Origin of the sequence: Zhongshania marina (assembly GCF_002915595.1) — a bacterium.
Lineage (GTDB): Bacteria > Pseudomonadota > Gammaproteobacteria > Pseudomonadales > Spongiibacteraceae > Spongiibacter > Spongiibacter marinus_B.
Window position 1 is genome coordinate 1 of sequence record NZ_PQGG01000013.1, and the last position, 55,993, is coordinate 55,993.

Below are 55,993 nucleotides of genomic sequence, written 5' to 3' on the forward strand. Positions count from 1 at the left end.
CTGCTTGTTACCGTGACGGAGTCAGGGGAGCTATTTAGCTCGCCATCGTTAACGACGAGCTGGAAAGTATATTGACCGTCTACGTCAGCTGAGAATTGTGGGTTCGCAGCAGTGGTGCTCGAAAGAGAGCTGGCACTGCCGTTAGGCTTTGATGTGGTAGACCATAAGTAAGTAAGAGAATCGCCGTCGGCATCGGAGCTGCTGCTGCCATTTAGAGAGGCGAGCGTACCAGTTGTTACGTTCTGATCCGGGCCAGCGTTAGCAGTGGGGGTGCTGTTGGCAGTGCTGCCCGGAGGAGTTTCCGGTGTTCCACCACCGCCGCCACCGCCACACCCTACGATGGTGGCAGTTAAAATTAAGGTAAAGATAGCTCTAAGTAATTGTCTAATTTCCATACGTTTAAATCCTTGTTTTGTTTATGCGGCCGGATTCTAGATGAATTTCCTATGTTAAGGAATGCTTTTGTGCTCGTAGTGAAAGCGCTTTCTCTTAATCATTAAATGGATAATGCGAAGTGTGTCTTCGCTTCATTGATCACATAAAAAGCTAGATTGTAAGTCTAGGCGTTGATTTACTGAGGTTGTGGATATGGCTTCCGCTGCGTATGGTATCTCCGGTAGGGCAGCTTCGTTAGAGCGCTTTTTTCGGTGAGCAAGGGGGGGGGGGGCATCGACCCGTCGATGGCGGTGTGCTTTTCGATAGACGAAAAAAACCACCCTTTGGTGGTTTTTAGAATAATGGTAGCAAGGGGCGGATTCGAACCGCCGACCCCAACATTATGAGTGTTGTGCTCTAACCAACTGAGCTACCTTGCCACAGTCTCTCTTGAGAGAAGGCGCGCATTTTCCAAGGATCGGCGCACCTTGTCAAGCGCGGATCAGTCTGCGTTAAACATTGAAGCGGAAATGGACGACGTCGCCGTCTTTGACAATGTAGTCTTTGCCTTCTAGGCGCCATTTTCCAGCGTCTTTTGTGCCTTGTTCGCCTTTGTATTGAATATAGTCGTTGTAGGCGATGACTTCTGCGCGGATGAAGCCTTTTTCAAAGTCAGTGTGGATAACGCCGGCAGATTGCGGCGCGGTGGCGCCGACGGGGATGGTCCATGCGCGAACTTCTTTCACGCCTGCGGTGAAGTAGGTTTGTAGGCCAAGCAGTTCGTAGCCAGCGCGAATAACGCGGTCGAGTCCAGCTTCTTCCATGCCGAGGTCGGTGAGGAATTCTTGCTTTTCGTCGTCGTCGAGTTCGGCGATTTCTGATTCAAGTTTATTGCAGATCGGTACCACGATAGCGCCGTCTTCGGCGGCGATGGCGCGAACAACGTCTAGGTGCGGGTTGTTTTCAAAGCCATCTTCGTTGACATTGGCGATGTACATGGTGGGTTTAATGGTTAGCAGGTGTAGGGCCTTGGTGCGGGCGAGTTCGTCGCTGTCTAGTGCTAGTGAGCGTACCGGCTTACCTTGGTCTAGGTGTGCTAATAGCTTTTCATATAGATTTTTTAGCACGGTGGCATCTTTGTCGCCGCTACGTGCAACCCGAACGATTTTTTGTAATTGCTTATCGATACTTTCCATATCGGCAAGGGCAAGTTCGGTGTTGATCACGTCGATATCTGCGGCAGGGTCAATTTTGTTGGCGACGTGAATAATATTGTCGTTGTCAAAGCAGCGGACAACGTGGGCAATGGCGTGGGTCTCGCGGATGTTGGCGAGGAATTTATTTCCTAGGCCTTCACCTTTTGAGGCACCGGCTACTAGTCCGGCAATGTCTACAAACTCCATTGTGGCGGGCAAGATTCGCTCTGGCTTTACGATCTCGGCCAGTGCCTGCAGGCGTGTGTCTGGTACCATGACGATGCCGGAATTGGGCTCGATAGTGCAAAACGGAAAGTTCGCCGCGTCGATGCCAGCCTTGGTGAGTGCATTAAAGAGGGTGGACTTGCCGACATTGGGCAGTCCGACGATGCCGCAGTTAAAACCCATGTGATATTACCCTTGTTTGTAGCTGTGCAGTTGATTCATGGCCTTGGCCCAATCGCCGCGTATGGCGTCTGGTAGTGTACGCAGAGCTTCGTCAATGCAATGATCGATGCTAATGCGCTCATCTGTTGGTGGTTTGCCAAGTACGTAATTGGTGACTTGCGATGCGTGACCGGGGTGGCCGATACCGACCCTAAGCCGGTGGAATTTGCTATTGTTGCCGAGTTGGGCGACGGTGTCGCGCAGGCCGTTATGGCCGCCGTGACCGCCACCGCTTTTGTAGCGAGCGGTGCCTGCTGGGATGTCTAATTCGTCGTGGGCGACAAGTATTGCTTCTGGTGAAATTTTGTAGAAATTCGCCAGTGCGGCAATGGCTTGTCCGCTGCGGTTCATAAACGTGGTGGGAATTAGTAGGCGCAGGTCGTGGCCGTGGTAGTGAATTCTGGCAGTGTCGCCGAAAAAACGCGGTTCGTTATTGAGTGCGCAGCCCTGTTGCCGAGCTAGCTCTGAAACAAACCAGGCGCCCGCATTGTGACGTGTATCTTGATATTGTGGGCCGGGATTCGCCAGCCCTACTATCAGTTTTATCGTTTCCAATGGTGCGCCTGTGGCTGTTAGCCTCGAAGGGCTGTCAGCTTACTCTTCTTCTGATGGAGCTTCTTCATCGCTGCTGCTGCCGCCACGTGGCGCGTGTACAGTTGCGATAGCTTGGTCATGATCTGCGCCCAGAGCCAATGCAGTGCTTTCTACGCCGGCAGGTAGGGCGAGGTCAGAAATGTGCAGTGTGGTACCGGTTTCAATCAGCGCCATGTCCACTTCGATGAACTCAGGCAGATCTTTAGGCAGACACTGTACTTCGAGGTCAGTCGCTGCGTGAGTGATGTTACCGCCCTGGGTTTTTACGCCAACACAGCTTTCTTCGTTTAAGAAGTGCAGTGGAACGTGCAGGGTAATTTTGGTGTTGGCGTCAACGCGCAAAAAGTCTGCGTGTAGTATTTTGAGCTTAGCGGGATGACGCTGAAGGTCTTTAAGTACTACTGACTCTTGCTTGCCGTCGATGTCTAGGGTGACAACAGAAGTGAAGAAGGCTTCATCTTCTAAGAACCACAACAGATCTTTGTGCAGAATGCTGATCATTTGCGGTTCATTGCTGCCACCGTAAACAATAGCTGGTACTTCATTTTCCAGACGACGTAGGCGGCGGCTCGCACCTTTCCCTACATCTGTGCGCGCTTTGGCGCTAACTGTGTAATCGCTAGACATAATAGTCTCCTTAATAACGCGAAAACCGCCGACTTGCGACCAGTGCGGCGGTAAATGTCGATAGCTTTGTTGCTAAACCGGGTTGGCTTAACGGAACAGAGCGCTTATCGACTCTTCATTGCTGACCCGTCGGATTGACTCGGCCAGCAGATTTGCCAGGGTTAACTGGCGAATTTTGCTGCATTTCTTAGCATCTTCTGACAGCGGAATGGTGTCGGTGACAACCAGTTCGTCTAGTTCAGAGCCATTGATGTTCTTAATGGCGGCGCCGGATAATACAGGATGTGTACAGTAAGCGACAACTTTTGCTGCACCGTGTTGCTTTAATGCCTCTGCTGCTTTGCATAATGTGCCGGCGGTGTCGACCATATCGTCTACTAGCAAGCAGGTTTTACCCTGTACTTCACCGATAATATGCATAACCTGTGCAACGCCAGCTTGCGGGCGGCGTTTGTCGATGATCGCAAGGTCCGCGTCGTCTAATTGCTTGGCTACTGCGCGGGCGCGAACGACACCGCCGATGTCCGGTGAGACAACCATTTGGTTTTCGTATTGCTGACGGCTGATGTCATCCAGCAATACTGGTGAGCCGTAAACATTGTCTACTGGTACGTCGAAGAAGCCTTGAATCTGTTCAGCGTGTAGGTCTACCGTCAATACACGGTTAATACCCACGCCACTCATCATGTCAGCCACCACTTTGGCAGAGATGGGTACACGCTGCGAGCGCACGCGGCGGTCTTGGCGGGCGTAGCCGAAATAAGGCACGACGGCGGTTATGCGGCCAGCGGATGCTCTGCGCATGGCGTCTGCCATAACAATCAATTCCATCAGATTGTCATTAGTTGGTGCGCAGGTAGGTTGTAATAGAAATACATCTGCACCGCGAACGTTTTCATTTACTTCAACGTAAATTTCGCCGTCGCTGAATTTGCCGACAGTGGCGTCGCCAAGGGGTAGGTGCAAATGCTCAACAACTTTACGTGCGAGTTCGGGATTGGCATTGCCGGTGAAGACCATCATCTTGGGCACGGTCAGAGTCCTGTTGGGCATGTGTGTTTTTGAAAAATTAGGTGGTAACTGGCGGGTTCACTATAACCGCACAGTATTCAGATCGTTATTGTGCGCGACTGATTCTGAATAACATGCCGCTTTTGGCGGCATGGTGTAAATATGGCTGGGGTGGTAGGACTCGAACCTACGGATGCTGAGATCAAAACCCAGTGCCTTACCACTTGGCGACACCCCAATAAACTTTTCAAGATAACTATTTAATTAAGCCCAGTGCTCTATGCAGTGGCGAGGTATTTATGCCTCGGGCAACAAAGCCGTCAATTTCTGTGGGCCGTTGCGCGCAAACTGTCTCTGCAGTTATCTGATCTTCGAAGCTGGCAAACACGCATGCGCCTGTTCCGGTTAGCTTCGCGGGAGAGAATTGTTCCAGCCAAATCAAGGCTTTATCAATCTTCGGATATAGTTTTCGAACCAGCGGTTCACAACTATTTCCGGTACCCCCCTCAAGAAAGGTCGCTATTTTGATCGGTGAGTCATGGCGTGTCAATTGTTCATGACAAAAAATTTCTGCGGTGGAGACGTGGCAGTCGGGCTTTAGCACCACATACCATAATTCTTGAGTTTCCACGGGGGTTAATTTTTCACCAATTCCTTCCGCCCACGCGGTTTTTCCGCGCACAAATACCGGGACGTCAGCGCCCAGCTCAAGGCCTATTTCGGCGAGCTGATTTACGCTGAGATCGAGCTGCCATAGCTGGTTGAGGCCGAGTAGGGTGCTTGCGGCATCGGAGCTGCCGCCGCCAATGCCGCCGCCCATAGGCAGGCGCTTTTCTAAGGTGATATTTGCGCCGCAGGGAATGTCGCGGGCAAATGGCTGCAATTTGCGGGCGGCGCGAAAAACCAGATTGTCTTCGATGTTAACGCCACTAAGCGCGTTAATGAGCGCTAATTTGCCGTCGTCTCGATGGCTAAGCTGAAGGGTGTCGCCGTAATCAAGTAGTTGAAATAAAGTTTGCAGCTCATGATAGCCGTCATCGCGACGGCCGGTGATCTTTAAGAATAGATTGATTTTAGCGGGGCAGGGCAGTGAGAGCGTTTGCATTATTTGGCGCAGAACTCCGGTTGCTCCTGCCATTCACTAACAATTAGGGTAATACGTGCATTGGCAGATTTTGCGTGAATCCGGTCCGGTAACTGATGAAATGGTGTGCGGTAATGGTAGCTAATATGCCAACCAATTTGGTTTAGCTCTTCTAGCTGGCCATTGGTATTGACGCGGCCCTCTAGTTTTTCGGTGAACATGGCGCGGCCTCTTACCCAAAAACGCAGCGCTTCAACGGGAATTGGCCAGTCCGCGCGGCTGGCCAGTTCTTCAATGCTGTCGGCGTGAATGCTTTCGCCGTTTTGTATTAGGCGGGCGCCAGATTGGTCTGACGATAATTCAATGCTACCTGCGCCCAGTGGCCCGCTGAGCCTAATTCGCGCGCTGTCGGCGTCGCATTGTGCCCAGTTAATGGTGGCACTTTCTTGTTTTCTGCCCTGCCAAAAGCCTATTTTCCCTTGCAGTTGCCAGGTTAAAGATTCGCTGTCGACGGGGGGCTTAGGCGGTGTCGCACAGGCGCTAAGCAGTAGTGCGACAATAAGGGCTAGACCGCGAAAGAGAGTTGAGTTTGACATTATTGCGCTACTCATTGAAAAGTCCTAGTTTGCGAAGCGTATCCATAATTATGGGGCTGTTGGGAGTATCTTTTAGGCCTTCTTGCCAGACTAATTTGGCGCGGGCTTGGTCGCCGCTTAGCCACAGAGCCTCACCGAGGTGGGCTGCAATCTCGTGATCTTGAGTTTGTTTAAATGCTTTCTCTAGTAGGGAGACGGCTTCGCTGATATTACCTTTTAAAAGCATGATCCAGCCATAACTATCAATTATGGCGGGATCATTTGGCTCGAGCTCTAGGGCGCGTTTTACGAGTAGTTCGGCCTCGTCGAGCCGGCTGGGATCAAGGTTGGCGAGGCTGTAGCCGAGTGCATTCAGCGCGGTCGCGTTATCGGGGTCGCGGCTAATAATATGTTGAAGGTCGTGTTCGACTGCGTCGATATTACCTAGTCTTTCGCTAAACAATGAGCGTGCATAGCGCAGTTCTTCGCTGTCGGTATTGGTCGACAAGGCCTCGCTAAGTAGGTCGTAGCCCTGTTGATAGCGGGCTTCTTTACGCAGTATTTCGGCCTCTAGCTGGTAGATATAGCTTGCTTGTTCTGGGTGGTTTGCCCGTAAGTTTTCCAGTCTCTCTAGGGCTTTATCAACGCTTTCGATCGCGAGGCTGATACTGGCAATGCGCTGGCTGGCTTTGCCAAATTCGTCACCACCGGTTGCCTGTAGGTAGTGCTTAATTGCTTCGGGCCAGTTTTGATCTTCTTCGTCTAAGCGGCCCAGAATGTAATTGGCGCGGCTGCGAAGTTCTGGGCTGTCCTTGAGTGAATTTAGCTGCGCGGCTACCTCGGCAGTATTGCTGAGTTCGCGGTTGATGAGCATAAGCTCTAGCAGTAGGTCGCGGTCATTGGGGTTTTGGCGCAGAAGCTCTTCGTATTGGGCTTTTGCCTGAAAGAGATCAACTTTGACTAAGCGTCGCGCAAGGTCGTGGCGAAGGCGCTTGTGATGGGGGTTTTGATCTACGGCATAACGCAGCCGAGTTAGTGCGTCGTCGTCGCGGTTTAGTTGGCTTAGGGTACGGGTTTCAATTAGCAGTGCATGAGGGTTGTCAGGCTCTTCATTTAGCACTTCTTGTATCAGCGCTAGCGCCGCCTCTTCCTGTGCTTGGTATTGCAGCATTAATGCTTTGGCAATTTTTAAGGAGTTGTCGCTGGGGTGTAGTTTTAATTGCTGATTTAGCTCGGCTAAAAATTGCGCTTGCTCGGCCTCTGGCCGTGTTAGTGCTGAGGCGGCCAGTGCGGCAAAATTACTGTCGCCGCCCAGTTCCAGCACTTTGATCATATAGGGAAGTGCCGTCAGCGGATTTTTTGTTTTGCTGAGGGCCGACGACAAAATGAAGTTGGCTTCTGCGGTTTCGGGTTCTTGCTCTACCCAGAGTTTGGCGTAGGTTGCGGCGGTTTCGTCGCGGCCCAAATATTGGGCTAGTTTTGCCGTTGTAGTAATGACCCCAAGATCGCCAGTTTTTTCGGCTTGGTAAGTGTAGTTGTCTAGCGCGGTGTCTAGGTCTTGATTGCGAAGTGCCACTTCGGCAATTAGTAAATCAAAAAAGGCGTCTTCTGGAAAAGGTCGGGTATGCTCCACCGCTTTTTTTGCGCTGGATGTAGTGCTTGGGGCCGGATCTTGCTTTGCTGTTAGTGCAGCGCAGCCGCCAAGTAACATCGACAGGCTTAATAGCAGGCTGGTTAGGGATTGGTGCATAGTGACAATTTCAGTACCGTGTTTAAAGGCCAATGTTAGCATGGCTATTTGTTGGTGGTTAGGGCTGCTGCATAGGACAGTTGCCGCGATGTTTAATTCGCACTTGCAGGCTTCGGCGCAGATTGTTTAGTAAAAGCCGGTAATAAAATCCACATTTGGCCCCTGTCTTGCTAAAATTCCCTGCTATTTTAGCTCGGCTCCGTAAAGGCAGGCACTCGGCATTCCATGAATTTGCTCGTAATTGGCATTAATCACAATTCGGCACCCGTCTCGATTCGAGAGCGGGTCGCGTTTGTGCCTGAGCAAATGCACGGCGCCTTAAGGGATGCTGTTGCCAGTACTGGGGTGTCTGAGTTGGCGATTTTGTCCACATGCAATCGCACTGAACTCTACGGTATTGCAGGTGACGACGGCGACGCCGCTGCAGCGGGTATGTTGGATTGGTTGTCTAGCTACCATCATATCGACCGTGATGAGCTGAGCGCGTGTATATATGACCATCGGCGCGATGGCGCCTTAAAACATATGATGGAAGTGGCCGCTGGCTTGGATTCTATGGTGCTTGGTGAGCCGCAAATATTAGGGCAAATGAAGTCTGCCTATGCTGTTGCCGTCGATGCTGGTACGGCAAATGGCGTGCTGCACCGTACTTTTGCGCATGTGTTTTCAGTTGCCAAGCGGGTGCGCACTGACACCGCGGTAGGCGAGAATCCCGTGTCAGTTGCCTATGCGGCAGTTAATTTAACTCAGCACGTGTTTTCTTCTTTAAGCAGCTGCACTGCTCTGCTGATTGGCGCGGGGGAAACCATCGAGCTGGTCGCGCGCCATCTTCATGATAAGGGTGTAAAGCGCCTAATTATTGCTAACCGAACCTTGGAGCGCGCGCGCGAACTGGCAGAAAAGTTTGGTGCCGAGGCTGTCATGCTAGCGGATATTCCCCACTGTCTCATTAGTGCTGATATTGTTGTGGCTTCTACGGCTAGCCAATTGCCGATTCTGGGCAAGGGCGCGGTTGAGGGTGCACTTAAAAAGCGCAAGCATCGGCCAATGGTTATGGTAGATATTGCAGTGCCACGGGATATTGAGCCGCAGGTTGCCGAATTAGCGGATGTGTATTTGTATACCGTTGATGATTTGCGCGAAATTGTGGAAGAAAATAAACGCGCTCGTCAGAGTGAGGCCCGCAAGGCAGGGGATATTATTAGCTTGGCGCTGGCTGAGTGGGAATCGCAATTGCGAGCCTTGGATGCGGTGGGTACCGTGAGAGATTACCGCGCCCAAGCGGAACAGCTACGCGACACCGAACTAGACCGTGCGCTGCGCAATTTGGCCCGGGGCGACGACGCAGAACAGGTACTTGAGCAACTCGCTCGGGGCTTAACTAATAAATTAATCCACAGTCCAACCACACAAATAAAAGAAGCCGGTGCCAAGGGGCGAACCGACCTTATTCACTGGGCGCGGGAATTATTTCAGCTCAAAGACAGCGATTCCTGAAGCAGCTAAAACCTTAAAAGCGAGAAAATATGAAGGCCTCCATTGTCACTAAACTCGACAATTTGCTTGATCGATACGAAGAGATCGGCGCGCTATTGAGCGACGGCGAAATTATTGCCAATCAAGATCGTTTTCGCGGCTTGTCTCGGGAGTATGCCGAGATTGAGCCGGTAGTAGATGCTTACGGCCGTTTCCGTCAGGTCGAAGAGGATTTGGCGGAGGCGACGGCAATGCTATCGGAAGACGATGCTGAAATGCGAGAAATGGCTGAGGACGAGGTCGCGTCAGCCAAGGAAAAGCTAGAAGCATTAGAGTTAGAGCTGCAAACCTTGTTGCTACCCCGCGACCCCAACGACTCCCACAACGTATTTTTAGAGATACGCGCTGGTACCGGCGGTGATGAAGCGGCTATTTTTGCCGGTGATTTGTTTCGTATGTACTCCCGCTATGCCGAGCGTAAGGGTTGGCGAGTTGAGGTTCTAAGTGAGCGGCAGGGGGAGCATGGCGGATATAAAGAAATTATTAGCCGCGTAGCGGGGCAGGAAGTATACGGCCATCTTAAATTTGAGTCCGGCGCCCACCGTGTGCAGCGTGTACCGGAAACCGAATCCCAGGGGCGTATTCACACATCTGCGTGCACCGTGGCAGTAATGGCGGAGCCGGAAGAGGCAGATGAAATAGAAATTAATAAGGCAGATTTGCGTATCGACACCTTCCGCTCTAGCGGCGCGGGTGGTCAGCACGTTAACACTACTGATTCAGCGGTGCGTATTGTGCATATTCCTACCGGTATTGTGGTGGAGTGCCAAGATGAGCGCTCGCAGCATAAAAACAAAGCGCGGGCGATGTCTTTATTGGCGGCAAAAGTAAACGATGCGGCCAGCAGTAAATTGCAAGCAGACCAAGCCACAGAGCGCCGTAATTTGGTGGGTAGCGGCGACCGGTCGGAGCGTATCCGCACCTATAATTTTCCACAGGGTCGCGTTACTGACCACCGAATTAACTTAACCTTGTATAAATTAGATGAGTTTGTGCAGGGGGATGTGGATTGTGTGGTGTCACCGTTACGCCAGGAATATCAGGCTGACTTACTGGCGGCTTTGGCGGAATAATGACGGATTCGCAGCTGCCTAGCATGAGCATTGCGGCTGCGATGGCAATGCGAACCCGCTTGTCTGCGCTAAGCGATTCCCCAGATTTAGATGTTTCTCTATTGCTCTGTCGCTGCATTGATAAGCCGCGCAGCTATTTGTATAGCTGGCCAGAGCGTGAATTGACAGCGGAGCAGCAACAGCAGTTTCTGCAATTTTTAGCGCGCCGCATTGCGGGCGAACCGATTGCCCATATTTTGGGTGAGCGTGATTTTTGGTCATTGCCATTGGCGGTGTCTCCCCTGACATTAATTCCTAGGCCTGACACGGAGTGCTTGGTAGAGCGCGCATTAGAAATGCTGACGGGCCAAGAGAACCCACTGATATTAGATTTGGGGACGGGTACCGGTGCTATTGCTTTAGCTTTGGCGTCAGAGCGAGCGGATGCGGAGGTGCTGGCATCTGACTTCTCATCTGAGGTAGTCGCTTTGGCCCAGCGGAACCGCGATGCCCTTGGGCTGACAAACCTGCAGCTGGTGTGTTCAAACTGGTTTAGCGATATTCCCCGCAAGCGCTTTAATCTCATCGTTAGCAATCCGCCATATATTGATCCCGACGACCCTCATTTGAGTCAGGGCGATGTTCGCTTTGAGCCAATGTCGGCATTGGTGGCTGCTGAGGGTGGCATGGCGGACTTGCGGTGTATTATTCAAGAATCGCCGGGCTATCTAATGGCTGGCGGCGAATTGCTGCTTGAGCACGGCTATGATCAAGGTGAACTGGTGCGTCAGGCTTTAAGTGAGCGGGGCTTTACGCAGGTGGCATCGCAGCTCGACTACGGTGGCAACGAGCGCATAAGCTGGGGGCGGTGGCAATGATGAATGACGAACAACTATTGCGCTATAGCCGCCATATTTTACTGCCTAGCTTAGATGTAGATGGCCAGCAGGCATTGCTAGATAGCAAGGTGTTGATTGTCGGCATGGGTGGTCTCGGTTGCCCAGCGGCATTGTACTTAGCGGCATCAGGTGTGGGCGAATTGCATTTGGCGGATGACGACATCGTTGAACTCAGTAATTTGCAGCGTCAAATTGCCCACGGCCACGCTGATATTGGACGCGCAAAGGCGGAGTCCGTTGCCGACAGTATCAAAGCCATTAATTCAGACACAACCTTATTGATATTGAACGAGCGCTTAAGTGGTAAAACCTTAAGTGCTGCCGTTCAGGCGGTTGATGTGGTGGTGGACGCCAGTGATAATTTCGCAACGCGTTTTGCCCTGAATGAGGCCTGTGCGTTGGCGCGGCGGCCGCTTATTTCTGGCGCAGCCATTCGTGGTGAGGCCCAGCTCAGTGTGTTTGATTTTAGGCGCGATGACTCACCATGCTATCGTTGCCTATATCACGAGGCGGACGACGCGACCCTGAATTGTTCAGAAAGCGGCGTGTTAGCTCCGGTCGTCGGTATGATGGGGAGCATGCAGGCGCTAGAAACAATAAAGTGCATTGCTGGTATTGGCGAGCCACTAGTTGGTCGCGTACTGCTAATAGATGGCATGAGCATGGAGTTGCGACAGCTTAATTTACGTCGCGACCCAGAGTGTCCAGTTTGTCGCCTGCGGGGCTAGGCTACAGGGATGTAGTGATCCCTACGGTGGTTATCTTGCCCGTCTTAAAATAAGATCCATAAACAAATATCGCCAAAATAATCATAATGAGGGATTACTATGAGGTTTATTTTCAGGTGCTACTATTTTCTGCACGACGGCATTTTTGCGCTCCTTTCAAAGTTGGATGGCATCCCCCCCTTATTAATTCGCCTATATTTGTCGCCTATTATGCTCGCGGCGGGGCTATATAAACTTCATCATTTTGACGCCACCGCGATGTGGTTAGAGCAGGGCTTGAATTTACCCTATCCTGAGGTAATGGCGTATTTGGTGACCTACACTGAGCTTGTTGGCGGTTTTTTGTTGTTATTCGGTTTAGCGGTGCGCTGGGCGAGTATTCCGTTGATGGTGGCGATGCTGGTTGCGGCATTTACCGTGCATTGGGACAACGGCTGGTTTGCAATTGCACCGAGTAGCCCTGTGACCAGCACGGCAAAACCCTTGGCGGATATTGGTGTGCCGATGGCGAAAGCCAGTATGGAAAATAGCATCGGTGTCGGGGAGCGTTTAGAGCGAGCGAGAACCATACTGAATGAATATGGCCATTACGGTTGGCTGGTTGAAAAAGGTAATTTTGCGGTACTCAATAACGGTATCGAATTTGCGGCCACGTATTTCATTCTCCTCTTGAGTCTCTTGTTTAGCGGTGCTGGTCGTTATTTTAGTTTGGATTATTACCTTGACCGCCGCGCGCGGGAATATATTAAGCCCAAGTCTGTAGAGCAAAAAGATGAGCCGCTTGTAGAGCCAGAAGCTAAGCCGGTCGAGCAGAAAACTGAGGCACCGGTTGCGTCGGAAGCGAGTTCAGAGCCCGCTGCAAAACCACCAGAAACTCAGGCTGGCCCAGTTGCGGACGAATGATGCTAGAATGGCTGATTATTGAGCAATGTAAGAAGAGTATATTTTGTTAAAAAAGTTGTTTGGATCAGCTAAAAAAGCGCCCTCAACGGTAGGTCAAAATACCGCCGCCGACGCGCAGAGTGCAATACCTAAGTCCGGCGCAGCGGATACAAATGAAAAACACCGCGATGGGCACAAGCGTGGCCGCGAACGAGGTGCGAATAAAGCAGTGGCTAAAGCCGTTTCCACTTGGTCGCTTAAAGACTTTGATGTAGCACCGGAAGAGGGAAAGACCCGCTTTCACGATCTTGATCTCGACGAACGGTTAATGCACGGCATTGCCGACACCGGATTCAAATACTGCTCGCCAATTCAGGCGGCCTCTTTACCCCATACCCTACGTGGCAACGACGTTATAGGTAAGGCCCAGACCGGTACGGGTAAAACCGCCGCGTTTCTGATCACCATTTTTAACGATTTATTGAGTAATCCAATCGAAGAAGAGCGTTTTGCTGGCGAGCCCCGTGCGTTGGTTATCGCACCGACCCGAGAGCTGGTCGTGCAGATTGGTGATGACGCCCGCAAGCTTGGCAAATATTGCGGCTTAAATGTTGTCACCCTAATTGGCGGTATGGATTACCAAAAGCAGCAGGATAAATTGGCTGGTATGGTCGACATCGTTGTTGCAACGCCAGGCCGTCTTTTGGATTTTGAAGGTCGTAAAGACTTGTATCTCGATCAAATCGAAATTCTGGTTATCGACGAAGCTGACCGCATGTTGGACATGGGCTTTATTCCGCAGGTGAAGCGCATTGTGCGTTCTTGCCCGCGCAAAAGTCATCGTCAGACCCTGTTATTTAGCGCGACCTTTACCGACGATATTATTCGCCTGACCGAACAGTGGACCGAAGAGCCGGTGAATATTGAAATCGAGCCTGAAAGTGTGGCGACAGATACCGTCGATCAAAAAGTGTATTTGGTAGAGTCGCAGGACAAATTCAAATTGCTGCTCAATATTGTTCGTCACGAGAGTGCAACAAGCGTCATTATTTTTGCTAATCGCCGCGACGAAACCCGCCGCCTATTTGAAAAATTGCAAAAAGCAGGTATTCGCTGCGGCATTCTGTCCGGCGAAATTCCACAAAATAAGCGTTCGCGAACGCTGCAGCAATTTAAAGATGGTGAAATTGAGTGTTTGGTGGCTACCGACGTTGCCGGTCGTGGTATTCACGTCAATGGCGTGAGTCATGTGATTAATTACACGCTGCCAGAGGATGCTGACGACTATGTGCATCGCATTGGTCGTACCGGTCGCGCTGGCGCAACGGGCACGTCTATCAGCTTTGCCTGTGAGGATGACGCCTTTCTATTGCCAGGTATTGAGGCCGAGCTGGGAATGAAGCTACCCTGTGAACGTCCGCCAGAACATTTGCTGGCGGGTGTGCGCTAAGCCTTATCTTTAAAATGTTCGACCCACATCAAGGTACCGCCGCAAACTGCGGCGGGCATAATAAATAAATTTAAAATTGGCACCATTGTGCCCAGCATGACCAGCGCACCGAAACTTGCGCTGGTGCCTCTATGGCTCGCTATTCGTTTGCGGGCATCTTTAAAGCTGAGTTTGTGATTGTCCATGGGATAGTCGCAGTATTCTATCGCCATCATCCAGGCATTTAGCGCAAACCATAGCAGGGGTGCCAGCGGTGAAATTACAAAACTGGCGATCAGGGTAAGAATGGCAAAGCCCAGATAATACAGTAGTTTTTGGCATTCTCGACCTATGCTTTTGGGAAAGCTGGCGATGGCCATCGCGATGGTTTCGCGCCCCGACACCTCTTGCCCAGTGAGCATTTCTTCAACCTTCTCCGCTAACAGCCCATTAAACGGTGCGGCAATAATATTGGCTACTGTGCTGAATATATACATCACAATAGCTAATACTAAAATCACTGCCAGTGGCCATAGAATCCAGCGTAAAAAGTCTAGCCACGTGGGGAGCCATTCAACGACTTGGTTGATCCAGCCCGACATGGCTTCTAATGTTAAGGTGGTGAATGCGCCAAAAATAATAAAATTAATGAGCAGTGGAATGGCAACAAAAAGGCGTATGCCAGGTTGCCGGATAATAGTGAAGCCGCGCAATAAATAGTCTGGACCGCTAAGTGGGCGTGCATTCATATTCATTATTACCTGCAACAAATAAATTTTTGAGTTTGGCGATTCGCTCGCTTTCCCCCGCTTGGCAAAGCCGCTATGCTTTTTTGGGGCTGAGCTTGTAGGTTGATTTTGAGTTAAGGTCACCATAATAACGATTTGAACGCTGGCTTGTGAAGGCTGCATTTGTGCAGGTAGATACAGCGCGGCAATTAACTATTTAATGTAATGACTGAGGGATGCGTCTAATGAAAGCAATATATGGGGTGGTAGTGGCGGTGATATTTGCGGTGTCGGGTAGCGTGCAGGCCGACGATTTAGGCGAGTCTTACAATATTATGTGCGAAAAAATGAAGTCCTGTGCGCTGAAAAATATTGGTGAGGCAGATTTGACGCCGGATTTGCGGGCAATGGTCATGGCGAGTCTAGAGGGGGCGTGTGTCTCTATTCAGCAGCAATTTAATAATGTCGCTACGGCGCATCCCCTTTATGGACCAGCGAGTGCATGTATGAAATCTATGACGGCGCTGAGCTGCGAACAAATTGAAAATATGAGCGACGAGAAAACCCCAGAGTGTGCCCGCTATGAGAAAATGGCGGAGAGTTATCAGTAATTAATTATCGATGGGGCGGCCGCACTGCTGGCACAGGCAACGCTTATCTGCACCGATGTTAGCAGCGCGCTGTTTGGCTTCTTCGTTGATAGTGGTGCTCATGCACCAACAGCTCGAAGCTTCGCGTCCCGCCGCAATCGCACATTGATTGTCTTGTTCACAAAGCGGGCAGCGCATTGAGTCGGAGTAGGAAACAGGACTGACGGTAGACATTTTTATTCCTTGAACGCCGGTGGAGGTATATATGGGCGACGATGATAGATTGTTCGCTGAAGAGATGGCCGGTGTCAAACCACTTGAGCTTGAGCGGCGGGTTGTTCTTAAAAAAGACAGCGGTGATGCGGTGAGTATTGCGGCTCGCCGTGCGGCAGCAACGGCGAGTAGCGAGGCGCGTAATTTTTTGTCGACCTCTGATATTGAATTGCTTGATCCATACTATGTGCTGGAGTTTCGCCGTGAGGGCGTGCAACACGGCGTTTTTCGACGTTTAAAGCAGGGCAAATACGCCATCGAGGCACGTTTAGACTTACATAAGATGACGGTGGATCAGGCGCGCCTGCAGGTTTTTGAATTTATTCGCGAAGCGATGAAGGCAGACCTGCGCACTGTGATGATTGTGCATGGGCGCGGCCATCACAGTGAGTCTAAGGGGGCGGTGATAAAATCCTATGTAAATCGCTGGTTACCTGAAATGGATGAGGTTCAGGGTTTTAGCAGCGCGCAACCTCAGCATGGTGGTGCGGGTGCGGTATACATTATGTTGCGTAAAAGTGAGCGGAAAAAGCAGGAAAATCGCGACCGCTTGGCACGCGGTCGCAGTGTTTAGCGGGCGTGGTGCTTACACCGCGCCTTTGCTTTCAAGGGCGGCGACGTGTTCACCTGAGTTGCGGTGCTCTTTAGCGTAGCTGAGTACAGTACGGCTGCTCTTGTCGGTCGCATTTAAATCGCGGCCGGCTTCTAAAAACATGCCAATAAATAACTCAAAATCGTCGGCGCGCATGCTTTGGTAAGCCTTTAATAGGGCGTGAAAGTCGCGGTTGGTGCCTGCTTTGGGTTCTGAGTCTAAAAATTCGCGGACTCGGGACTCAGTCCAAACTTCGTCTAATACCTTTTCTTTGTCTTTTTTCATAAAGCTGTTTCTACCTTGCTAGTGCTGGCGTGATTAGTCGCCAAGCTTTTCGTTTAAAAGTGAGTTGATTACGCCGGGGTTGGCTTGCCCCTTGGACGCCTTCATTATTTGACCGACAAAAAAGCCCAGCATTTTTTTGCGTTTGCCTTCGTCGGCGCCTTTAAATTGCTCTACTTGCTCGGGGTTGGCGGCGAGTACTTCGTCGACCATTGCGCCAATAGCGCCGCTGTCAGAAACCTGCTTTAAGCCCTTGCTGTCGATAATGGCATCGGCGCTATCGCCTTCTTTATTCCATAGTGCATCAAAAACTTGCTTGGCGATTTTGCCAGAAATGCTATTGTCGCGGATTCGCTGTATTAAGCCGCCAAGTTGTTCGGCGCTAACGGGACTGCTGTTAATCGCCAGATTGTCTCGATTCAAGGCGGCGGATAATTCACCGTTTACCCAGTTTGCGGCTAGCTTGGCATCTCCCGCGCTGTGGGCGACGGCTTCAAAATAGTCGGCAACACTGCGCTCGCCGGTGAGCAAGCCCGCGTCGTAGGCAGAAAGGCCAAACTCTTCTTCAAAGCGCTGACGTTTGGCGTCAGGCAATTCCGGCATGCCGGCCCGCAAATCATCGATTAAGGACTGTTCAACGTGTACCGGCAATAAATCTGGGCAGGGGAAGTAGCGGTAGTCGTTGGCTTCTTCCTTGCTGCGCATGGGGCGGGTTTCGTTTTTGTCGCTATCATACAGGCGCGTTTCTTGTTTCACCTTGCCGCCGTCTTCGATTAGCTCGATCTGGCGTAGCACTTCGGTTTTGATGGCGCGCTCAACAAAGCGGAAGGAGTTGATGTTTTTAAGTTCGGCGCGGGTGCCGTATTCCTCTTGGCCCTTGGGGCGAACCGAGACGTTGGCGTCGCAGCGCAGCGAGCCCTGGGACATATCGCCATCTGAAATGCCGAGGTAGGTCACAATCGAGTGTATTTTGCGCAGATAGGCGACTGCTTCTTCGGCGCTGCGCATGTCTGGCTCAGAGACGATTTCGATTAATGGCGTGCCGGCGCGGTTAAGGTCTATACCCGACATACCCTGATAATCTTCGTGTAGCGATTTACCCGCGTCTTCTTCTAGGTGGGCGTGGTGCACACGAATACTGCGGGTACTACCGTCGCTGAGGGTAATTTCGACGATACCGGGGCCGACGATGGGAAAGTCCATCTGGGTGGTTTGGTAGCCTTTGGGCAAATCTGGATAGAAATAATTTTTGCGGTCAAAGACTGAATCGCGACAAATATCGGCATTGATTGCCAAGCCAAACAGGATGGCATTTTTTACTGCCTGTTCATTGAGTACCGGCAATGTGCCGGGCATGGCCAGATCAACAGCGCTTGCTTGTGTGTTAGCGTCGGCGCCGAATGCGGTGCTCGAGCCCGAGAAAATCTTTGATTTGGTGGTGAGCTGGACGTGAATTTCCAGACCAATTACAACTTCCCATTCCATAGTCGCTTTCCTTATACGCTGCCGGGAGCGGCTTGCTGGTGCCAGTCGCTGCGCTGTTGATATTGATGCGCGGCGGCGAGCAGGGTGGTTTCGTCAAAATCGCGGCCAATTAATTGCAAGCCAATGGGCTTGCCCTTGGTAAAGCCCGCAGGCAGTGAAATGGCGGGTAGCCCTGCCAAATTAACAGCGATGGTATAGATGTCTTCAAGATACATGGTGACGGGGTCGCTGACCTTCTCGCCCAGCGCAAACGCGGGGTTTGGGGTGGTGGGGCCAGCGATAATGTCGACGGATTTAAAGGCTTCGTCAAAGTCTTGCTTAATTAAACGACGTATTTGCTGGGCTTTGCGGTAGTAGGCATCGTAAAAGCCTGAGGAGAGTGCATAAGTGCCAATCAAAATTCGGCGTTTCACTTCCTCGCCAAAACCTTCGGCGCGGGTGCGGGTGTATAGGTCGTCTAAATCTTTTGGGTTTTCGCAGCGATATCCATAGCGTACCCCGTCGAAACGTGACAGATTAGCTGACGCTTCTGCTGGCGCAATAATATAGTAGCAGGGTACCGCTAAGTGGGTGTGTGGCAGGCTGATAGATTTAATCTCTGCGCCCATTTTGCGATATTCATCTAGAGACGCTTCTATTGCTGATGCAATCTCTGGGTCTAGACCGTCACTAAAATATTCTTTGGGTACGCCGATTTTTAATCCGCTTAGGTCTTTATTTAGGCCAGCGCGATAGTCGGGTACCGGCAGATCCATGCTAGTACTGTCGCGGTGGTCAAAGCCCGCCATTGCCTGAAGTAGCAGCGCATTGTCTTCTGCTGTTTTCGCCATTGGGCCGCCTTGGTCAAGGCTGGAGGCGAAGGCGATCATGCCGTAGCGAGAAACGCGCCCATAGGTCGGTTTTAAGCCAGTGAGGCCGCAAAGTGCCGCAGGTTGGCGAATGGAGCCGCCGGTGTCGGTACCGGTTGCTGCTGGCGCGAGTCCCGCTGCAATGGCCGCCGCAGAACCGCCTGAGGAGCCGCCGGGTACACAGTCGGTGTTCCAGGGGTTGCGCACCGCGCCGTAAAAGCTGGTTTCATTTGAGGAGCCCATCGCGAATTCGTCGAGATTGGTTTTCCCTAAGGTCACAACGCCGGCATTGGCGAGTCGCTCAACGACGGTGGCGTTGTAGGGCGCAATAAAATTGTCCAACATTTTTGATGCGCAACTGGTGCGAACGCCTTCGGTACAGAAAATATCTTTATGGGCAATGGGGACGCCGCATAATGCGCCAGCAGAGCCATTTTGGCGCGCAGTGTCGGCGGCACGAGCTTGGGCAAGCGCTTGGTCTGGCGTCACGGTAATAAAGCTGTTGAAGTTGCCGTCGTGTTTTGCAATGGCGTCGAGGTATTGCTGGGTAATTTCTTCGCTGGAAAAGGTTTTTGCTTCCAGTCCGCGAAGAATGTCGGCAATCGTATGATTGGGCATAGTTCAGATTACTCGTTATGTCTGCCGAATGAATGTGCGGCGGTCAATGTGGTGCGTTGTTTGCAGTTAGCCGCAGTGTTTTACTCAATAACTTGAGGTACCAAATACAAACCGTCGGCGGTTTGCGGTGCGATCTTCTGAAAATGCTCGCGTTGATTGGTTTCGTTAACCTCGTCGGCGCGCAGGCGCTGTACCGCGTCATGTGGATTTGCCATCGGTAGCACGTTGCTGGTGTCTACGGCTTGCATGGCGTCGACCATATTGAGAATGTCGCCAATACGTTGGCTGAGTTCGGCGGTGTCTGATTCGGCGATGTTAATTCGCGCTAGTCGCGCCAACTTGGCAATGTCGTTTTGGTCTAAGCTCATGCTCACCCTTTTAAATTGATTTATGGCAACACAGACAAATTTCCGCAGCGCAAAATGAGGATTGCGTCGGATTTGCAATGAGCTTGCCGGTAAACCGCTAAACTTATCATATTTGCGCCTTGCCCTAAATCCCTGCCGTTGATAGAGTGGCAAAGTTTTTAAAATAGGGCCTCGCGATGTTGCTGGGCGGCAATCGTTTCCGGTCCGATCAGCCTGGCCCCTGCCCAAAATTTGGGCTGTATAAGGTGAAAAATACACATGTTAAAACGAATTCGCGGCATGTTTTCCAATGATCTTTCAATCGATCTAGGAACAGCAAATACTCTTATTTATGTGCGTGGCCAAGGCATAGTTCTCGACGAGCCCTCGGTGGTGGCTATTCGTGTCCACAACGGCCAAAAAACCATTGAAGCCGTGGGTATGGAGGCCAAGCGTATGCTGGGCCGTACACCAGGTAATATCACGGCAATTCGCCCGCTGAAAGACGGTGTTATCGCTGACTTTCAAGTAACAGAAAAAATGCTTCAGCATTTTATTAAGCTTGTTCATCAAAATAGTTTTATTCGTCCGAGTCCGCGTGTTCTTGTAAGCGTGCCGTGTAAAAGTACGCAGGTGGAGCGTCGCGCTATTCGCGAATCAGTGCTCAGCGCGGGCGCGCGTGAAGTGCGCTTGATCGAAGAGCCCATGGCGGCAGCGATTGGTGCGGGCCTACGCGTTGACGAAGCCTCGGGTTCGATGGTGGTTGATATCGGTGGCGGTACGACAGAAATCGCCATTATTTCTTTAAATGGCGTGGTGTACTCGGATTCTGTGCGTGTTGGCGGTGACCGTTTTGATGAAGCGATTGTGACCCATGTGCGCCGTACCTACGGTAGTTTGATCGGCGACGCTACGGCGGAGAGAATAAAAACGGAAATTGGTTGTGCTTACCCTGGTAGCGAATTGCGTGAAATTGACGTTCGTGGTCGTAATTTGGCCGAAGGTATCCCCCGTCGTTTCACTTTAAACAGCGATGAAATTCTAGAAGCATTACAAGAGCCGCTGCAGGTGATTATTCAGGGCGTAAAGCGTGCTTTGGAACAGTCGCCCCCAGAATTAGCTGCAGATATCGCAGAAACGGGTATTGTGTTGACTGGCGGTGGTGCTTTGCTGCGCGGTATTGATCAGTTGATCGCTGATGAAAGCGCGCTTCCCGTTATTATTGCTGAAGACCCATTAACCTGTGTTGCCCGTGGCGGTGGTAAAGCCTTAGAGATGATGGATCGCCATCATCTTGATATATTGTCTGCAGAGTAGTAATGATTCGCCCCGCGGAGGGAGGACGCAGCAATTAAACCGGTATTCGCCAATGAATCGTCTGTAGGTGGTCGGCTGCTGATTTTAGGTGGCGTTGCACTGGTGTTGATTTTGATTGGTCAACGCCTTGAGTTTATGGCGCCGCTGAGAACGCAGCTGTCTGTTGTTGCTGCGCCATTTTATTGGGTTGTAGATATTCCAAGCCGTTTAACTGACCAATTTAAAGGTGCTTGGAATAGCCGTAGCGAACTACTTGCCGAAAACGAGCGGCTCAGATCAGAGTCTCTTATTCTCAATGCCAAACTTCAAAAATATATTGAACTTCGCGCTGAAAACGTTCGCCTTCGGGAGTTGATGAACTCCGGTGAGCGGGTGAACGATACCGTGCTTGTCGCTGAGGTGATTGCGGTAGCTTCTGATCCGAATCGCCATCAGCTCATGGTAGACAAAGGAAGTCGAGACGGTGCCTTTTTGGGGCAGCCGGTTATCGATGCAAACGGCTTACTCGGCCAAATTACTGAAGTTGGTATTTTGCAAAGCCGCGTTTTGCTTATTACCGATAGCGCTCACGCACTTCCTGTTAGAGTTAGCCGCAATGGACTTCGAGCAATTGCTGAAGGCACCGGCTTGATTGATGAGCTGGCATTGACGCACGTTGCCGCCACAACGGATATCCAAGTAGGTGATCTGCTGGTTAGCTCTGGGCTCGGTGGTCGCTTCCCCAGTGGGTATCCGGTAGGTGAAGTGGTGGAAGTGTCTATTGATCCTGGTAAACCTTTTGCCGAAGTGCGCGCCCGTCCTATGGCTAAGCTCGACCGCAGTCGCAACGTCTTACTGGTTTTTAGCGAACAGAAGATTGAGGAGTAGCGCATGGACTCGCATGCGCACGGTCTGTGGTTTGTTGTTGTCACCATCTTTCTTGCTTTAATACTTAGTATTTCCCCTCTTGATGCAGAAATTGCCTGGGCTAGACCTGATTGCTTACTGCTGATTTTGGTCTATTGGTTACTGATGTTGCCAGAGCGCGTTGGCGTGATTATCTGCTGGTGCTGCGGTATTTTATTGGATATTTTGCAGGGTGCTGTGCTGGGGCAAAATGCCTTCGCGCTGGCTGTTGTTGCTTATATCATTCAAGTTTCTTACCAGCGATTGCGGATGTTTAGCATTGGTAAGCAGGCCGCTTTTGTATTTCTACTTGAGTTATTCCACATCTTAGTTGATCAGTGGGCGCAAAATATTAATGGCGTTGCTCAAACTCATTGGTTCGTTTTTCTCCCTGCGTTAACGACAGGCCTACTTTGGTTGCTAGTAAGGCCGGTTGTAGCATGGCTACAGCGTTTGTTCGTGGTGTACTAAGCATGAGTGCGAATAAGCCGATTATTCTTGCCTCTGGGTCGCCGCGTCGCGCCGAGTTGCTGCGGCAGATCGGGGTAGAATTTGAGATTGTGCCAGCGGATATAGATGAAACCCCCGCGCCAAACGAGCAAGCAGCCGATTACGTTCAACGTATGGCAAGGGAAAAGGCATCTGCGGTTGCGAAGGAATTCCCCAATCAAGTGGTCTTAGCTGCTGATACCTCGGTGATTGTTGATGGAGAAATTTGGGGAAAGCCCTCAGATCGTCAACATGCTAAGGTAATGCTGGCGGGGCTTAGTGGTCGTAGTCATCAGGTATTGACGGCGCTCGCGATTTTTTATGGTGGGGATGTTGCGCTGGAGCTAAATGTCACTGATGTGAGCTTTGCTACCTTAACGGCAGAGCAAATCGATAGCTACGTTGCCAGTGGTGATGCCGACGATAAGGCCGGCGCCTACGGTATTCAAGGCGCGGCAGGCTGCTTTGTAAAGCATTTGAATGGTAGCTACTCCGGAGTGATGGGTTTGCCTTTATATGAAACAGCGGTTTTGCTGGGCAAAGCCGGAATAATGTTAGAGCCAGCGAATGAGTGAAGAGATATTAATCAATGTCACACCGGTAGAAACCCGTGTCGCGGTGGTCGAAAACGGGGTGCTGCAAGAGGTTTATATTGAGCGCAGTCGCTCCCGCGGGATCGTCGGCAATATATATCAGGGCAAGGTGGTGCGGGTTTTACCCGGTATGCAGGCGGCATTTGTCGATATCGGTTTAGAGCGTACAAGTTTTATCCACGCGTCGGATATTGCTTGCCTCGATAATGAAAGTGGCGAACATGCGGATATTCGCAGCAAAATTCGTGAAGGCCAATTGCTTACCGTTCAGGTTAGCAAAGACCCTATGGGCACCAAAGGTGCGCGCTTAACAACGCGTTTGTCGGTGTCGTCGCGGTATTTGGTGTATATGCCAGGTGCTGCTCATATTGGCGTCTCCCATAGAATTGACGATGAGGAGGAGCGTCAGCGTTTGCGTGATGTGCTGGAGGCAGCAGCGCGCGAAGATGACGAGGAATTACAGGACGGCTATATCCTCCGTACGGCAGCTGAAGGCGCCGGTGAGGATGAAATGCGTGCCGATGTGCAGTTTTTAAAGCGTTTGTGGGGTGCGGTGGAGCGCCGTATGAAGCGGGATACTGCGCCGAGCTTGATATACGAAGATTTGCCCTTGTTTATGCGCACAATGCGCGACTTAGTGCGGCCGGGGTTAGAGAAAATTCGTATCGATTCCCGAGAAAGCTTTCAGCGTGTGGAGCAGTTTGCTGAGGACTATTTGCCAGAGATTAGCTCGCAACTTGAATACTATCCTGGTGAGCGGCCAATTTTTGATCTTTACGGCGTAGAAGACGAAATTCAAAAAGCCCTTGGTCGCAAGGTTGAGCTTAAATCTGGCGGCTATTTGATCATTGATCAAACCGAGGCGATGAGTACCATCGATATCAATACCGGCGCGTTCGTCGGGCATCGCAATCTTGAAGAAACCATCTTTAAAACCAATCTTGAAGCGGCCGCGTCGCTGGCCCGTCAACTAAGGCTGCGCAATCTCGGTGGCATTATAATTATCGATTTCATCGACATGAAAGACCCCGAGCACCGTCGCCAAGTATTGCGCGCACTAGAGCGGGCAATGGAAAAAGATTACGCAAAAACCTCGATTACGGGTGTGTCGGATTTGGGTTTGGTCGAAATGACCCGCAAGCGCACTCGCGAAAGCCTCGAGCATATACTTTGCGAAACCTGTCGCTACTGTCACGGTAGAGGATCATTGAAATCCCCTGAAACCGTTTGTTACGAGGTGTTTAGAGAGATTTTACGGGAGTCCAGAGCCTACGAAAGCAAACGCTTATTGGTATTGGCATCTCAGGAAGTTGTTGACCGCTTGCTTGATGAAGAGTCAGCAAACGTTGCTGACCTCGAAGAGTTTATCGGCGCGAGTATCCGCTTTCAGGTCGAGGCAGTGTACACACAGGAGCAATACGATGTTGTTTTGCTTTGATTTTGGTAGCCGGTAATCGTGGGTGAAGACTAATGCCCATGCGAGCGTTCCGCCAACTTTATTCCCTGCTCTGGGGCATCGCCTTAGTGGTGTTAGTGGTCTTGGCTTTGTACGCGAGTTTGGGGCGGCAGTACATTGGTTTGCTCGATCGCTATCAGCAGGATATTTTTCAGCAACTTGAAGTTTTTACCGGTATTAGTATGCGGGCCGCTAGCTTGCAGGGCAGCTGGGCCGGCTTATCTCCCGTTATTGATATCAGTGATTTTCGCTTAGGGAATCATGATGCCGTGCGTCTTGATCACGCCCGCATAGAAATCGATGTACTCTCATCACTAGTAACCGGCACACCTAAAATACGTCAAATCCAGGCCGGGACGCTCAGCGTTGATCTAGAACAAAATAGTGAGGGAGGTTGGCAGGTTGCGGGGTTAACAGCGGACGATGCTAGCACTGGCGACCCTGAAATGCTGATTGATTCAGTTTTAGGTGTGCGCAGTGCGGCCTTGGGTTTGTTTGAGGTTAATCTTCATTACGCCAATGGCGATGAGACCCACATCAGTAGCCGTGATTTTTCTCTGCGCAGTGATGACCGATTTCGGCGTATATATGCGCAGCTAAACACCGATAGTGACGGCGATATTCAAATGCTGTTGGAGTCTTATGGCGATCCCCGCAACTCTGACAAATTTAGCGCCAATGCCTATATGATCATCGACGGCAGTCGCTTATCGGCAATTGCACCCTTGTTTCAGCAAAGCGCGCCCTTGTTTGATAGCGAAGTGAGTGGCGAATTGTGGATGAGCTGGCGCCGTGGTCAGCGGGTAAGTTTAAGCGGTGTACTCAGCGCTGAAGAGTTGGCGGTCGGCGTGCTGTGGGGAGCAGAGGAAGCGCTACTTAAAGACGTGAATATGCGCTTTGCGGGCAGTCATCGCGACGGCTCATGGCGTCTTAGCTTCACTGAGTTTGATGCCCAGTGGCGAGACCATTATGTAGATTTGGCGGGGATTTCGGTGTGGCATCCCGAGAACACCTTATGGCGATTTACCCTGCCCCAGTTAGAAGTCACTGCAACGAACGCACTGCTGACCGAGAGCGATATTCTCCCCGAACATCTGCAAAATGTACTCACTGACTTAGCGCCTGAAGGATACTTAAATCATATTCAGTTCGACCTTTATGCTGGCGAGCAGGGCATTGATAGCTTTGCCTTGAGGGCGGAAGCCTCGGAGTTGAGTGTACAAGCCTGGCAGGGCGCGCCAGGGGCTGAGGGCCTAACGGGATACCTTGAAATCAGCCCTAATCACGGCATATTGCTGGTGGATTCCGAGGCATTAACGCTGGCTTTCCCGCATTTGTATGACGACGCCTTTGCCCTCAAGTCGGTTAAAACCGAATTGCGTTGGGAATACGACGATCAACGTGTGCGTTTGCACAGCGGCTTGATTAGCGCCGAAAGTTTTGACCGGCCGATGTCGGCAATGCTGCGCTTAGATTTGCCCCTGCATAAGGACGCAAGCCCAGGTCCAACAATGACCCTGATGATTGGCGCACAGAATGTTGACGCAAGCCATCATGAGGCCTACACACCAAAGGTCTTGGGTGATGATCTTCATGCTTGGCTGGCAGACAGTATTCGAGAAGGGCGCGCTAGCGATGTTGGTTTTGTCTACCATGGTTCACTGCTAGCCGATGCGGAACAGCGTCCTTCTGTGCAATTGGACTTGACGCTAGCCGATGTTGAATTACGTTTTTTAAAGGAGTGGCCAGCGCTAAAAGCGAAAAGCGCTGCAGTATTAATTAATAATGCAGAGGTGACAGCGGTATCGGATGCCGCCAGTTTAAATGGCCTTGCCCTAGGGCCACTTGAAGTGAGTGTGGCACCCAACTCCAAGGGGGATTTTGCTCTTAATGTTGCAACAAGTGCTAAACCGATATTCCCTCAGTTGAAGAGTCTCCTGATGGACACTCCCTTACATGACTATATCGGAAATACCTTTGATTCATGGGGCGGGGAAGGGAGCGCAACGGTAGATTTCGGTTTGTATATGTTATTTGCCGGTGAGCTCTTACCCAATGTAAATGTGGATGCAGATATTGATTTTGCCGTATTGGATTTGCCGGACTACCGTTTGGCGCTGAGCAACGCCAGCGGGCATATTCACTACGACACTGAGAGGGGGCTTAGCAGCAATAATTTACGGGCTAAGGTCTTTGAACAAGTGTTGCTGGCGTCTATAGATCAGAATGGTCGCCAAGTTGAGGTGGATATAGCCACGAATGTGGCGGCTAAAGATGTCGAGCTATGGCTGCGCAGCCCCGTACTGCAATTTTTTAGTGGTAGTAGTCCCATTAAATTGCAGATTCAAGCTGGCGGCGACACGCCGAATTTAACGGTGACTTCTGAGTTACAGGGTGTCGGTATTTCCCTGCCACAACCATTTTATAAATCTGCAGAGTCTCGCCGTCAGTTGACTATCACAATGCCATTGGGTGGTGATGAGCAGATATTGCGCCTAGCCTTAGCCGAGCAATTGGCCCTAAATATAGGTATTAGCGAGGGTGAGGTGTTCGGCGCCCATTTGCGGCTTGGCGGTAGTGCTACAGAGCCTTTGCCTCGGCCATTGTTAGGACAGTTTAATGTCGACGGGCGCGTTGATTTCGCGACCTTTGAAAAATGGCAGCAAATAGCAGATCAATATTTGGCAAACGCCCCAGCGGGGGACGGCGCGGGTATGGTCTTGGCGGTGAATGATCTGCGCATTGGCGATGTCGATATATTCGACCACCTTTTAGAAGATGTGCGACTCACATTGACTGAAAATTACGAGCGCTGGCGTGTGCGGGTAGACAGCCGTCAACTTGCCGGTGATTTAGTTTTTCCGCGTAATCATTCCCAGGCGAAAGCGGCTTTCACTCTGCAAAAATTAATCTTACCACCCTTCGGAGAGCGCCCTGCAGTTGCGGCTGCCGATGTTGACCCCCGCAGCTTTATGGATGTTGACGTAGATATTGATGCGCTCACGGTCGGTGGTGACAATTGGGGTAGTGTCGGCTTTGATTTACGAACGGATGAATTTGGCGCGCATTTTAATGATTTGCGTGGCGAGTTGCGTGGCATTACCTTGACTGAGGGTGAGGGGACAAGCAGCTTACATTGGCTGCGGGATGATGCTGGCAATCAAGCCTCTCGCTTGAGCGGGAAGTTCGGGGTTCAGGATTTGGGTGCTGTGTTGACGGGGCTTGGTTATTCCAAGGTCATGGAAACTCGGCGAGGAAATTTTAAGCTTGATATGCATTGGAATGGCTCACCAAATCTTTGGAATATTCAAGAAAGTGATGGTGAACTTGAGTTTAGTTTTGATGACGGGCGTTTCCTAAAAAGCTCAGACGCGGCCAGCGGCGCATTGCGAGTCTTTAGTATTTTTAATATGGCGAATGTCATTCGCCGACTGAAATTCGACTTCCGCGATGTGTTTAGCAAAGGCATTTATTTTGATTCAATGCGCGGTAAGCTCAGCTTGCATAACGGCATTGTTCATTTGCAGGAACCTTTAGATATTAAAGGGCCTTCTAGCCGCTTCCAAATGACGGGGAATATAGATCTAAATACCGACGTGCCTGCGCTGCGTTTAGTCGCCACCTTGCCGGTGGGTAGTAATTTACCCTGGGTCGCTGCTCTGGTGGGTGGTTTGCCCGCCGCCGCTGGTGCCTATGTGGTCAGTAAGGTCTTTGAGGAGCAGGTCGATAGTTTCTCAAGTGCGGTTTACGATATTTCTGGGACGATTCAGCAACCTGAGCTGACCTTTAAAAAGATTTTCGACGTAGATAGCGACGACCTGCCGGCGCCAGCTAGCGCTGCCAAAGCGGAGAGTGAAAGTGATATATAAGGGGCGAGCTTATGACTAATTCGCTTGGGCAAATCAAAGTGGCCGCTCTGCAAATGGTTTCGACTAAACAATTGAAGACGAATTTGCAGCGCGCTGAAGTATTGGTGGCGAAGGCCGCAAAAAACGGCGCGCAACTGGCGGTGTTGCCAGAAAACTTTGCGATGTTTGGCAGCAAGGAGGTGTTTGACTTGGCCGCCGCAGAAAATACGGGTGGCGAGTTGCAAGCCTTTCTCGCGGGACTAGCTGCTCAGCATAAAATTGTCTTGGTGGGCGGCACGATTCCCCTTCCCGCTGAGGATGGTCGAGTATACGCGACCTCTTTTGTTTATGGCGCTGACGGGGTGTGTCTTGGCCGCTATCGGAAAATTCATTTATTTGATGCCGACGTTGGCGATGCGCAGGGTAGTTATCGTGAGTCTGACAGCTATGCGCCGGGGAATGAGGTTGTCGTCCTCGATTCAGGGCTAGGGCGCATAGGCGTCGGGATTTGCTATGACCTGCGTTTTCCGGAGTTGTTTCGTCGCATGTTAGAGCTCGAGGCCGACATTATTGTATTGCCCTCGGCGTTTACACGTAATACTGGCTGGGCGCATTGGTTGCCACTGCTGCGGGCTCGGGCAATTGAAAATCAGTGCTTGGTGGTAGCGGCGAATCAGGGCGGCGTTCATGATGCCAAGCGTCAAACTTCGGGCGGCTCTGTTGTGATTGATAGTTGGGGGCGGGTATTAGCGGAAGCGGGTTTGGGTGAGGCTTGTGTTGTGGCGAATTACGAGCAAGAAGAGCAGCGCGCGCTGCGACTGCGGATGCCGGTTGCCCAGCATCGCCGATTGTAATCTGCAAATCTTAGGTTTTTGGCTGATGCTCCTGCAGTTCCTTTAAATACTGGAACAACTTGCGCTTGGCCGCAGGCGGCTTGTTCGCTTTGGCATCTTTGCCTATTTGTAAGATCAATGTGCGCAGTCGTTGGCGGTCAGCATCTGGAAACTGTGCAATGACTTTTTCGATTCCCGGTAGGCCCAATTCAACCACATCATCTCGCAATTCTTCTAAGCGATGAAATGCTCTAGCGAGTTCGCGCTGCCCTTCATCACGCTTTGCTAATCCCGCTTCTATTTCAGTTAAGTCAATGCCACGCATCAGCTTGCCAATATATTGCAGTTGGCGGCGTAGCGCTTCGCGGCTGGTTAAGCGTCTTGCGGTGGTAAGGGCTTCGCGTAAATGTTCATCATGAATAGGAATTTTCGCCAATTCATTATTGCTGAGTTTTACCAGCTGTTCGCCGAGGTTTTGCAGCGCCTGCATTTCCTTTTTAACAGCGGTTTTACTTGGGCGTTCTAATTCTGATTCGGTCACGTTGGGATCCGTTGAGTCATCTATTTGTGTTGTTTCTGATGCGATAGGCGCACTAAAAAACGCTAGCCGTAAAAATAGCTGGCAAGCCCGAGGAATGATAAAAAGCCAATGACATCAGTTACCGTGGTAAGCACCACGCCGCCTGCTAGTGCAGGGTCGATGTTCAAGGACTTCATTGCCAGTGGCAATACCGCGCCCGCGAGGGCGGCCGTTAATAAATTAATGATAATTGCTGCGCCGATAATGCCGCCCATTAGGGGGTCGTCAAACCATAGCGTGGTGGCGGCGGCAACAATCACTGCCCATACCAATCCGTTAATAGCGCCAACCGCCATTTCACGATTGATTAACCAGCGACTGTTGTCGCGGCTAATATGGCCCAAAGCCATACCGCGAATCACCACGGTCAAGGTTTGAGTGCCAGCAACACCGCCCATGCTTGCCACAATGGGCATTAGCACGGCGAGGGCGACGACTTTTTCGATGGTGCCTTCAAACAAATTTATCACTGCCGAGGCAATAAAAGCGGTGAGCAAATTAATGCCTAGCCATACGGCGCGGCGCGGCGCCGTGGTTAGTACAGCGGCGAAGGTGTCTTCGTCTTCGTCCAAACCCGCCATGCTCATCAGTGAGTGGTCAGACTCTTCTCGTATAACGTCAACGACGTCATCGATGGTGATACGACCTAGCAACAAGCTATTTTCGTCGACCACGGGGGCCGATACCCAGTCGTGCCTAGCGAAGAGCGTGGCGACTTCCCGCGACGACATACGCGCGGGAATGGGCTCGACTTCGGTATCCATTATTTCCCGCACGGTGACGCTGGGGTCGGATACCAAAAGTTTGCGCAGCGATAACACGCCGATGTACTGATCGTTGCGGTTGACGACGAGCAAGCTATCGGTCATTTCTGGCAGTTGTTCGTGGCGGCGCAGATAGCGGAGCGCAACGTCGAGGGTAATATTCGGCCGCACGGTGATGGTGTCGGTGTTCATCAAACCACCGGCGCTGTCCTCGTCATAAGACAGAACGTGCTCTACCCGGATCCTATCCTGATGATCCATCGAGTCGAGAACTTCACGAATGACTCGATCAGGTAGTTGCTGGAGAATATCCGCAATATCATCCGCTTCCAGACCTTCGGTAATGGTCGCGACTTCTTCCGCGTCCATTTGGCGGAGGAATTGACTTTGAACTTCATCGTTTAGATGTTGGAGAATGTCCCCTTCATTCTCAATGTCGATCAACTGCCACAGCACGCTACGGATTTTGTGCGGTGTAGATTCTATTAGGTGGGCAGCGTCAGCAGGGGGCAAACCGTTCAGCATTCGACGGATTTGCAGGAAGCCCCCAGAACCCAAGGCGTCATTTAGGGTTTTGAGTTGGCTCTCGGTTTGTAGCTTGTCAGCAGTCTGGGCCATACCTATCCCTAGCCTGAGCCATTAGGTGGAAAGAAAGTCTGGGTTAATTATCCTTTAAAGTGCTGTCTGCAACAATCCACAGTACTTAGCTACAAGCATAAATAAGTCATATTACGCTTATTATTCAGCTTCACCGAAACGCTGAGAAATAATATCGAGCACCGCCGTAAGCGCGGCCTGCTCATCGTCGCCGTCGCAGCGCACAGTTAGTTCAGTGCCCTTGCTAGCGGCCAGCATCATTACAGCCATTATGCTCTTGCCGTCGACAGATTTGTCGCCAACGCCGACTTGAACGCTAGCGCCAAAGGCGCCGGCCGTGGCGACTAATTTGGCTGCTGCGCGGGCGTGCAAGCCGAGTTTATTAATGATTATTATATTGGATTCGACCATCGTGGGTACTCTAATGTAGTTCGCGATGGCGAACTTGCAGATCTGGGTAGGTCTTACGCAGGGTCTTGGCAAGCGTTTCAACCATATATACTGAGCGATGTTGGCCACCCGTGCAACCGATGGCAATGGTGAAGTAGCTGCGATTGCTGGCTTCGATTTTAGGCAGCCAATGTTGCAGATATTGCAGGATGTCATTGTGCATTAAGGTGACGTCGTCTTGAGCACCTAAGTATTTTTGCACCGCTAAATCTTGTCCCGTAAGTGCGCGCAGTTCTTCGTTCCAGTGCGGGTTGGGAAGCATGCGAAGGTCATAAACTAGGTCTGCGTCGATGGGCAGTCCTCGTTTAAAGCCAAAGGATTTTAATTGCACAGCTAATTTGCTGGCGTCTACGCCGAGAATGCGATCGCGGATAGCGGCGCGCAGTTCATGCACGGTCATATCGCTGCTATCGATTGCCAGCGAGGCTTCCACAACGATAGGTTCGAGCAAGACCGACTCAAGTTTTATGGCGTCGGCCAGCGGCAGTGAATCTGTGGTGAGCGGGTGGCGACGGCGGGTTTCGCTGAAGCGTTTGATGAGTTTGTCATCGCCGGCATCTAAAAACACAATGCGCAACTGGGCGTGTTTTTTAACTTCGTCGCACAGCGATTTGAAGCGGGCGAGTTCGTCTTGGGAGTTGCGGGCGTCTATGCAAACCGCAACTTGCTGATGAACTTTTAAGGGACTGTGCGATAGTTCTCTGACCAATTCTGGAAGTAGCGATACCGGCAGATTGTCTATGGCGTAAAAACCCTCATCTTCTAATTGGTGGAGGGCCGTACTTTTACCGGAACCCGAGCGACCACTGAGAATGATGAGGTTCATATCAGCTTGCTATCGCGAGTTTAAACAGCGTTTCTGTGTCATTGGCATTGCGCAATTTATTGCGGAAGTCGTCCTCATTAAACGCCGTGGCAAGTGCACCAAGCACTTTTAAATGCTCGTCGTGGGCTTCGGCTGGAACAATAAGAGCAAAGATTAGATCAACGGGCTCGTCGTCTATGGCTTCAAAATCAATAGCTTCATCAAGTTTGAGCAGCATGCCGGTAATGCTGGTGCAGCGGCTGCTGCGGCAGTGCGGAATCGCGACGCCGTGGCCAATGCCCGTGCTGCCTAAACGTTCGCGGGCGAGTAATTCATTAAATAACTCGTCAGCGTCAAATTCGGGTTTATCTGCGGAAATGCCCGCGGCAATGTATTCGAGTAAGCGTTTTTTACTGGTGACGGACGCACCGTATTCGGTGCGTCCGCTAGTGAGTATTGATTCAAGTGTCATGATAGTTACTAGTTAACTTCTGTTGGAATCGCGGGGCCTTAGCGGCCCAGCGATTTTTCTTTGTGTTTAATTAATTGGCGATCAAGTTTGTCTGTCAGGCTGTCGATTGCCGCATACATGTCTTCGGATTCGCAGGTCGCAAATAAATCCGCGCCGGCGACGTGGACGGTAGCCTCTGCTTTTTGAACGAGTTTTTCAACCGTCAGGGTCACGTCGGTATTGGTGATATTGTCAAAGTGTCTCTGTAGCTTCGTGAGTTTGTTGTTTACATAATCGCGGAGGGCGGGGGTAACGTCTACGTGATGACCACTTACAGTAATCTGCATATATTGCTCCTTCATCGCTAAAAAATGCTGGCGCCTCACGGCGAGTCGCTACTAGCGGTGACCCTTGGGTCGCCGCATTGTGAGATCAAAGCACGATGGTTATTTTGCCATGCGGCAAGTTTAAAAGCGCATTCAGTGGGGGATTTATAAATATAAATTCTCCACTTTGTGGCGTTCCCGCGGCTTGCTTGTATTTAGCGCGGTAGAGCGTTTGCACTTTTTCTCGCCAGAGAGCAAAACTCCGGCACGTGTGTTGATCTCTTTATACTAGTCGCTTCCGCTCGTTTGAGGGCGGAATAACCAGTGATTCTCTGTATTTGGCAATGGTGCGCCGCGCAACTTGAATGCCTTGCTCGGCGAGTAAGTCAGTAATTTTGCTGTCACTCAGTGGTTTGCGCGGATTCTCCGCTGCAACCAATTTTTTAATTAAGGCGCGTATCGCCGTACTTGAGCATTCACCGCCGGTGTCTGTAGACACATGACTGGAAAAGAAGAACTTTAGTTCAAATATTCCCCGAGGTGTGTGCATGTATTTTTGGGTGGTGACCCGTGAAATCGTCGATTCGTGCATGCCAACGGCTTCAGCTATGTCATGCAGAACCAGTGGTTTCATTGCCTCTTCGCCATATTCTAGGAAGCCGCGCTGATATTCGACAATTTTAGTCGCGACCTTCATCAGGGTTTCGTTGCGGCTGATCAGGCTTTTGATGAACCAGCGAGCTTCTTGTAGGTTGTCGCGAATATAGTCGTTGTCGCTGCTATTGCTACTTTGACGCGCCATCGATGCGTATTGCGCATTGATTTGAATTTTGGGGGCGATGTCGGGGTTAAGTTCCACCAACCAGCGACCGTCTTTTTTACTTACAAAAACGTCTGGTACCACGTACTCGGTGTCGTCATCGCCAATGGCATTGCCGGGGGTGGGGTCTAATGACTGAATTAGTTTGAGAATATCGCGCAGCTGGTCTTCTTTTAGGCGGCAGCGGCGCATAATTTGGTTGTAGTCGCGATTGCCCAGCTGGGCCATATATTGGCTAACTACTACGCAGGCTTCATCAACGTAGGGGGTATTGCGTGGCAGTTGTTTGAGCTGGATGAGCAGGCATTCTTGTAGATCTCTGCCGCCAACCCCTGGTGGGTCGAATTGCTGAATGAGGTGTAATACGGCGTTGAACTCTTCGATTTCAATGGCTTCGTTATCAAAGCTTTCAACTAATTCTTCTGCGCTGACGGTGAGGCGGCCTTTTTCATCAATAGCATCGATAATGGCGGCGGCAATCATTTGGTCTATATCAGAAAGACGGCTTAGATTGAGCTGCCAACGCAGGTGGTCTTGCAGTGAGTCTGAGCTGGAGTGGCGATAATCGTTGTTGTAGTCGTTATCTTCTCCGGATGCGCCGCTACCTGAACCGCTGCCGCTGGTTTGAAATACATCGTCCCACTGGCTGTCTACGGGTAGGTCTTCGGGAATGTCGCTGCGCTCTGCCCATTCGGTGTCGGCTTCTGGTTGTGGGGCTTCTATTTCGCTGTCGCTGGCTTTTTCAGGCTTTTTGGGCTCGGCTGAGGTGGGTTCGGTATTAACCTCCATGTCGCCGTCTTCGTCGCTAATTTCTAATAGGGGATTAGAGTCTAAAGCAGATTGAATTTCTTGCTGAAGATCTAAAGTAGACAGTTGTAATAAACGAATCGCCTGTTGCAGCTGGGGTGTCATTGTCAGGCTTTGGCCGACTTTTAGCTGTAGCGATTGTTTCATAGGCAGTGGCTTCTACAACATGAAATTAAGTGGTAATGCGAACGGTGTTTTGTTCTACCGGCACTGTGTATGCCTCTATGTCAGTGTAGTCGCGACACGGATTCCCTGCAATACCTGTGCCGATTCATTTGTACGGAACTGTACTTATAAGGTGAATTTGTCGCCCAAGTAAATATCGCGGACGACTTGGTTGCTGAGCACGGTTTCGGCGTTGCCCTCTGCCACTATTCGGCCTTCGCCGACGATGTAGGCCTTGTCGCAAATATCGAGGGTTTCACGCACATTGTGGTCGGTGATTAATACGCCAATCCCCCGTGCTTGCAGGTGTCTGACGATGTTTTGGATATCGTTTACCGAGATTGGGTCAACACCCGCGAAGGGTTCATCAAGCAAGATAAAGCTCGGTTCAGTTGCCAGTGCGCGGGCAATTTCTACCCGCCGCCGTTCGCCGCCGGACAATGCCATGCCTTGGGACTTGCGAATGTGAGTAATATGAAATTCTTGTAGCAGGGCTTCTAATTTGTCTTTGCGCTGGCTGCGATTGAGGTCGCGGCGGGTTTCAAGGATTGCCATGATGTTGTCGGCAACACTGAGTTTACGAAAAATGGAGGCTTCCTGCGGGAGATAGCCCACGCCGTGCTTGGCGCGTCCTTGTATTGATTGTCGGGTAAGGTCGCGATCATCCAGCTGAATAGTGCCGCGATCGGCATTTACGATGCCGACAATCATGTAAAAACACGTGGTTTTGCCGGCGCCGTTTGGGCCTAGCAGACCAACGATTTCGCCGCTGCTAATCGTGAGCGACACGTCTTTGATGATTTCCCGGCCCTTGTAAGCCTTAGCGAGGTTTTTGGCTTGCAGAACAGGCATGCTAGTTGATTTCCTCTGCCGTAGGTGCCTTTGCAGTACCGGCGTCATCTGGGGGGGCGGTGTTAGTTGTGGCACTGTCTTCCGCTATGGGTTGGACCTCATCCGGCACCGCCTGTGGCTGCAGGGTCATTTTTACTCGGTTGTCTTTTTCATTGCTGCCGCCGTCGGCCACCACGGTTTGCTTGCGGCCGCTATACACTACGCGGTCGCCGGAAATTTTTGAGCCTTGGTGGGTGATGGAGGCGTTTCTTTGCAGCAAAATTTCTTCTTGCTGCAGGCTGTATTCAATGCGCTGAGCGCTGGCGATGACCACACCCTCGTCGGCACGGGGCTGCTGCTCAAAATAAGCCGGTGTGCCCTCGGCAATAACTTTTTGTACTTTGCGGTCAGACTCGACAATGGTGAGTTTGTCGGCGCGTATTTTTAGGGAGCCTTGGCTCATATTGACGTTGCCGATATAGATGCCCTGGTTTCTTTCGTACACCGCGCGGTCTGAGCTCAAATTGATTGCTTTTCTTCGGTCGTCGGGCAGGCTTAGCGCGAGCTGGCTAAGGCTGAGAAAAAGCGCGGCACTGAGTGCGGCCTTAGTAAGGTTCATAGCGGCCTTTTACCTGATTTAGCAGCTCAACACGCTCATCTTTCAGGCTTGCTTGCATGCCTGTTGAGTGTGTTGTGCCGCTGCGTAATTTGAGGGTAAGTGCCAAGGGGGTACTTACCTCGCTATTTTCAAGATTGATATTAAGTGCTTCGGTGCTGATTTCTGCTTGGCGGATAAGGTCTTTTACAAGTACGGTGTCTGTGAGTACTAATTGTTCACCGTCTTGCGAGAGTCGTCCTGCTAAAGCACTTGCAGTCCAGGGGCGCTGCTCGGCGATATTACCAACATAGAAGGGTTCTTTTAAAGTCACTGAGCCATCTGAAATAAGTCGCTCGGCACTTTTTGCGCGCCATTGGTAGGCGATGTCGCCATTGGCGCTGTATTTTAAGCCCGTCACCTTGGTGAGGTGAGAGTCGGCGTCGGGAATGGCTTCAAATTGATCAGCAATACTGAGTTTGCCGCTTTCGCTGTACTGGGTCAGGTAGACCACCGTGCCGGCGAGGGCGGTAATAGCGGATAGCACTGAAAGTAGTGTGAAGAAATTAAAGCCTTTCATAGCTATAGGAATTGCTCCAAGGCGTCGTTCAGTTTGCCCTGAGCTTTTAATATCAGTTCACATATTTCTCTAACTGCGCCGTGGCCGCCGGCGGCCTTGGTTTGCCAGTCGGCATGTCGCGCAACATAGTAGTGACCATTGGCAACGGTGATGCCTAGGCCTGCTTGGCGGATTGCTGAGAGATCGGGGAGGTCGTCACCAACATAGGCGATTTCTTCAAAGCTGAGGCCAAGATCCTTGCGCAGCTCTTCAAGGGCGACCAGTTTGTCTTCGCGCCCTTGGTAGATTAGCTCGATTTTTAGCTCGGCCGCACGACGCTTTACTAGCTCTGAGCTTCGTCCGGTGATGATGGCAGGCTTAATGCCAGCGTCGCGCAGTAGTTTAATGCCGAGGCCGTCAAGAATGCTGAAGGCTTTAATTTCTTCACCACTATTGCCAAAGTAGAGGCTGCCGTCGGTTAAAACGCCGTCTACGTCCATTGCCAGTAGTTTGATGGGTTTTGCTTTTTCGATAACACTTTGCATTTATTGAATATTCTCTAGGCTACGCCTGCTTTTAGCAGGTCGTGGGTATGGATGACGCCTACCGGTTTATGTTCACTGTCTACCGCGACTAGCACGGTGATTTTGTTGTCTTCCATAATCCGCAGTGCTTCGGCGGCCATCGTTCCGGGGCGGATGGTACGGCAATTAGCGGTCATAATGTCATCAATTGGGCTGCTGTGTATATCTATGCCGCGATCAATAGCCCGCCTAAGGTCGCCATCAGTAAAGATGCCGGCGAGGGCACCGTTTTTATCAACTACGGCGGTCATGCCAAGTCCCTTGCTGCTCATTTCTAGCAATGCGCCGCTTAAGGCGCTACCCAAGACAACGGAGGGGATTTCGTCGCCGGTATGCATAATGCTGTCTATTTTAAGTAGTAGTCGCCGACCCAGCGCACCGCCGGGGTGAGACATGGCGAAGTCATTCGCGGTAAAGCCGCGGGCTTCTAACAGCGCGATTGCGAGTGCATCCCCCATCACGAGGGTGACGGTGGTGCTCGATGTAGGCGCTAAATTAAGTGGGCAGGCTTCCTCGCTAACGCCGACGTTTAAGTGAACATCGGCGCTAGTCGCCAGTTCAGAACTTGGATTGCCAGTGAGCGCAATCACAGGCACTGCAAGTAATTTGAGTAGAGGCAATATGGTAATAAGCTCGGCGGTGGTGCCGGAGTTGGACAGGGCGATAACGACATCTCCCGATGTGATCATGCCTAAATCACCGTGACTTGCTTCGCCGGGATGAACAAAAAAAGCGGGTGTGCCGGTGCTGGCTAGTGTAGCGGCAATTTTATTGCCGATATGGCCGGACTTGCCCATACCTGTGACAACAACACGACCCTTGCACCCTAAAAGAATTTCGCAGGCGCGTTCAAAGGTTTCGTCAATACGCTCAGCTAGGACGCTGACTGCGTCGCGCTCCATAGTGATGACACGTGTTGCAGAACTAATAAAACTTGGATTGTTCGTCACTCAGAGTACCTTGATTATTAATGTTGGCCGTTCAGCTTGGGCTCAGGTTCTGTATGATAATTTCCAATGTGACAAATTAACAGGTTTAGCTAACACTCGAACGGGGAGTGATTGGCGTAAAATGTGGTCGAAGATCGCAATTGCCAGTATTTTATTGGTAATGGCAAATGGATAAAGCAAAGGGGATGGTATGTATAAAAAAATAGCAATGACAGTTTTTATGGTGTTTGGCATGCTTTCGCAGAGTTTTGCTGCAGACAAAGGCCCCTATGAAGTGGTGGCAGACACCACGCAGGAGTTAGTAAAAGTTATTGAAGACGCGCGCAGCTATATCGACAAAGAGCCACAGCGTTTTAATGACGAAGTACGTCGAATTATGGATGACGTTGTCGATTTTCAAAGCTTCGCGCGTGGCATTATGGGTAAATACGGTAGTCGCGGATATTACGAAAGTTTAAAAACAGAGGCTGAACGCGCCCAGTTTCGTGAGCGTGTCATTAGATTTACTGACAGCTTTAAAGATGGCCTGATTAACACTTACTCAAAAGGTCTACTTAGCTTTAATGGTAATCGCATAGAAGTGCTGCCTTTGGCGGATGACGTAGATTTATCTGGCAGTGTTGGTGTGCGCCAAGACATTTACGGCGAGCGCTCTAAGCCATACCAAGTTATTTACACTCTACGTCAAGATTCTAGTGGCGCTTGGAAGTTGCGTAATGTGATCATCGAAGGCTTGAATTTAGGCCGCATATACCAAAATCAGTTTAATGCAGCCGTTAAGCAATACAATGGTGACATCGACAAAGTGATCGACAACTGGACCGTTGCACCTCAAGAGGTGATGGAAAAGGCCGCTGAATAAGCTGTGTTGATTCGCGGGGTGGGCTCAGCTTAGGGTTTCGCCTCGCCATGTTCTCTGCAATTGCGTACAATTCCGCGCTTGAGTAATGCGGTGGTAGGTAAGAACGGAATGGGCATGCAAGTAGAGCAAATCGAACAACGTCTTTTAGAGCATTTTCCCAGCAGCGAAGTAGCTGTTAATGGTGATGGTAGCCATTTTGACGTGCGTGTTGTCAGTGAGGCATTTGCTGGCCTGCGTGCGGTGAAGCGTCAACAGCTTGTCTACGCCGCCGTGAATGAGTGGATTCGGGATGGCTCGCTACATGCCATTAATATTAAAGCGTTAACCCCCGACGAAGCCCAGTCCTAAGGCTCACCGGATTCTCCAGGAGATTTCATGGATAAGTTGCTTATATCCGGCGGCGGCCCCTTGGCCGGCGAAATTCGTGTGTCTGGTTCAAAAAATGCGGCATTGCCAATACTGGCTGCCACATTGCTTTCTAGCGAGCCGGTTATGATCCGCAATCTGCCGCATTTACACGACATCACAACAATGATTGCGTTGCTGCGCAGCATGGGAACAGAGCTGATTGTCGATGAAAATCTTGGCGTTGAAATAAACGGCTCGACAACCACAGAAACTACCGCGCCGTATGAGTTAGTGAAAACGATGCGGGCCTCGATTTTGGTTTTGGGGCCGCTGCTTGCACATTTTGGTCACGCTCGAGTGTCTTTCCCTGGCGGTTGCGCCATTGGTAGTCGTCCGGTTGATCAGCATTTACGCGGCCTTGAGGCAATGGGCGCTATTATTGATGTCGATGCTGGCTATATTACTGCGCGGGCGCCTGAGGGCGGTTTGCGTGGTGCCCATGTGTTATTTGATATGGTCACCGTTGGCGGTACCGAAAATGTGATGATGGCAGCGGCCTTGGCGAAAGGCCGGACCGTTCTAGAAAACGCCGCCAGAGAGCCTGAAATCGTTGACTTAGCCAATTGCCTTATTGCTATGGGTGCCAAGATCACAGGGCATGGCAGCGCGACCATCATTATTGAAGGCGTTGAGCGCTTACATGGCTGTACCTACAATGTTATGGCGGATCGTATTGAAGCGGGGACCTATTTGGTTGCGGCAGCGGCGACGCGAGGTTCTATTCGTTTGCGAGATATCGGCCCAGATACGCTTGAGGCTGTGTTAGTTAAGCTTGTTGAGGCTGGTGCTAAAATTGAGTCTGGTGAAGACTGGATTAGCCTAGATATGGAAGGCCGCCGGCCAAAGGCGGTGAATATTAAAACCATGCCTTACCCTGGCTTCCCAACCGATATGCAGGCGCAGTTTACCGCAATGAATGCGGTGGCCGATGGCGTTTCGCACGTCACTGAAACGATTTTTGAAAATCGCTTAATTCAAACCCATGAGATGAATCGCATGGGCGCTAAAATCAGTATAGAAGGCAATACAGCCATGATAACGGGTACCGAGCGATTGAAGGCGGCACCGGTGATGGCGAGCGATTTGCGCGCTTCAGCCAGTCTTGTTATCGCTGGTTTGGTGGCGGATGGCGACACCTTGGTGGATCGTATTTATCACATTGATCGTGGCTACGAATGTATTGAGGAAAAATTTCACGCACTTGGCGCGACTATTCGCCGCGTTGCTAATTAGACACTGTTCAGTACCTGGAGTTAATTTGTGGATCAGCCGGTTACTATTGCGCTCACCAAGGGGCGTATTTTAAAAGAAACCCTGCCTTTGCTAGCGGAGGCGGGAATTGTGCCCGTCGAAGACATTAGCAGCAGTCGCAAGCTGATTTTTGAAACCAATCATCCACATATTCAGTTGATTGTTATTCGCGGTACCGACGTGCCGACCTATGTGAAGATGGGTTCGGCAGATATCGGGATTGCCGGCAAAGACATGCTGCTAGAACTTGGTGCGGGGGATATGTATGAACCGCTGGACCTGAATATTGCACGTTGTAAATTGATGACGGCGGGCCGTGTTGGCGAAGCCTTGCCGCATGGTCGAGTTCGAGTTGCTACCAAATTTGTTAACGTGGCTCGCCGGCATTTTGCCGAGCGTGGCATTCAAGTTGAGCTAATTAAGCTCTATGGCGCGATGGAATTGGCGCCATTGATGAATTTGGCTGATTTGATAGTTGATATTGTCGATACCGGCAATACCCTGCGCGCCAACGGTATGGAGCCGCGAGATATGATCGCGGATGTCAGCTCGCGTCTGGTTGTCAATAAGGCCGCTATGAAGCGCAAGCACCAAAGTATTCAAGACATCATCGCCAAGTTAACAGCGGCTGTAGAGGCTCGCCAAGGTGCGGAGGAGGCTGTCAGCAATGGCTGATACTCTGATTAGGCGGATGAGCACCGCTGATGTCGGTTTTGATCTGGCATTAACGACCTTGCTCGACTGGGAGTCGGCATCGAACCCGACTGTTGCTGAAACTGTGGCAAAGGTGCTTGCAAAAGTGCGTGCCGAAGGCGATGCGGCCTTGCTCGAATTTACCCGTCAATTTGACGGCTGGGAGCCAGCGAGCGCGGCCGCCTTGGAAATTCCGCGCATTCGTATTCAAGCGGCTCTCGATAATATTGATGTCGATGTACGCGAGGCCTTAGAAACTGCCGCCGAACGTATTCGCGCCTATCACCAGCATCAGTGCCAAGAGTCTTGGTCTTACCGCGAGGCCGATGGAACCCTGCTTGGGCAGCAAATCACGGCTTTGGAGCGCGTTGGTTTATATGTGCCGGGTGGAAAAGCAACTTACCCGTCTTCGGTGTTAATGAATGCGATACCTGCCAAAGTGGCTGGTGTCGATGAGTTAATTATGGTCTCACCGACGCCAAAAGGCTTTGTGAACGAAATGGTGTTGGCGGCGGCGGCGATTGCCGGTGTCGATCGCGTATTGACCATTGGTGGTGCGCAGGCCGTTGCGGCACTGGCGCACGGCACAGAATCTATTCCAAAAGTGGACAAGATTGTTGGCCCCGGCAATATCTATGTCGCGACCGCTAAGCGCCAAGTCTTTGGTAGCGTCGGTTTGGATATGATTGCCGGCCCCTCTGAAATTTTAGTGATCTGTGACGGCAAAACTGATCCTGATTGGATTGCGATGGATTTGTTTTCGCAGGCTGAGCACGACGAAGACGCCCAGTCGATTCTGCTTAGCTCCGATGCGGCATTTTTGGACAAGGTTGAGGCGAGCATCGCACGCCTGTTGCCAGAGTCTGAGCGTGCGGAGATTATTCGCCAATCCTTGAGTGCGCGCGGAGCATTGATTTTAGTCGACGATATGGATGAAGCCATATCGCTCAGCAATCGTATTGCGCCGGAGCATTTAGAGTTGTCCGTTGATAATGCAGAGCAGTTACTACCAAAAATTCGCCATGCGGGTGCTATTTTCTTGGGGCGTTACACCCCCGAAGCCTTAGGTGATTACTGCGCTGGGCCAAACCATGTATTACCCACCTCGGGTACGGCGCGGTTTTCGTCGCCCCTGGGTGTATATGATTTTCAAAAGCGTTCATCGCTAATAGGCTGTTCTGCGGCGGGAGCGTCTGAATTGGCGAAGGTGGCGTCTATATTGGCGCGGGGCGAGTCTTTGACGGCGCATGCCCGCAGTGCGGAATATCGCCTATTGGGTGGTGAAAATGAGTAGATTTTGGAGCCCCTTTGTTAAAGGCTTGGTGCCTTATGTGCCCGGTGAGCAGCCTAAGCTAAGTAAGCTAACCAAGCTGAATACCAATGAGAATCCTTATGGGCCGTCGCCAAAGGTATTAGAGGTTATTAAAGCAGAGACCAATGATGCGCTTCGGCTTTATCCTGATCCTAATAGTGATGTGCTGAAGTCCGCTATTGCGGATTATCACGGTGTGTCGGTTTCGCAGGTATTTGTTGGCAATGGCTCAGATGAAGTCCTTGCGCATATTTTTCACGGTCTGTTTCAGCACGGAAAGCCGCTGTTGTTTCCGGATATTACTTATAGTTTTTATCCGGTTTATTGCGGTTTATATCAAATTCCTTTTGAGGCAATTCCGCTGGACGACGCCTTTCAGGTTCGGATTGAAGAGTACCGTGGCATAAATGGCGGTATTATTTTTCCGAACCCGAATGCGCCAACGGGCTGCTTTTTAGCACTGTCTGAAATCGAACGCTTGCTGGCGGTGAATAATGAAACGGTGGTGGTGATCGACGAGGCGTATGTTGATTTTGGCGGCGAGTCTGCAATCTCACTTGTTAATCGTTTTCCGAATTTGTTGGTGACGCAGACCTTGTCTAAATCGCGTTCTTTGGCGGGCTTGCGGGTTGGCTTTGCGATTGGGCATGCAGATTTAATCGAAGCGCTAGAGCGAATCAAAAATAGCTTTAACTCCTACCCCTTAGATCGTTTGGCGCAGTTGGGTGCGGCGGCATCATTTGCTGATCAAGCGTATTTTGAGCAGACTTGTGCTGCCGTGATAAATGAGCGCGAGGCGATGGCGGCTAGGCTTTCTGCCTTGGATTTTCAGGTGCTACCGTCTGCGGCTAATTTCTTGTTTTGTCGGCACCGCGTTCGCGACGCTGCGGAGTTGGCAGCGGGCTTGCGCGAAGATGGCGTGATTGTCCGGCATTTTAAAATGCCCAGAATTGAGCAGTATCTGCGTATTACAGTGGGCAAGCCCGAGGAGAGCGAAATATTGTTTTCGTCCCTCGATCGAATTCTTGCCGAAGCTTAAGGGGCTTGGCGGCCTAGCTATTAGGCCGCATCGCGACTTCTGTCTCGATGGTCATTGGCTCTTCACCGCGTAGCAAGCCAATTTTGACCCTTTCGCCGGGGCGGGTATACGTAATCAATTTCATTCCCGCGTGGCCGTCGCCGACCTGTTCCCCATTTATATTGATAAGAATGTCGCCGATTTTTAAACCGGCTTTTTCTGCGGGGCCACTGGAGGCTAGTGCCGTAATAATAACGCCGTTGGTGCCAACACCAACAGGTTGAACTTCGATGCCTAACCAGCCGCGCAGTGGCCGTCCATAGCTGATTAGATCGCTCATGGTGCGCAGGGCAAGGTCTGTTGGAATGGCTAAGCCGATACCTGTTGATCCGCCGCTTTGGGTGTAAATTGCGGTATTGATACCGAGTAGGCGGCCCTTGGTGTCGATTAATGCGCCACCCGAGTTGCCGGGGTTAATTGCGGCATCGGTTTGAATAAAGTTTTCAAATTGGCTGAGCCCCAAGCCGTAGCGGCCGGTGGCGCTGACAATGCCCTGGGTGACTGTTTGGCCAAAGCCGTAGGGATTGCCAATGGCGAGGACGATATTGCCGACGTGGATTTTGCTCGGATCGCCAATGGATATGCTGGTCAGATTGTCGAGATCGATTTTGAGCACGGCAAGATCAGTGTCGGCGTCGCTGCCAATTACGCTGGCCAGCGCTTGGCGGCCATCGTGTAGCAATACAAGAATCTCGTCGGCACCTTTTATTACGTGGTAATTTGTTAGGAGGTATCCCGCGTCGCTGACAATTACACCAGAACCCAAGCTGCGCTCTAGTTGTTGTTTGACACGACCATTGCGGCTGAAAAAATGTTTAAATAATGGGTCGTCGGCTAGCGGATGGCGCTGCTCGACAACTTTGGTGGTGTAGATATTGGCGACTGCAGGTGCCGCGTGTTCTACCGCGTAAACATAGTCATGGTCGCGTTGCGAGGGCAGGTAAGCGAGTATGCATAGGCCCAGTAAAATACCGCAGACGGTGGGCCAGATAAAAGGTTTCAGGCTGTACCGTGTCAAATGCGGATCCTCGCTGGGTTGCTGTCGGGGGAGTGAGCTTTGGAAGCTCGTCTTAATGGGGTGCTAGCCTAGCACGAAAAGTGATTTTTCAGAATTAAAGTGAGGGCTTATGTCGGTTTCGCTTCACGTTTTGCTTGCCGCAGCAGACGAAATTTTAGAACCCGCCCGTTTTAGTGATTACTGTCCGAATGGTTTACAGGTTGCGGGTGCGGAAACGGTTACGCGTATTATCTCTGGAGTAACGGCTTCCCAGGCACTGATTGAGGCTGCTATTGAAGAAAAGGCTGATGCGATTTTGGTTCATCACGGCTATTTTTGGCGTGGCGAAGATCCCTGTATTGTGGGAATGAAGCGGAATCGCTTGGCCTTGTTGTTGGCGAATAATATCAGCTTGATCGCCTATCATTTGCCCTTGGATGCGCATCCTGTGTTGGGCAATAACGCGCAGTTTGCAAAGCGTTTGGGGATTGCGGTTGATGGTGGCTTGGAGGTGAACAACCCTCGTTCGGTTGGGAATGTGGGCTCTTTGCCGGAGGCGATGAGCGCCTTGGCCTTTGCTGAACACGTTGAAGCTGTTTTGGGTCGCAAGCCTTTGTTAGAGCTTGGTCATGAACGGCCAATTAAGCGGATTGCCTGGTGTACCGGCGGTGCGCAATCGTATATTGAAAAAGCCGCGGCGGCGGGGGTGGATGCGTATTTAAGTGGTGAGGTTTCTGAGCCAACCATATTGGCGGCGCGGGAGCTGGGGATTCACTATATTGCTGCAGGGCATCATGCAACGGAGCGTTATGGAATACAGGCATTGGCCGGAAACTTGGCCGAAAAATTTGGCTTGTATCATCGATTTATTGATATAGATAATCCGGCCTGACGATTCATCGCCGGCCGGCGCTTATTGCTAGGCGTGGGGTGTGACCGGAGGTTCGATATGGTCGGATTTTTTCTTTTCTGAATCCATTCCGAATTCTTCGTGCAGAGCGCCTTTTTTACCCGGCTGTCTTGGTGCGTAATCCAGTGGTGGGGCTGCTGGGCTGAGTGAGCTGGGTTTGTTGTCTAGCACTGGGCGACCTTCCGGAATGGCTTGAAGTGGGCTGATTCCAGTGCTGTGAAGGTTTTGAGCGCCTTCTACTATGTGGTTGTGAACGCTTCGATAGCTTTCGGCTAGTTCGTTTAGTAGTTCACCCGTGCGGTCAAAGTGATGGCTGACCTGTTGCTGGTAGTCTTGCTGCTGACGCTGCATATCATTGAATTGCTTTTCCAGTGCGGCGCGGTTTTGCTGCTCTGGTCTCATGCGGCCAATAATGAAATAGCCTATCGCAGTGCCAATAAGAAGGCAGATGATAGCGACGGCGAGTAGTGTGTTGATGTCTTGCACAGAGGTTCCTCCGATGAGTCGACGTAGTTGTCACTCCGTCATTACAGTATAACCTCTCGTTGCACAGGGTTCAGTATTCACTGATAAAAAATTGCCAATTTGATCGTGGGTCGGTACAGTTGCGCCGTCTTGAAAGAGGCTAAGGGAATGTCTACACCAATACAGCGCTATCAGCACGATCTTACTCAGGCCGATTTTTCCTATGATCCGGCTCAGGAATATGCTGTGCAGTGTTTGCAGCGTTTATATGATGATCTGCTTGCTCAACCCGCGCAGCGTGGTGGTTTTTTTGCGCGTATAGGTGCAAAACTCGCAGGTAAAAGCGAGCCCCCGCCGGCTATTCGCGGGCTGTATTTTTGGGGTGGGGTAGGGCGTGGCAAAACCTATCTGATGGACACGTTTTTTGATACATTGCCCTTCGAAAATAAAATGCGCGCACATTTTCATCGTTTCATGCAGCGCGTGCATCGCGAATTAAAATCCCTGTCTGGTGAAAAGAACCCCTTGGTCATTGTTGCGGATCGCATAGCGGATGAGGCGCGGGTGATTTGTTTTGATGAGTTTTTTGTCTCAGATATCACCGACGCGATGATTTTGGCTGGCTTGTTTGAGCGCTTATTTGCGCGGGGCGTGGTGCTGGTGGCGACCTCAAATATTGTTCCGGACGGTTTGTACAAAGACGGTTTGCAGCGTGCGCGGTTTTTGCCGGCCATTGCCTTAATCAAAGAGCGGGTAGATGTGGTTAATGTGGATGGTGGCGTGGACTACCGCTTGCGGGCGCTGGAGCAGGCGGAGCTTTATTATCATCCCTTAGGCGAGGCCGCTGATCAAAGTTTGGCGCAGAGTTTTAAGCGTTTGGCCCCTGAGGCTGCCACTGCGGATCAGTTACTTGATATTGAAGGTCGCCAAATTCAAGCTTTATTTGTCGCGGACGATGTTGCGTGGTTTGATTTTTCTGAGCTATGCGATGGGCCGCGCAGTCAGTATGACTATATTGAGTTGGCGCGAGTGTTTCATGCGGTACTTATTAGTAATGTGCCGCAAATGGGCGCTGGTCGTGATGATCAGGCTAGGCGCTTTATTAATTTGATAGATGAGTTTTACGATCGCAACGTTAAGCTGGTATTATCGGCGGCTGCACCGCTTGAGCAGCTTTATACAGGTGGTCGCTTGGATTTCGAGTTTGAGCGCACTCAGAGTCGCCTGCTTGAAATGCAATCAGAGGAATATCTTGCTTGTGAGCATCGACCGTAGGTCGTTGAGATTTATGGCTTATAAAAGCAAGATTCCACTTGAAAAACCCTTGGCGCTTATGTAGTATTCGCGCTCTTTGTTCGGTACGGGCCCTATAGGCGAGAAACATGAAAACCTTAAGTGCAAAACCCAGTGACGTAATACACGACTGGTATGTGGTAGACGCCGCCGACAAAACATTGGGTCGTTTAGCCAGTGAAATTGCGCATAGATTGCGCGGTAAGCATAAAGCTGAATATACGCCTCATGTTGACACTGGCGATTATATCGTTGTCGTTAACGCGGAGAAGATCCGTGTTACAGGCAATAAAGCAACTGGCAAAATCTATCATCACCACACTGGTTATCCAGGTGGCTTGAAGTCTATAAGCTTCGAAAAGTTGATTGATAAAGCCCCTGAGCGCGTGATCCAGGGAGCGGTAAAGGGTATGTTACCCAAGAACCCGCTGGGTCGTGCAATGTTTAAAAAATTGAAAGTCTACGCTGGAACTGAGCATCCCCACACTGCCCAGCAGCCAGTTGAACTGAATATCTAACGGAAGCGCAATATGTCAGCCACCCAGTATTACGGTACAGGTCGCCGTAAAACCTCCTCAGCTCGTGTATTCCTGAAGTCAGGAACAGGTGCTATTTCAGTTAATGATCGCACTCTTGATCAATACTTTGGTCGTGAAGTTGCACGTATGATCGTTCGTCAGCCGCTTGAGCTGGTCGAAATGGCTGAAAAGTTTGATGTGACTGTAACGGTTAGCGGTGGTGGTAGTTTTGGCCAGGCTGGCGCGATTCGTCACGGTATTACTCGTGCTCTTATGGAATACGACGAAGGTTTGCGCAGCGGTCTGCGTAAAGCTGGTTACGTAACTCGCGATGCTCGCGAAGTTGAGCGTAAGAAAGTCGGTCTGCGTAAAGCACGTAAGAAGCCGCAATTCTCCAAGCGTTAACCGCGACGGCCGTCAGGTCTGTGGAGATTGCCGCTACGGCACTCGGAAAACGCCCACGAGCTATTATGTGGGCGTTTTTTTTTGCTCAAGCAAAGACCCTAATGTAGGTCTTTGCTGCGCATTAATGTTGTCAGTAAGGGCCAAGTTCATTACTATTTGGCCCATTTGGAATTTTGGATTTGGCACCGTTTAGAGAGGCGGGGCCTGCCTGAGTTTTCGTATATTATGGGGGAATCGTCATGAGTAATGACGGCATAAATACAGGGCGTCGACGCTTTCTGACGGCCGCAACATCAGTTGTGGGTGCCGCAGGCGCAGTCGGTATAGCAACACCCTTTGTGGGTTCTTGGAATCCAAGCGCTAAAGCAAAAGCTGCTGGTGCGCCGGTAAAGGCAGATATTAGCAAGCTGGAACCGGGCCAGATGGTTGTAGTTGAATGGCGTGGTAAGCCTGTTTACATAGTGCGTCGCACTGAGGAGCAGGTGGCCAGCTTAAAGCAGCTTGATCAGTATATGAAAGACCCAGTCTCTAAAGGTTCTGAGCAGCCAGAGTATGTTGATTCAGTGTCCCGCGCTATTCGCCCCGAATACCTTGTCCTTGTTGGCTTGTGTACGCATTTAGGCTGTGCGCCTAAGCATCACCCAGAAGTAGGTGTTCCCGATTTGGGCGGTAAGTCTTGGCTTGGTGGCTTCTTCTGCCCATGCCACGGTTCGCGCTTTGATTTGGCGGGACGCGTTTACCAAGGTTCGCCTGCGTCTCAAAACCTTGTTGTTCCTCCGTATTCTTACGAGGGTGACAATGTGCTTGTTATCGGTGTTGATCAGGGGGCTGCGTAATGATCAAAATGTTAGTGGGTCTGCGTGACTGGGTTGATGCCCGCCTACCTATTATGCGTGCGTGGGATACCCACATGGGTAAATACTACGCGCCGAAAAACTTTAACTTCTGGTATTTCTTTGGTGTCCTTTCTCTAGTCGTCCTGGTTAACCAGTTGCTGACTGGGGTTTGGTTGACCATGAGCTTTACTCCTAGCTCAGAAGAGGCGTTCCGCTCTGTTGAATACATCATGCGGGATGTTGAGTTTGGCTGGATTATTCGCTATATGCACTCCACTGGCGCCTCAGCGTTTTTCGTGGTGGTTTACCTGCATATGTTCCGCGGCTTGATTTATGGATCGTATAAAAAACCTCGGGAATTAATCTGGGTTTTTGGTATGTTCATTTTCTTGGCACTGATGGCCGAAGCCTTTGTGGGTTATGTATTGCCTTGGGGACAAATGTCCTACTGGGGTGCGCAGGTTATTATTTCCTTGTTCGGTGCTATTCCGGTTGTGGGCGAGGATATCGTACAGTGGATTCGTGGTGACTACCTGATCTCTGGTATTACACTGAACCGTTTCTTTGCGCTTCATGTCGTTGCGCTGCCAATCGTACTGATTGCTTTGGTTGTATTGCATCTACTGGCTCTTCATGAGGTAGGCTCTAACAACCCAGACGGTGTTGAAATTAAGAAGAACAAGGATGCCAACGGCGTTCCTTTGGATGGCGTTGCTTTCCATCCTTATTACACCGTGCATGACTTAACAGCGATCGCGGTATTTATGTTCGTCTTCGCGGCTATAATCTTCTTTGGCCCAGAAATGGGTGGCTATTTCATCGAATATGCTAACTTTGAAATTGCTAATGGTCTGAAGACACCGGAGCATATTGCGCCAGTTTGGTATTTCACGCCCTTCTATTCGGTATTGCGTGCGGTGCCAGATAAGCTGCTAGGTTTTGTAGCCTTTGGTGCGTCGGTTGCTATTCTGTTCCTGTTACCTTGGTTAGATCGCAGCCCAGTGAAGTCGATTCGCTATAAAGGTCGCGTGAGCAAAGCTGCTATCTTGATTTTCGTTGCTTCGTTCTTGATCTTGGGTGTGTTGGGTGTGAAAGCACCGACAGAAGCGCGGACTTTGCTAGCGCGTATCTGCTCGGTTATTTACTTTGCCTTCTTCCTCTTGATGCCTTTCTGGACTAAGTGGGAAGCGACTAAGCCGGAGCCGACTCGCACTACCGATGGTGGTATGGGCTTCTGGAAGAGCATGCTAGTGTTGTTGGCTGTTATCGTTCTGACGGTACTGCCATTAAAAGCTGCAGGTTCAGAATCGGCTTTTGATTGCGGCACTATGGCTTGCGATAAAATTGATACTGATGTGACTGATAAGGCATCGCTGCAAAGCGGTGCCCAAACCTATATGAATTACTGCATGGGTTGTCATTCACTTGAGTATGGTCGTTACCAGCGCACGGCTGACGATTTGGGTATACCGGTTGATTTGTTTGAGCAGCATTTGAAGTTCGATGTCGATGCGAAAATTGGTTCCTTGATGACGAACTCGATTGCAGCAGCTGATGCAAAAAAGTGGTTTGGCGCTGCGCCGCCTGATTTGACCTTGGTTGCTCGCGCTCGTGGTACTGACTGGTTGTACACCTACCTTCGTACCTTCCACTCAGATCCATCACGCCCTTGGGGTGTGAATAACAAGGTCTTTAAAGATGTGGGGATGCCCCATGTTTTGGCAGAACTACAGGGTATGCCTCAGTGCGCACCTGGTCCTGTTCACGCGCATAACGGTGGCATTCTGCGTGATCCTTTGACCGGTGAAGATGTGCTGTTTGGTGAAGATGGTAAGGCCTTAAATCCTTGCGGTTCTTTTACCTACTCTCCTGAAGGCAGCTTGAGTCCCGCTGAGTATGATAAAGTAGTCTACGATTTGGTTAATTTCTTGGATTACGTGGGCGAGCCTGCGCAGGTTCAAAGTAAGCGCATTGGTGGCTTCGTACTTCTGTTTATTGCTCTGTTCTTTGTATTCACCTACTTGCTAAACCGTGAATACTGGAAGGATGTGCACTAAATTTTGCTACTCGTTTTTACGATTTAGTAAAGGCTTGTAAAAGTTGGCGGGTGGCTCTGATTAGAGCTGCCCGTTTGTTGTTTTAGTTTTCTAATTTGAGGTGAGATCAATGGGCGTTGTAGCCAAGCGTTCTACCATGACTTTCTTTTCCGACGCAGCAAGTCATTACTGTCATCGGGTGAGAATTGTATTGGCCGAAAAAGGCGTGACTGTTGATATCGTCGATGTGAAGCCGGACAATTTGCCGGAAGAAGTCGCCGAACTAAATCCTTATAATTCCCTGCCTACCTTGGTTGATCGTGATTTGGCTTTGTATGAATCCAAGGTCATGATGGAATATTTGGATGAGCGTTTTCCGCACCCGCCATTGCTGCCAGTGTATCCGGTTGCACGGGGTGAGAGCCGCCAGTATATCTATCGTATTGAGCGCGATTGGTGTCGCTTGGTTGATGAGTTACTTGCCGGTAGTAATCAGAAAAATGCTGAAAAAGCGCGCAAAGAATTACGCGATAGTTTGCTAACTGTGGCGCCAATTTTTGATGAAAAGCCGTTTTTTATGAGCGAAGAATTCACACTGGTCGATTGCTGTTTAGCTCCAATTTTGTGGCGTTTGCCACAGCTGGGAGTGGTGATTCCGCAAACTCGTCAGTCCAAGCCTTTATTTGATTATATGGAGCGTTTATTTGAGCGCCCTGCATTCCAAGAAAGCTTGACTGAAAAAGAACGTGAACTTCGCAATGAGGCGTCAGTAGCTTAAACCGCTGGCTGAATTAGTATGGCAATGACCTCTAGTCGCCCTTATATGATCAGAGCAATATATGAGTGGGTGGTAGATAATAACTGCACCCCTTATATTTTGGTGGATGCTTTGCTCGATGGCGTTTATGTGCCTCAGCAATATGTGCAAGATGGCCAGATTGTTCTGAATATATCGCCGTCTGCGGTGATGGGTTTACATGTCGGCAACGATATCATTAGCTTTAGTGGTCGCTTTGGCGGTGTGTCGCAGGAAGTGAGTGCACCGGTTGGCGCCGTTTTGGGGGTTTACGCCAAAGAAAATGGCCAAGGTATGTTGTTTGATGCCGAAGAACCTACTCCGCCGCCACCAACTGGCTCGCGTCCGTCTGCGACCTTGAGCAAGCTACCTTCAAAGTCTAAGCCTAGCTTAAAAGTTGTTAAGTAAGTCTTTAAAGACCTGCCACCTTTGCGGAGGCAGGTCTTTTTCTTAGTAGTATTCAAATACTCTCACTACTTTTTGTACGCCACTTGTTTCGCTAACAATCGTTGCCGCGGTATCTGACTCAGCCTTGGATACAAGACCCATCAAATAAACAATTCCGTTTTCGGTCACCACTTTAATTTTAGAGGCGTCTAATTGCTCGTTGAGTGATAAGCGGCTTTTTACTTTGGTGCTAATCCACGCGTCATTGCTGCGAGCCAGCATGCTTACATCTGTACCGCTAGCAAGCTCATTGTGGACTTTGCGAACTTTCTTGACGTTGCTGGCTACCTCACCTGCAATTTGGCGTAGGCGGTCGTTTGGGGTGTTCCCAGTCAGCAACACAATACCGTTATGACTGGTGGCGCTGATGCGGGATGATTTAAGTGCTGGATCGGTTTTATTGATGTTGACGATTACTTTTGTTTCGATAATTTCATCGTCTACATAGCTGCCCAAGCTGCGACTGCCAGGGTCGTCTGCAATAGGTTCATCTGTTGTCGCGGTGATTATTTGCGTACAGGCGCTAAGCGAAATAATTAGCGATAGCGACAGGCTAAGTTGTAGTAGTTTGTTCATGCGTGAGATGTCCCAAATAAATGAGTGTCAATTAATTCGCAGATGCTATGCACAGCAATTAGCTGCATTTCTATCGCGCGGGCGCGGTCATCTACGGGGAAGGTGAGCTCTACATCGTCTGGTAGCAGCAGAGCACTAGCGTCACCGCCTTTCATATTGGATAGCGAAATTACCTTCATATTCCGCTCATGGGCGGCTTGAATTGCGCGAAGTGTCGCTGTAGAACCGCCGCCATTATAGCAAAGCACTAGGCAGTCGCCGGTTTGGCCCAGGGCGCGTATTTGATTGGCGTAAATATCGTTATAGCTTGAGTCGGCTGCTATTGCGGTTGCTGCGTCTGAGCTAAGTATCATTGCTGGCAGCGCGGGGCGCTCGTGTTGGAAGCTATTTAGCAGATTGGTTGCCAAATGATGCGCTATAAGCCGGCTATTGCCTTCGCCACAGCAAATGATTTTGTGCTCGTGCAACATGCTTTCTACAAGGCATTCGCTCGCGCGGGCAATGGTTTCGCCAAGTGCTTCCATGGTGTACATGCAGCTTTCAATGTGACGATGAAATAAATCGATAACTTGCTCGGAATAGTCCACGGTATTTTTGTTTTTCACTCCTGAAATGCGTTTACCAGCCAGTTAAATTGTAGTTTACCGTCTTTATCGCTACTAACTTCAATGACATCGAAGCGGCAGGGTAGTTCAGCGTAATCCCCTCGGCTAAGAAAATGCCGAGCGGTAAGGATAATACGTTGTTGCTTTTTGAAGGTCACTGTTTCTGCGGCGCTGCCGAAGGAAGAACTTTGTCTGTAGCGCACTTCTACAAAGATCAGGTGTTGGTCAGATTTGGCAATAATATCAATTTCACCAAAACGGCAACGATAATTTTGCTGAATAACCTTGAGTTTGTGCTTTTTTAACAAGCGGCAGGCACCCAGCTCTGCTTGGGCACCGATGTTTACCGCAGTAGATTGCTTAAAAATCATTACTCGGGTTTTGGTTTGCCGATCTTGTTGGGTTTACTACGGCGCGTCCTTCTTGAATCTCGGCTAGCGCAAGTTCTCGTTCAATTTGGCCAAGGTCGTTTAGGGTGAGGGTGCCGGTTTCGCCAAAAACTTGACCGCTGGCGCCGTTGCGTAACTGGTTTAGGCGTAAATGTAGCCGGAAGCTATCGACACCGAGGGCGTACATCCGCTGGTATGCAGCGCTTGAGGGGATGCCCGCGTTGATGTCTTTGCGGATTTGAGATTTGTCGTCGAATATCCAAGGTATGTCGATGAAGCGAATACCGTTGATATCTTGGTCTTTACTGGGTGAATTACTGCCGCGATAAATATGTGAAGTCGCGTAAACGGGAATATCACCTGCGTAGTGATAGGCGAGTAGTGGCTTGATTGCGCGGCCTTCATTGGGGCGGGCAAGTAGGAAAATAAAGTCGATATCGCTGCGTCGATAAGGTTCGTAATTCGGGCGCAGGCCGATAATTTGTTGTAAGCGTTGTAAACGCTGCTGACTTTTATCGATTTGCAGAATGCTTTTAATCTTTTCTGAGTAATTATTTTTCGATGCATCGAAGGTTTGGCTAGCGACGATTTTGCCGTTCAGTGTTTGCCAGCGTTGGGCAAATGCGGCTGCAACTTTTTGTCCCCATGAGCCTTCTGGGGTCAGTATCAGTGCGCGGGTGTAGCCCTTGCTCATCGCAATTTCGGCGATTTGCTCTGCTTCGTCTTCGGGGTTAAGTCCAAATTGATAGAGGCCGTTGGGGAATTTGTTGCCATCGATGCGATTGAGGGCAAGGGTTGGCACATTCATGGCGCTTGGGTGGCTGGCAACCAGTGCGCTTAGGTTTTCTTTTTGTAGAGGGCCAATAACAAGCTTATTCCCGCTGTTTAACACCTTTTGATACAGCGTGTTGATATCTATCGCGTTGCTGTCGTATTGATTGATCTGTGGAACGCTGCCACCTTGATTGAGGGTTTCGTAGTAGGCTGCAAAAAAGCCATCGCGAATAGCCTTACCATATGCTGCTAGTCGGCCGGTTACTGGCAGAATAAGGGCAACTTGATCGGCGCGCTCTACAATTAGGTCATTTAGCTTGTCTAGGCCGCCAGGTAGAGAGTCGTGGGCGGGGTGCCTAGGCCAATTGCGCAGCCAAGCATCGCGTTGCTGGACTTGGGCTTCAATATTGTTTTGATTGTCTTTGGCGATCGAAGCGAGCTCGAGCCAGCCGATATAATCCTTATTACTCGCACTATTTATGTGCTTGACGAGCATATCGGTCGGTATTTGCATTAAGGACGCCCAGATAGCCTCCCTATTGGTTGGCTGCTGGCCTGGGCTGAGCATCGGGTCGATGAAAATTCTTTCGCGAGCGGCTGCTAGGTAGTCGCCTTCAATTTCATACAAAGAAGCGCGGAGTTGGCTATATTGCATTTGCCGGCGCACGGGGGCTTCCAGCACGGCGCTT

Annotated in this window: 61 protein-coding genes and 2 tRNA genes (1 of these 63 cut by a window edge); 29 read left to right on the forward strand and 34 right to left on the reverse strand. The window is 50.7% G+C overall.

The features are described from left to right. The 10 genes from C0068_RS05865 to C0068_RS05910 all read right to left on the reverse strand — a co-directional run. Window positions 1–395 (reverse strand): PKD domain-containing protein (locus C0068_RS05865; protein WP_233208752.1); only part of this gene is annotated, 395 nt, incomplete at its 3' end. 343 nt (window positions 396–738) lie between these two features. Then, window positions 739–815: transfer RNA gene (locus C0068_RS05870), tRNA-Met, on the reverse strand. Window positions 816–887: 72 nt separating this feature from the next. Further along, window positions 888–1,979, reverse strand: a complete 1,092-nt coding sequence (gene ychF, locus C0068_RS05875) for a redox-regulated ATPase YchF (RefSeq protein ID WP_103683564.1) — start codon at window positions 1,977–1,979, stop codon at window positions 888–890. A gap of 6 nt (window positions 1,980–1,985) precedes the next feature. Then, window positions 1,986–2,573, reverse strand: coding sequence for an aminoacyl-tRNA hydrolase (pth, locus tag C0068_RS05880; RefSeq protein ID WP_103683565.1), 588 nt, complete (start codon window positions 2,571–2,573; stop codon window positions 1,986–1,988). Between the two features lie 39 nt (window positions 2,574–2,612). Further along, the gene (locus C0068_RS05885; protein ID WP_199176119.1) at window positions 2,613–3,239 is read right to left on the reverse strand and encodes a 50S ribosomal protein L25/general stress protein Ctc; all 627 of its coding nucleotides are present in this window, start codon (window positions 3,237–3,239) and stop codon (window positions 2,613–2,615) included. A gap of 87 nt (window positions 3,240–3,326) precedes the next feature. Beyond that, a complete protein-coding gene (locus C0068_RS05890) occupies window positions 3,327–4,259 on the reverse strand; it encodes a ribose-phosphate pyrophosphokinase (protein WP_103683687.1) in 933 nt (310 codons plus the stop codon). Between the two features lie 154 nt (window positions 4,260–4,413). Continuing rightward, window positions 4,414–4,488 (reverse strand) — tRNA-Gln (locus tag C0068_RS05895). 18 nt (window positions 4,489–4,506) lie between these two features. Then, window positions 4,507–5,355, reverse strand: coding sequence for a 4-(cytidine 5'-diphospho)-2-C-methyl-D-erythritol kinase (ispE, locus tag C0068_RS05900; protein WP_103683567.1), 849 nt, complete (start codon window positions 5,353–5,355; stop codon window positions 4,507–4,509). Further along, entirely contained in the window at window positions 5,355–5,945 is a 591-nt protein-coding gene (lolB, locus tag C0068_RS05905) for a lipoprotein insertase outer membrane protein LolB (protein WP_103683568.1), read from the reverse strand. Before lolB ends, ispE begins: the two co-directional genes overlap by 1 nt. Then, window positions 5,938–7,701 carry a tetratricopeptide repeat protein gene (locus C0068_RS05910; protein WP_103683569.1) on the reverse strand — a complete coding sequence of 588 codons (1,764 nt, stop codon included), beginning with the start codon at window positions 7,699–7,701 and terminating at the stop codon, window positions 5,938–5,940. Before C0068_RS05910 ends, lolB begins: the two co-directional genes overlap by 8 nt. A 183-nt stretch (window positions 7,702–7,884) precedes the next feature. On the opposite strand from C0068_RS05910, the gene hemA reads away from it, so the two are divergent. The 6 genes from hemA (at window position 7,885) to rhlB (ending at window position 14,206) form a co-directional block, all read left to right on the forward strand. After that, on the forward strand, window positions 7,885–9,156 hold the full coding sequence (gene hemA / locus C0068_RS05915) for a glutamyl-tRNA reductase (protein WP_103683570.1): 1,272 nt from the start codon (window positions 7,885–7,887) through the stop codon (window positions 9,154–9,156). A 29-nt stretch (window positions 9,157–9,185) separates the two neighbouring features. Next, window positions 9,186–10,268: a peptide chain release factor 1 gene (gene prfA / locus C0068_RS05920; RefSeq protein WP_103683571.1), complete on the forward strand. Its 1,083-nt coding sequence runs from the start codon at window positions 9,186–9,188 to the stop codon at window positions 10,266–10,268. Further along, window positions 10,268–11,125: a peptide chain release factor N(5)-glutamine methyltransferase gene (prmC, locus tag C0068_RS05925; protein ID WP_233208753.1), complete on the forward strand. Its 858-nt coding sequence runs from the start codon at window positions 10,268–10,270 to the stop codon at window positions 11,123–11,125. The genes prfA and prmC overlap by 1 nt, the downstream gene beginning before the upstream one ends. After that, window positions 11,125–11,874: a HesA/MoeB/ThiF family protein gene (locus C0068_RS05930; RefSeq protein WP_103683572.1), complete on the forward strand. Its 750-nt coding sequence runs from the start codon at window positions 11,125–11,127 to the stop codon at window positions 11,872–11,874. Before prmC ends, C0068_RS05930 begins: the two co-directional genes overlap by 1 nt. Window positions 11,875–11,973: 99 nt before the next feature. Next, entirely contained in the window at window positions 11,974–12,777 is an 804-nt protein-coding gene (locus tag C0068_RS05935; RefSeq protein WP_103683573.1) for an HvfX family Cu-binding RiPP maturation protein, read from the forward strand. 43 nt (window positions 12,778–12,820) lie between these two features. Next, the gene (gene rhlB, locus C0068_RS05940) at window positions 12,821–14,206 is read left to right on the forward strand and encodes an ATP-dependent RNA helicase RhlB (RefSeq protein WP_103683574.1); all 1,386 of its coding nucleotides are present in this window, start codon (window positions 12,821–12,823) and stop codon (window positions 14,204–14,206) included. Here rhlB and cysZ read toward each other — a convergent pair. Beyond that, window positions 14,203–14,940, reverse strand: coding sequence for a sulfate transporter CysZ (gene cysZ / locus C0068_RS05945; protein WP_233208754.1), 738 nt, complete (start codon window positions 14,938–14,940; stop codon window positions 14,203–14,205). The genes rhlB and cysZ overlap by 4 nt on opposite strands. Window positions 14,941–15,158: 218 nt before the next feature. On the opposite strand from cysZ, the gene C0068_RS05950 reads away from it, so the two are divergent. Next, window positions 15,159–15,524: a hypothetical protein gene (locus C0068_RS05950; protein WP_103683575.1), complete on the forward strand. Its 366-nt coding sequence runs from the start codon at window positions 15,159–15,161 to the stop codon at window positions 15,522–15,524. Here C0068_RS05950 and C0068_RS05955 read toward each other — a convergent pair whose 3' ends face one another. Next, window positions 15,525–15,737: a cysteine-rich CWC family protein gene (locus C0068_RS05955; protein ID WP_199176121.1), complete on the reverse strand. Its 213-nt coding sequence runs from the start codon at window positions 15,735–15,737 to the stop codon at window positions 15,525–15,527. Window positions 15,738–15,768: 31 nt separating this feature from the next. Here C0068_RS05955 and smrA point away from each other — a divergent pair, with 31 nt between their 5' ends. Beyond that, window positions 15,769–16,350 carry a DNA endonuclease SmrA gene (gene smrA, locus C0068_RS05960; protein ID WP_103683576.1) on the forward strand — a complete coding sequence of 194 codons (582 nt, stop codon included), beginning with the start codon at window positions 15,769–15,771 and terminating at the stop codon, window positions 16,348–16,350. A 12-nt stretch (window positions 16,351–16,362) separates the two neighbouring features. Here smrA and C0068_RS05965 read toward each other — a convergent pair whose 3' ends face one another. The 4 genes from C0068_RS05965 to gatC all read right to left on the reverse strand — a co-directional run bounded on the left by C0068_RS05965 (window position 16,363) and on the right by gatC (window position 19,969). Beyond that, window positions 16,363–16,653: a PA4642 family protein gene (locus C0068_RS05965; RefSeq protein WP_103683577.1), complete on the reverse strand. Its 291-nt coding sequence runs from the start codon at window positions 16,651–16,653 to the stop codon at window positions 16,363–16,365. 33 nt (window positions 16,654–16,686) lie between these two features. Beyond that, the gene (gene gatB / locus C0068_RS05970; protein ID WP_103683578.1) at window positions 16,687–18,135 is read right to left on the reverse strand and encodes an Asp-tRNA(Asn)/Glu-tRNA(Gln) amidotransferase subunit GatB; all 1,449 of its coding nucleotides are present in this window, start codon (window positions 18,133–18,135) and stop codon (window positions 16,687–16,689) included. A gap of 11 nt (window positions 18,136–18,146) precedes the next feature. After that, window positions 18,147–19,601: an Asp-tRNA(Asn)/Glu-tRNA(Gln) amidotransferase subunit GatA gene (gene gatA, locus C0068_RS05975; protein ID WP_103683579.1), complete on the reverse strand. Its 1,455-nt coding sequence runs from the start codon at window positions 19,599–19,601 to the stop codon at window positions 18,147–18,149. A gap of 80 nt (window positions 19,602–19,681) precedes the next feature. Continuing rightward, a complete protein-coding gene (gatC, locus tag C0068_RS05980) occupies window positions 19,682–19,969 on the reverse strand; it encodes an Asp-tRNA(Asn)/Glu-tRNA(Gln) amidotransferase subunit GatC (protein WP_103683691.1) in 288 nt (95 codons plus the stop codon). Between the two features lie 258 nt (window positions 19,970–20,227). Here gatC and C0068_RS05985 point away from each other — a divergent pair, with 258 nt between their 5' ends. From C0068_RS05985 to C0068_RS06015, 7 genes are all read left to right on the forward strand, one after another. Then, window positions 20,228–21,265: a rod shape-determining protein gene (locus tag C0068_RS05985; RefSeq protein WP_103683580.1), complete on the forward strand. Its 1,038-nt coding sequence runs from the start codon at window positions 20,228–20,230 to the stop codon at window positions 21,263–21,265. Window positions 21,266–21,340: 75 nt separating this feature from the next. Further along, complete coding sequence (mreC, locus tag C0068_RS05990) at window positions 21,341–22,132, forward strand: rod shape-determining protein MreC (protein WP_269844888.1); 792 nt, start codon at window positions 21,341–21,343, stop codon at window positions 22,130–22,132. Window positions 22,133–22,135: 3 nt separating this feature from the next. Further along, window positions 22,136–22,621 carry a rod shape-determining protein MreD gene (gene mreD / locus C0068_RS05995; RefSeq protein ID WP_103683582.1) on the forward strand — a complete coding sequence of 162 codons (486 nt, stop codon included), beginning with the start codon at window positions 22,136–22,138 and terminating at the stop codon, window positions 22,619–22,621. Further along, complete coding sequence (locus tag C0068_RS06000) at window positions 22,591–23,214, forward strand: Maf family protein (RefSeq protein ID WP_233208755.1); 624 nt, start codon at window positions 22,591–22,593, stop codon at window positions 23,212–23,214. Before mreD ends, C0068_RS06000 begins: the two co-directional genes overlap by 31 nt. Continuing rightward, complete coding sequence (rng, locus tag C0068_RS06005) at window positions 23,207–24,670, forward strand: ribonuclease G (RefSeq protein ID WP_103683584.1); 1,464 nt, start codon at window positions 23,207–23,209, stop codon at window positions 24,668–24,670. The genes C0068_RS06000 and rng overlap by 8 nt, the downstream gene beginning before the upstream one ends. A gap of 32 nt (window positions 24,671–24,702) precedes the next feature. Further along, window positions 24,703–28,557, forward strand: a complete 3,855-nt coding sequence (locus C0068_RS06010; RefSeq protein ID WP_103683585.1) for a YhdP family protein — start codon at window positions 24,703–24,705, stop codon at window positions 28,555–28,557. 11 nt (window positions 28,558–28,568) lie between these two features. Next, entirely contained in the window at window positions 28,569–29,390 is an 822-nt protein-coding gene (locus C0068_RS06015; RefSeq protein WP_199176122.1) for a carbon-nitrogen hydrolase family protein, read from the forward strand. Window positions 29,391–29,400: 10 nt separating this feature from the next. Here C0068_RS06015 and yjgA read toward each other — a convergent pair whose 3' ends face one another. From yjgA to C0068_RS06075, 12 genes are all read right to left on the reverse strand, one after another. Then, the gene (gene yjgA, locus C0068_RS06020) at window positions 29,401–29,910 is read right to left on the reverse strand and encodes a ribosome biogenesis factor YjgA (RefSeq protein WP_103683586.1); all 510 of its coding nucleotides are present in this window, start codon (window positions 29,908–29,910) and stop codon (window positions 29,401–29,403) included. Between the two features lie 62 nt (window positions 29,911–29,972). Further along, entirely contained in the window at window positions 29,973–31,331 is a 1,359-nt protein-coding gene (mgtE, locus tag C0068_RS06025) for a magnesium transporter (RefSeq protein ID WP_103683587.1), read from the reverse strand. A 120-nt stretch (window positions 31,332–31,451) separates the two neighbouring features. Then, on the reverse strand, window positions 31,452–31,721 hold the full coding sequence (locus C0068_RS06030) for an HPr family phosphocarrier protein (protein WP_103683588.1): 270 nt from the start codon (window positions 31,719–31,721) through the stop codon (window positions 31,452–31,454). 10 nt (window positions 31,722–31,731) lie between these two features. Then, the gene (gene rapZ, locus C0068_RS06035; RefSeq protein WP_103683589.1) at window positions 31,732–32,586 is read right to left on the reverse strand and encodes an RNase adapter RapZ; all 855 of its coding nucleotides are present in this window, start codon (window positions 32,584–32,586) and stop codon (window positions 31,732–31,734) included. A gap of 1 nt (window position 32,587) precedes the next feature. Then, a complete protein-coding gene (locus C0068_RS06040; protein ID WP_103683590.1) occupies window positions 32,588–33,037 on the reverse strand; it encodes a PTS sugar transporter subunit IIA in 450 nt (149 codons plus the stop codon). A gap of 38 nt (window positions 33,038–33,075) precedes the next feature. After that, complete coding sequence (hpf, locus tag C0068_RS06045) at window positions 33,076–33,363, reverse strand: ribosome hibernation-promoting factor, HPF/YfiA family (RefSeq protein ID WP_103683591.1); 288 nt, start codon at window positions 33,361–33,363, stop codon at window positions 33,076–33,078. Window positions 33,364–33,625: 262 nt separating this feature from the next. Next, on the reverse strand, window positions 33,626–35,116 hold the full coding sequence (locus C0068_RS06050; RefSeq protein WP_103683592.1) for an RNA polymerase factor sigma-54: 1,491 nt from the start codon (window positions 35,114–35,116) through the stop codon (window positions 33,626–33,628). A 144-nt stretch (window positions 35,117–35,260) separates the two neighbouring features. Further along, a complete protein-coding gene (gene lptB, locus C0068_RS06055; protein ID WP_103683593.1) occupies window positions 35,261–35,986 on the reverse strand; it encodes an LPS export ABC transporter ATP-binding protein in 726 nt (241 codons plus the stop codon). 1 nt (window position 35,987) lies between these two features. Then, a complete protein-coding gene (gene lptA / locus C0068_RS06060) occupies window positions 35,988–36,584 on the reverse strand; it encodes a lipopolysaccharide transport periplasmic protein LptA (RefSeq protein ID WP_103683594.1) in 597 nt (198 codons plus the stop codon). Further along, window positions 36,571–37,140, reverse strand: coding sequence for an LPS export ABC transporter periplasmic protein LptC (gene lptC / locus C0068_RS06065; protein ID WP_103683595.1), 570 nt, complete (start codon window positions 37,138–37,140; stop codon window positions 36,571–36,573). The genes lptA and lptC overlap by 14 nt, the downstream gene beginning before the upstream one ends. 2 nt (window positions 37,141–37,142) lie before the next feature. Then, a complete protein-coding gene (kdsC, locus tag C0068_RS06070) occupies window positions 37,143–37,664 on the reverse strand; it encodes a 3-deoxy-manno-octulosonate-8-phosphatase KdsC (protein ID WP_103683596.1) in 522 nt (173 codons plus the stop codon). A gap of 14 nt (window positions 37,665–37,678) precedes the next feature. Beyond that, window positions 37,679–38,653, reverse strand: coding sequence for a KpsF/GutQ family sugar-phosphate isomerase (locus C0068_RS06075; protein WP_103683597.1), 975 nt, complete (start codon window positions 38,651–38,653; stop codon window positions 37,679–37,681). Between the two features lie 190 nt (window positions 38,654–38,843). Here C0068_RS06075 and C0068_RS06080 point away from each other — a divergent pair, with 190 nt between their 5' ends. From C0068_RS06080 to hisC, 6 genes are all read left to right on the forward strand, one after another. After that, window positions 38,844–39,515, forward strand: coding sequence for an MlaC/ttg2D family ABC transporter substrate-binding protein (locus C0068_RS06080; protein ID WP_103683598.1), 672 nt, complete (start codon window positions 38,844–38,846; stop codon window positions 39,513–39,515). A 114-nt stretch (window positions 39,516–39,629) separates the two neighbouring features. Further along, window positions 39,630–39,863: a BolA family protein gene (locus tag C0068_RS06085; RefSeq protein ID WP_103683693.1), complete on the forward strand. Its 234-nt coding sequence runs from the start codon at window positions 39,630–39,632 to the stop codon at window positions 39,861–39,863. A 27-nt stretch (window positions 39,864–39,890) separates the two neighbouring features. Beyond that, a complete protein-coding gene (murA, locus tag C0068_RS06090) occupies window positions 39,891–41,156 on the forward strand; it encodes a UDP-N-acetylglucosamine 1-carboxyvinyltransferase (protein WP_103683599.1) in 1,266 nt (421 codons plus the stop codon). A gap of 27 nt (window positions 41,157–41,183) precedes the next feature. Beyond that, on the forward strand, window positions 41,184–41,849 hold the full coding sequence (gene hisG / locus C0068_RS06095; RefSeq protein ID WP_103683600.1) for an ATP phosphoribosyltransferase: 666 nt from the start codon (window positions 41,184–41,186) through the stop codon (window positions 41,847–41,849). Then, window positions 41,842–43,161: a histidinol dehydrogenase gene (gene hisD, locus C0068_RS06100; RefSeq protein ID WP_103683601.1), complete on the forward strand. Its 1,320-nt coding sequence runs from the start codon at window positions 41,842–41,844 to the stop codon at window positions 43,159–43,161. Before hisG ends, hisD begins: the two co-directional genes overlap by 8 nt. Then, window positions 43,154–44,218, forward strand: a complete 1,065-nt coding sequence (hisC, locus tag C0068_RS06105) for a histidinol-phosphate transaminase (protein WP_103683602.1) — start codon at window positions 43,154–43,156, stop codon at window positions 44,216–44,218. The genes hisD and hisC overlap by 8 nt, the downstream gene beginning before the upstream one ends. 13 nt (window positions 44,219–44,231) lie before the next feature. On the opposite strand, the gene C0068_RS06110 is transcribed toward hisC, so the two are convergent. Further along, complete coding sequence (locus C0068_RS06110) at window positions 44,232–45,275, reverse strand: trypsin-like peptidase domain-containing protein (protein ID WP_103683603.1); 1,044 nt, start codon at window positions 45,273–45,275, stop codon at window positions 44,232–44,234. 109 nt (window positions 45,276–45,384) lie between these two features. Between C0068_RS06110 and C0068_RS06115 the strand changes: the two genes are divergently transcribed. Then, on the forward strand, window positions 45,385–46,146 hold the full coding sequence (locus tag C0068_RS06115; protein WP_103683604.1) for a Nif3-like dinuclear metal center hexameric protein: 762 nt from the start codon (window positions 45,385–45,387) through the stop codon (window positions 46,144–46,146). Between the two features lie 27 nt (window positions 46,147–46,173). Here C0068_RS06115 and C0068_RS06120 read toward each other — a convergent pair whose 3' ends face one another. Beyond that, entirely contained in the window at window positions 46,174–46,650 is a 477-nt protein-coding gene (locus tag C0068_RS06120; protein ID WP_158249925.1) for a Z-ring associated ZapG family protein, read from the reverse strand. Window positions 46,651–46,797: 147 nt separating this feature from the next. Here C0068_RS06120 and zapE point away from each other — a divergent pair, with 147 nt between their 5' ends. The 7 genes from zapE to C0068_RS06155 all read left to right on the forward strand — a co-directional run bounded on the left by zapE (window position 46,798) and on the right by C0068_RS06155 (window position 52,921). Then, complete coding sequence (gene zapE / locus C0068_RS06125) at window positions 46,798–47,904, forward strand: cell division protein ZapE (RefSeq protein ID WP_103683606.1); 1,107 nt, start codon at window positions 46,798–46,800, stop codon at window positions 47,902–47,904. Between the two features lie 107 nt (window positions 47,905–48,011). Further along, complete coding sequence (gene rplM, locus C0068_RS06130; protein WP_103683607.1) at window positions 48,012–48,440, forward strand: 50S ribosomal protein L13; 429 nt, start codon at window positions 48,012–48,014, stop codon at window positions 48,438–48,440. A gap of 12 nt (window positions 48,441–48,452) precedes the next feature. After that, the gene (rpsI, locus tag C0068_RS06135) at window positions 48,453–48,845 is read left to right on the forward strand and encodes a 30S ribosomal protein S9 (protein WP_103683608.1); all 393 of its coding nucleotides are present in this window, start codon (window positions 48,453–48,455) and stop codon (window positions 48,843–48,845) included. A 239-nt stretch (window positions 48,846–49,084) separates the two neighbouring features. Further along, window positions 49,085–49,681, forward strand: a complete 597-nt coding sequence (gene petA, locus C0068_RS06140) for a ubiquinol-cytochrome c reductase iron-sulfur subunit (RefSeq protein ID WP_103683609.1) — start codon at window positions 49,085–49,087, stop codon at window positions 49,679–49,681. Continuing rightward, entirely contained in the window at window positions 49,681–51,738 is a 2,058-nt protein-coding gene (locus C0068_RS06145) for a ubiquinol-cytochrome c reductase (RefSeq protein ID WP_103683610.1), read from the forward strand. Before petA ends, C0068_RS06145 begins: the two co-directional genes overlap by 1 nt. A gap of 109 nt (window positions 51,739–51,847) precedes the next feature. Next, entirely contained in the window at window positions 51,848–52,495 is a 648-nt protein-coding gene (gene sspA / locus C0068_RS06150; protein WP_103683611.1) for a stringent starvation protein SspA, read from the forward strand. An 18-nt stretch (window positions 52,496–52,513) separates the two neighbouring features. Further along, the gene (locus tag C0068_RS06155) at window positions 52,514–52,921 is read left to right on the forward strand and encodes a ClpXP protease specificity-enhancing factor (RefSeq protein ID WP_233208756.1); all 408 of its coding nucleotides are present in this window, start codon (window positions 52,514–52,516) and stop codon (window positions 52,919–52,921) included. 42 nt (window positions 52,922–52,963) lie between these two features. On the opposite strand, the gene C0068_RS06160 is transcribed toward C0068_RS06155, so the two are convergent. The 4 genes in view from C0068_RS06160 to C0068_RS06175 are tightly spaced (each overlapping or abutting the next) and all read right to left on the reverse strand, a layout consistent with a single transcriptional unit that may run on beyond the window. Then, complete coding sequence (locus C0068_RS06160) at window positions 52,964–53,536, reverse strand: BON domain-containing protein (protein WP_103683612.1); 573 nt, start codon at window positions 53,534–53,536, stop codon at window positions 52,964–52,966. Beyond that, the gene (locus C0068_RS06165) at window positions 53,533–54,141 is read right to left on the reverse strand and encodes a D-sedoheptulose-7-phosphate isomerase (protein WP_233208757.1); all 609 of its coding nucleotides are present in this window, start codon (window positions 54,139–54,141) and stop codon (window positions 53,533–53,535) included. Before C0068_RS06165 ends, C0068_RS06160 begins: the two co-directional genes overlap by 4 nt. Beyond that, window positions 54,138–54,512 (reverse strand): YraN family protein, encoded by a 375-nt coding sequence (locus tag C0068_RS06170; RefSeq protein WP_103683613.1) that lies wholly within the window; start codon window positions 54,510–54,512, stop codon window positions 54,138–54,140. Before C0068_RS06170 ends, C0068_RS06165 begins: the two co-directional genes overlap by 4 nt. Next, on the reverse strand, window positions 54,502–55,993 hold the 3' portion of the coding sequence (locus C0068_RS06175; RefSeq protein ID WP_158249926.1) for a penicillin-binding protein activator. Its footprint extends 425 nt past the window's final position; 1,492 of the gene's 1,917 nt are visible here — the last part of the coding sequence; its start codon lies off the right edge, out of view; the stop codon is at window positions 54,502–54,504. The genes C0068_RS06170 and C0068_RS06175 overlap by 11 nt, the downstream gene beginning before the upstream one ends.

Bases quoted from the DNA above. Each gene is read 5' to 3' on its own strand.
- mgtE (WP_103683587.1), bottom strand. From the start codon at position 31,331: ATGGCCCAGACTGCTGACAAGCTACAAACCGAGAGCCAACTCAAAACC.
- kdsC (WP_103683596.1), bottom strand. From the start codon at position 37,664: ATGCAAAGTGTTATCGAAAAAGCAAAACCCATCAAACTACTGGCAATG.
- smrA (WP_103683576.1), top strand. From the start codon at position 15,769: ATGGGCGACGATGATAGATTGTTCGCTGAAGAGATGGCCGGTGTCAAA.
- hpf (WP_103683591.1), bottom strand. From the start codon at position 33,363: ATGCAGATTACTGTAAGTGGTCATCACGTAGACGTTACCCCCGCCCTC.
- lolB (WP_103683568.1), bottom strand. From the start codon at position 5,945: ATGAGTAGCGCAATAATGTCAAACTCAACTCTCTTTCGCGGTCTAGCC.
- rapZ (WP_103683589.1), bottom strand. From the start codon at position 32,586: ATGAACCTCATCATTCTCAGTGGTCGCTCGGGTTCCGGTAAAAGTACG.
- hisD (WP_103683601.1), top strand. From the start codon at position 41,842: ATGGCTGATACTCTGATTAGGCGGATGAGCACCGCTGATGTCGGTTTT.
- C0068_RS05935 (WP_103683573.1), top strand. From the start codon at position 11,974: ATGAGGTTTATTTTCAGGTGCTACTATTTTCTGCACGACGGCATTTTT.
- C0068_RS06170 (WP_103683613.1), bottom strand. From the start codon at position 54,512: ATGATTTTTAAGCAATCTACTGCGGTAAACATCGGTGCCCAAGCAGAG.
- C0068_RS06145 (WP_103683610.1), top strand. From the start codon at position 49,681: ATGATCAAAATGTTAGTGGGTCTGCGTGACTGGGTTGATGCCCGCCTA.
- lptA (WP_103683594.1), bottom strand. From the start codon at position 36,584: ATGAACCTTACTAAGGCCGCACTCAGTGCCGCGCTTTTTCTCAGCCTT.
- gatA (WP_103683579.1), bottom strand. From the start codon at position 19,601: ATGCCCAATCATACGATTGCCGACATTCTTCGCGGACTGGAAGCAAAA.
- C0068_RS06010 (WP_103683585.1), top strand. From the start codon at position 24,703: ATGCCCATGCGAGCGTTCCGCCAACTTTATTCCCTGCTCTGGGGCATC.
- C0068_RS06040 (WP_103683590.1), bottom strand. From the start codon at position 33,037: ATGACACTTGAATCAATACTCACTAGCGGACGCACCGAATACGGTGCG.
- rng (WP_103683584.1), top strand. From the start codon at position 23,207: ATGAGTGAAGAGATATTAATCAATGTCACACCGGTAGAAACCCGTGTC.
- C0068_RS06115 (WP_103683604.1), top strand. From the start codon at position 45,385: ATGTCGGTTTCGCTTCACGTTTTGCTTGCCGCAGCAGACGAAATTTTA.
- C0068_RS05955 (WP_199176121.1), bottom strand. From the start codon at position 15,737: ATGTCTACCGTCAGTCCTGTTTCCTACTCCGACTCAATGCGCTGCCCG.
- rpsI (WP_103683608.1), top strand. From the start codon at position 48,453: ATGTCAGCCACCCAGTATTACGGTACAGGTCGCCGTAAAACCTCCTCA.
- lptC (WP_103683595.1), bottom strand. From the start codon at position 37,140: ATGAAAGGCTTTAATTTCTTCACACTACTTTCAGTGCTATCCGCTATT.
- gatC (WP_103683691.1), bottom strand. From the start codon at position 19,969: ATGAGCTTAGACCAAAACGACATTGCCAAGTTGGCGCGACTAGCGCGA.
- prfA (WP_103683571.1), top strand. From the start codon at position 9,186: ATGAAGGCCTCCATTGTCACTAAACTCGACAATTTGCTTGATCGATAC.
- ispE (WP_103683567.1), bottom strand. From the start codon at position 5,355: ATGCAAACGCTCTCACTGCCCTGCCCCGCTAAAATCAATCTATTCTTA.
- C0068_RS06015 (WP_199176122.1), top strand. From the start codon at position 28,569: ATGACTAATTCGCTTGGGCAAATCAAAGTGGCCGCTCTGCAAATGGTT.
- C0068_RS05890 (WP_103683687.1), bottom strand. From the start codon at position 4,259: ATGGTCTTCACCGGCAATGCCAATCCCGAACTCGCACGTAAAGTTGTT.
- C0068_RS05885 (WP_199176119.1), bottom strand. From the start codon at position 3,239: ATGTCTAGCGATTACACAGTTAGCGCCAAAGCGCGCACAGATGTAGGG.
- C0068_RS05910 (WP_103683569.1), bottom strand. From the start codon at position 7,701: ATGCTAACATTGGCCTTTAAACACGGTACTGAAATTGTCACTATGCAC.
- prmC (WP_233208753.1), top strand. From the start codon at position 10,268: ATGACGGATTCGCAGCTGCCTAGCATGAGCATTGCGGCTGCGATGGCA.
- C0068_RS05930 (WP_103683572.1), top strand. From the start codon at position 11,125: ATGAATGACGAACAACTATTGCGCTATAGCCGCCATATTTTACTGCCT.
- C0068_RS06155 (WP_233208756.1), top strand. From the start codon at position 52,514: ATGGCAATGACCTCTAGTCGCCCTTATATGATCAGAGCAATATATGAG.
- lptB (WP_103683593.1), bottom strand. From the start codon at position 35,986: ATGCCTGTTCTGCAAGCCAAAAACCTCGCTAAGGCTTACAAGGGCCGG.
- mreD (WP_103683582.1), top strand. From the start codon at position 22,136: ATGGACTCGCATGCGCACGGTCTGTGGTTTGTTGTTGTCACCATCTTT.
- C0068_RS05985 (WP_103683580.1), top strand. From the start codon at position 20,228: ATGTTAAAACGAATTCGCGGCATGTTTTCCAATGATCTTTCAATCGAT.
- hisC (WP_103683602.1), top strand. From the start codon at position 43,154: ATGAGTAGATTTTGGAGCCCCTTTGTTAAAGGCTTGGTGCCTTATGTG.
- zapE (WP_103683606.1), top strand. From the start codon at position 46,798: ATGTCTACACCAATACAGCGCTATCAGCACGATCTTACTCAGGCCGAT.
- rplM (WP_103683607.1), top strand. From the start codon at position 48,012: ATGAAAACCTTAAGTGCAAAACCCAGTGACGTAATACACGACTGGTAT.
- C0068_RS06080 (WP_103683598.1), top strand. From the start codon at position 38,844: ATGTATAAAAAAATAGCAATGACAGTTTTTATGGTGTTTGGCATGCTT.
- sspA (WP_103683611.1), top strand. From the start codon at position 51,848: ATGGGCGTTGTAGCCAAGCGTTCTACCATGACTTTCTTTTCCGACGCA.
- C0068_RS06030 (WP_103683588.1), bottom strand. From the start codon at position 31,721: ATGGTCGAATCCAATATAATAATCATTAATAAACTCGGCTTGCACGCC.
- murA (WP_103683599.1), top strand. From the start codon at position 39,891: ATGGATAAGTTGCTTATATCCGGCGGCGGCCCCTTGGCCGGCGAAATT.
- C0068_RS05965 (WP_103683577.1), bottom strand. From the start codon at position 16,653: ATGAAAAAAGACAAAGAAAAGGTATTAGACGAAGTTTGGACTGAGTCC.
- petA (WP_103683609.1), top strand. From the start codon at position 49,085: ATGAGTAATGACGGCATAAATACAGGGCGTCGACGCTTTCTGACGGCC.
- gatB (WP_103683578.1), bottom strand. From the start codon at position 18,135: ATGGAATGGGAAGTTGTAATTGGTCTGGAAATTCACGTCCAGCTCACC.
- C0068_RS05950 (WP_103683575.1), top strand. From the start codon at position 15,159: ATGAAAGCAATATATGGGGTGGTAGTGGCGGTGATATTTGCGGTGTCG.
- C0068_RS06050 (WP_103683592.1), bottom strand. From the start codon at position 35,116: ATGAAACAATCGCTACAGCTAAAAGTCGGCCAAAGCCTGACAATGACA.
- hemA (WP_103683570.1), top strand. From the start codon at position 7,885: ATGAATTTGCTCGTAATTGGCATTAATCACAATTCGGCACCCGTCTCG.
- C0068_RS06085 (WP_103683693.1), top strand. From the start codon at position 39,630: ATGCAAGTAGAGCAAATCGAACAACGTCTTTTAGAGCATTTTCCCAGC.
- ychF (WP_103683564.1), bottom strand. From the start codon at position 1,979: ATGGGTTTTAACTGCGGCATCGTCGGACTGCCCAATGTCGGCAAGTCC.
- C0068_RS06000 (WP_233208755.1), top strand. From the start codon at position 22,591: ATGGCTACAGCGTTTGTTCGTGGTGTACTAAGCATGAGTGCGAATAAG.
- cysZ (WP_233208754.1), bottom strand. From the start codon at position 14,940: ATGAATATGAATGCACGCCCACTTAGCGGTCCAGACTATTTATTGCGC.
- C0068_RS06160 (WP_103683612.1), bottom strand. From the start codon at position 53,536: ATGAACAAACTACTACAACTTAGCCTGTCGCTATCGCTAATTATTTCG.